The sequence below is a fragment of the Pseudoalteromonas sp. XMcav1-K genome (assembly GCF_044005875.1).
In the GTDB taxonomy this organism is placed as follows: Bacteria; Pseudomonadota; Gammaproteobacteria; order Enterobacterales; family Alteromonadaceae; genus Pseudoalteromonas; species Pseudoalteromonas spongiae.
This window is the reverse complement of the sequence record NZ_JBIPJE010000021.1, coordinates 1-57,671: the sequence shown is the minus strand read 5'-3', so window position 1 is coordinate 57,671 and position 57,671 is coordinate 1. Positions and strand designations below refer to the sequence as shown.

51 protein-coding genes and 1 pseudogene (1 of these 52 running past the window's edge) are annotated in these 57,671 nt (G+C 42.0%); 38 read left to right on the top strand and 14 right to left on the bottom strand.

All coding sequences use genetic code 11. From position 1 onward, the window contains the following. Positions 1 to 262, bottom strand: partial view of a DUF350 domain-containing protein gene (locus tag ACHSBP_RS01880; RefSeq protein WP_138634090.1) — the beginning only. The gene continues 635 nt to the left of window position 1, outside the view; 262 of the gene's 897 nt are visible here — the first part of the coding sequence; the start codon lies at positions 260 to 262; the stop codon falls past the left edge of the window. A gap of 69 nt (positions 263 to 331) precedes the next feature. Between ACHSBP_RS01880 and glnE the strand changes: the two genes are divergently transcribed. Continuing rightward, positions 332 to 3,124, top strand: a complete 2,793-nt coding sequence (glnE, locus tag ACHSBP_RS01875; protein WP_395388018.1) for a bifunctional [glutamate--ammonia ligase]-adenylyl-L-tyrosine phosphorylase/[glutamate--ammonia-ligase] adenylyltransferase — start codon at positions 332 to 334, stop codon at positions 3,122 to 3,124. On the opposite strand, the gene ACHSBP_RS01870 is transcribed toward glnE, so the two are convergent. From ACHSBP_RS01870 to tolC, 3 genes are all read right to left on the bottom strand, one after another. After that, complete coding sequence (locus ACHSBP_RS01870; RefSeq protein ID WP_395388017.1) at positions 3,121 to 3,687, bottom strand: TcpQ domain-containing protein; 567 nt, start codon at positions 3,685 to 3,687, stop codon at positions 3,121 to 3,123. The genes glnE and ACHSBP_RS01870 overlap by 4 nt on opposite strands. Positions 3,688 to 3,867: 180 nt before the next feature. Further along, entirely contained in the window at positions 3,868 to 4,794 is a 927-nt protein-coding gene (lpxL, locus tag ACHSBP_RS01865) for an LpxL/LpxP family Kdo(2)-lipid IV(A) lauroyl/palmitoleoyl acyltransferase (RefSeq protein ID WP_395388016.1), read from the bottom strand. A 98-nt stretch (positions 4,795 to 4,892) separates the two neighbouring features. Beyond that, positions 4,893 to 6,173 carry an outer membrane channel protein TolC gene (gene tolC / locus ACHSBP_RS01860; protein WP_395388015.1) on the bottom strand — a complete coding sequence of 427 codons (1,281 nt, stop codon included), beginning with the start codon at positions 6,171 to 6,173 and terminating at the stop codon, positions 4,893 to 4,895. Positions 6,174 to 6,367: 194 nt separating this feature from the next. Between tolC and nudF the strand changes: the two genes are divergently transcribed. From nudF to rraB, 8 genes are all read left to right on the top strand, one after another. Beyond that, entirely contained in the window at positions 6,368 to 6,991 is a 624-nt protein-coding gene (nudF, locus tag ACHSBP_RS01855; RefSeq protein ID WP_395388014.1) for an ADP-ribose diphosphatase, read from the top strand. Next, positions 6,985 to 7,431, top strand: coding sequence for a DUF1249 domain-containing protein (locus tag ACHSBP_RS01850; protein ID WP_010561704.1), 447 nt, complete (start codon positions 6,985 to 6,987; stop codon positions 7,429 to 7,431). Before nudF ends, ACHSBP_RS01850 begins: the two co-directional genes overlap by 7 nt. Next, positions 7,418 to 8,200: a metallophosphoesterase gene (locus ACHSBP_RS01845; protein ID WP_395388013.1), complete on the top strand. Its 783-nt coding sequence runs from the start codon at positions 7,418 to 7,420 to the stop codon at positions 8,198 to 8,200. Before ACHSBP_RS01850 ends, ACHSBP_RS01845 begins: the two co-directional genes overlap by 14 nt. Further along, positions 8,182 to 8,748: a YqiA/YcfP family alpha/beta fold hydrolase gene (locus tag ACHSBP_RS01840; protein WP_395388012.1), complete on the top strand. Its 567-nt coding sequence runs from the start codon at positions 8,182 to 8,184 to the stop codon at positions 8,746 to 8,748. The genes ACHSBP_RS01845 and ACHSBP_RS01840 overlap by 19 nt, the downstream gene beginning before the upstream one ends. Positions 8,749 to 8,861: 113 nt before the next feature. Further along, the gene (gene parE / locus ACHSBP_RS01835; RefSeq protein ID WP_010561701.1) at positions 8,862 to 10,760 is read left to right on the top strand and encodes a DNA topoisomerase IV subunit B; all 1,899 of its coding nucleotides are present in this window, start codon (positions 8,862 to 8,864) and stop codon (positions 10,758 to 10,760) included. A gap of 29 nt (positions 10,761 to 10,789) precedes the next feature. Beyond that, complete coding sequence (gene parC / locus ACHSBP_RS01830) at positions 10,790 to 13,096, top strand: DNA topoisomerase IV subunit A (RefSeq protein WP_395388011.1); 2,307 nt, start codon at positions 10,790 to 10,792, stop codon at positions 13,094 to 13,096. 141 nt (positions 13,097 to 13,237) lie between these two features. Then, on the top strand, positions 13,238 to 13,975 hold the full coding sequence (locus tag ACHSBP_RS01825; protein WP_395388024.1) for a 1-acylglycerol-3-phosphate O-acyltransferase: 738 nt from the start codon (positions 13,238 to 13,240) through the stop codon (positions 13,973 to 13,975). After that, entirely contained in the window at positions 13,950 to 14,285 is a 336-nt protein-coding gene (gene rraB, locus ACHSBP_RS01820) for a ribonuclease E inhibitor RraB (RefSeq protein ID WP_010561698.1), read from the top strand. Before ACHSBP_RS01825 ends, rraB begins: the two co-directional genes overlap by 26 nt. 59 nt (positions 14,286 to 14,344) lie before the next feature. On the opposite strand, the gene ACHSBP_RS01815 is transcribed toward rraB, so the two are convergent. Both ACHSBP_RS01815 and ACHSBP_RS01810 read right to left on the bottom strand, forming a co-directional pair. After that, complete coding sequence (locus ACHSBP_RS01815; protein WP_010561697.1) at positions 14,345 to 14,629, bottom strand: hypothetical protein; 285 nt, start codon at positions 14,627 to 14,629, stop codon at positions 14,345 to 14,347. Between the two features lie 527 nt (positions 14,630 to 15,156). After that, positions 15,157 to 15,528 (bottom strand): PilZ domain-containing protein, encoded by a 372-nt coding sequence (locus tag ACHSBP_RS01810; RefSeq protein WP_010561696.1) that lies wholly within the window; start codon positions 15,526 to 15,528, stop codon positions 15,157 to 15,159. Positions 15,529 to 15,652: 124 nt separating this feature from the next. Here ACHSBP_RS01810 and ACHSBP_RS01805 point away from each other — a divergent pair, with 124 nt between their 5' ends. Next, on the top strand, positions 15,653 to 16,228 hold the full coding sequence (locus tag ACHSBP_RS01805) for a hypothetical protein (protein ID WP_010561695.1): 576 nt from the start codon (positions 15,653 to 15,655) through the stop codon (positions 16,226 to 16,228). A 6-nt stretch (positions 16,229 to 16,234) separates the two neighbouring features. Next, entirely contained in the window at positions 16,235 to 17,317 is a 1,083-nt protein-coding gene (locus tag ACHSBP_RS01800) for a rhomboid family intramembrane serine protease (RefSeq protein ID WP_395388010.1), read from the top strand. Positions 17,318 to 17,379: 62 nt separating this feature from the next. Here ACHSBP_RS01800 and ettA read toward each other — a convergent pair whose 3' ends face one another. Next, positions 17,380 to 19,053 (bottom strand): energy-dependent translational throttle protein EttA, encoded by a 1,674-nt coding sequence (gene ettA, locus ACHSBP_RS01795; RefSeq protein WP_040641993.1) that lies wholly within the window; start codon positions 19,051 to 19,053, stop codon positions 17,380 to 17,382. A gap of 195 nt (positions 19,054 to 19,248) precedes the next feature. Here ettA and ACHSBP_RS01790 point away from each other — a divergent pair, with 195 nt between their 5' ends. The 11 genes from ACHSBP_RS01790 to ACHSBP_RS01740 all read left to right on the top strand — a co-directional run bounded on the left by ACHSBP_RS01790 (position 19,249) and on the right by ACHSBP_RS01740 (position 31,942). Further along, entirely contained in the window at positions 19,249 to 21,426 is a 2,178-nt protein-coding gene (locus tag ACHSBP_RS01790; RefSeq protein WP_395388009.1) for a patatin-like phospholipase family protein, read from the top strand. A gap of 199 nt (positions 21,427 to 21,625) precedes the next feature. Continuing rightward, positions 21,626 to 22,882, top strand: coding sequence for a serine hydroxymethyltransferase (glyA, locus tag ACHSBP_RS01785; protein WP_010561692.1), 1,257 nt, complete (start codon positions 21,626 to 21,628; stop codon positions 22,880 to 22,882). 70 nt (positions 22,883 to 22,952) lie between these two features. Continuing rightward, complete coding sequence (gene nrdR, locus ACHSBP_RS01780; RefSeq protein ID WP_010561691.1) at positions 22,953 to 23,402, top strand: transcriptional regulator NrdR; 450 nt, start codon at positions 22,953 to 22,955, stop codon at positions 23,400 to 23,402. 4 nt (positions 23,403 to 23,406) lie between these two features. Beyond that, complete coding sequence (gene ribD, locus ACHSBP_RS01775) at positions 23,407 to 24,528, top strand: bifunctional diaminohydroxyphosphoribosylaminopyrimidine deaminase/5-amino-6-(5-phosphoribosylamino)uracil reductase RibD (RefSeq protein ID WP_010561690.1); 1,122 nt, start codon at positions 23,407 to 23,409, stop codon at positions 24,526 to 24,528. A gap of 1 nt (position 24,529) precedes the next feature. Beyond that, positions 24,530 to 25,189 carry a riboflavin synthase gene (locus ACHSBP_RS01770; RefSeq protein WP_010561689.1) on the top strand — a complete coding sequence of 220 codons (660 nt, stop codon included), beginning with the start codon at positions 24,530 to 24,532 and terminating at the stop codon, positions 25,187 to 25,189. Between the two features lie 24 nt (positions 25,190 to 25,213). Beyond that, positions 25,214 to 26,326, top strand: coding sequence for a bifunctional 3,4-dihydroxy-2-butanone-4-phosphate synthase/GTP cyclohydrolase II (gene ribBA / locus ACHSBP_RS01765; protein ID WP_010561688.1), 1,113 nt, complete (start codon positions 25,214 to 25,216; stop codon positions 26,324 to 26,326). Positions 26,327 to 26,435: 109 nt separating this feature from the next. Further along, positions 26,436 to 26,900, top strand: coding sequence for a 6,7-dimethyl-8-ribityllumazine synthase (ribE, locus tag ACHSBP_RS01760; RefSeq protein WP_010561687.1), 465 nt, complete (start codon positions 26,436 to 26,438; stop codon positions 26,898 to 26,900). 9 nt (positions 26,901 to 26,909) lie between these two features. Then, complete coding sequence (gene nusB / locus ACHSBP_RS01755; protein ID WP_010561686.1) at positions 26,910 to 27,323, top strand: transcription antitermination factor NusB; 414 nt, start codon at positions 26,910 to 26,912, stop codon at positions 27,321 to 27,323. 34 nt (positions 27,324 to 27,357) lie between these two features. Further along, entirely contained in the window at positions 27,358 to 28,326 is a 969-nt protein-coding gene (gene thiL, locus ACHSBP_RS01750) for a thiamine-phosphate kinase (RefSeq protein ID WP_010561685.1), read from the top strand. Positions 28,327 to 28,337: 11 nt separating this feature from the next. Beyond that, complete coding sequence (locus ACHSBP_RS01745) at positions 28,338 to 28,808, top strand: phosphatidylglycerophosphatase A (protein WP_010561684.1); 471 nt, start codon at positions 28,338 to 28,340, stop codon at positions 28,806 to 28,808. Between the two features lie 14 nt (positions 28,809 to 28,822). Beyond that, positions 28,823 to 31,942 (top strand): diguanylate cyclase domain-containing protein, encoded by a 3,120-nt coding sequence (locus ACHSBP_RS01740; protein ID WP_395388008.1) that lies wholly within the window; start codon positions 28,823 to 28,825, stop codon positions 31,940 to 31,942. Positions 31,943 to 32,013: 71 nt separating this feature from the next. Here ACHSBP_RS01740 and dxs read toward each other — a convergent pair whose 3' ends face one another. From dxs to xseB, 3 genes are all read right to left on the bottom strand, one after another. Beyond that, positions 32,014 to 33,879 (bottom strand): 1-deoxy-D-xylulose-5-phosphate synthase, encoded by a 1,866-nt coding sequence (gene dxs / locus ACHSBP_RS01735; protein WP_010561682.1) that lies wholly within the window; start codon positions 33,877 to 33,879, stop codon positions 32,014 to 32,016. A gap of 69 nt (positions 33,880 to 33,948) precedes the next feature. After that, positions 33,949 to 34,806, bottom strand: coding sequence for a (2E,6E)-farnesyl diphosphate synthase (gene ispA / locus ACHSBP_RS01730; protein WP_395388023.1), 858 nt, complete (start codon positions 34,804 to 34,806; stop codon positions 33,949 to 33,951). Between the two features lie 41 nt (positions 34,807 to 34,847). After that, positions 34,848 to 35,081, bottom strand: coding sequence for an exodeoxyribonuclease VII small subunit (gene xseB, locus ACHSBP_RS01725; RefSeq protein ID WP_010561680.1), 234 nt, complete (start codon positions 35,079 to 35,081; stop codon positions 34,848 to 34,850). 419 nt (positions 35,082 to 35,500) lie between these two features. Between xseB and pomA the strand changes: the two genes are divergently transcribed. Both pomA and ACHSBP_RS01715 read left to right on the top strand, forming a co-directional pair. Continuing rightward, positions 35,501 to 36,262 carry a flagellar motor protein PomA gene (gene pomA, locus ACHSBP_RS01720; RefSeq protein ID WP_010561679.1) on the top strand — a complete coding sequence of 254 codons (762 nt, stop codon included), beginning with the start codon at positions 35,501 to 35,503 and terminating at the stop codon, positions 36,260 to 36,262. Between the two features lie 3 nt (positions 36,263 to 36,265). Then, complete coding sequence (locus ACHSBP_RS01715; RefSeq protein WP_010561678.1) at positions 36,266 to 37,183, top strand: flagellar motor protein MotB; 918 nt, start codon at positions 36,266 to 36,268, stop codon at positions 37,181 to 37,183. Positions 37,184 to 37,249: 66 nt separating this feature from the next. Here ACHSBP_RS01715 and ACHSBP_RS01710 read toward each other — a convergent pair whose 3' ends face one another. Beyond that, positions 37,250 to 39,310 carry a TonB-dependent receptor gene (locus ACHSBP_RS01710; protein ID WP_395388007.1) on the bottom strand — a complete coding sequence of 687 codons (2,061 nt, stop codon included), beginning with the start codon at positions 39,308 to 39,310 and terminating at the stop codon, positions 37,250 to 37,252. A gap of 122 nt (positions 39,311 to 39,432) precedes the next feature. On the opposite strand from ACHSBP_RS01710, the gene ACHSBP_RS01705 reads away from it, so the two are divergent. The 11 genes from ACHSBP_RS01705 to ACHSBP_RS01655 all read left to right on the top strand — a co-directional run bounded on the left by ACHSBP_RS01705 (position 39,433) and on the right by ACHSBP_RS01655 (position 51,796). Next, positions 39,433 to 39,699 (top strand): hypothetical protein, encoded by a 267-nt coding sequence (locus tag ACHSBP_RS01705; protein ID WP_010561676.1) that lies wholly within the window; start codon positions 39,433 to 39,435, stop codon positions 39,697 to 39,699. Continuing rightward, complete coding sequence (locus ACHSBP_RS01700) at positions 39,696 to 40,022, top strand: hypothetical protein (protein ID WP_010561675.1); 327 nt, start codon at positions 39,696 to 39,698, stop codon at positions 40,020 to 40,022. Before ACHSBP_RS01705 ends, ACHSBP_RS01700 begins: the two co-directional genes overlap by 4 nt. After that, a complete protein-coding gene (locus tag ACHSBP_RS01695; RefSeq protein WP_395388006.1) occupies positions 40,019 to 41,638 on the top strand; it encodes a PepSY-associated TM helix domain-containing protein in 1,620 nt (539 codons plus the stop codon). The genes ACHSBP_RS01700 and ACHSBP_RS01695 overlap by 4 nt, the downstream gene beginning before the upstream one ends. Positions 41,639 to 41,735: 97 nt before the next feature. Further along, positions 41,736 to 41,882: a hypothetical protein gene (locus ACHSBP_RS01690; protein WP_158523443.1), complete on the top strand. Its 147-nt coding sequence runs from the start codon at positions 41,736 to 41,738 to the stop codon at positions 41,880 to 41,882. Positions 41,883 to 41,891: 9 nt separating this feature from the next. Continuing rightward, the gene (locus tag ACHSBP_RS01685) at positions 41,892 to 42,374 is read left to right on the top strand and encodes a hypothetical protein (RefSeq protein ID WP_010561673.1); all 483 of its coding nucleotides are present in this window, start codon (positions 41,892 to 41,894) and stop codon (positions 42,372 to 42,374) included. A gap of 69 nt (positions 42,375 to 42,443) precedes the next feature. Continuing rightward, positions 42,444 to 44,354 (top strand): DNA topoisomerase III, encoded by a 1,911-nt coding sequence (locus ACHSBP_RS01680; RefSeq protein ID WP_395388005.1) that lies wholly within the window; start codon positions 42,444 to 42,446, stop codon positions 44,352 to 44,354. A 179-nt stretch (positions 44,355 to 44,533) separates the two neighbouring features. Beyond that, complete coding sequence (locus ACHSBP_RS01675; protein ID WP_395388004.1) at positions 44,534 to 45,790, top strand: efflux RND transporter periplasmic adaptor subunit; 1,257 nt, start codon at positions 44,534 to 44,536, stop codon at positions 45,788 to 45,790. Between the two features lie 41 nt (positions 45,791 to 45,831). Next, entirely contained in the window at positions 45,832 to 46,533 is a 702-nt protein-coding gene (locus ACHSBP_RS01670) for an ABC transporter ATP-binding protein (protein WP_010561670.1), read from the top strand. Between the two features lie 11 nt (positions 46,534 to 46,544). Further along, entirely contained in the window at positions 46,545 to 48,968 is a 2,424-nt protein-coding gene (locus tag ACHSBP_RS01665) for an ABC transporter permease (RefSeq protein ID WP_395388003.1), read from the top strand. 150 nt (positions 48,969 to 49,118) lie between these two features. Continuing rightward, positions 49,119 to 50,495, top strand: coding sequence for a sigma-54-dependent transcriptional regulator (locus ACHSBP_RS01660; protein WP_395388002.1), 1,377 nt, complete (start codon positions 49,119 to 49,121; stop codon positions 50,493 to 50,495). Between the two features lie 2 nt (positions 50,496 to 50,497). Continuing rightward, positions 50,498 to 51,796, top strand: a complete 1,299-nt coding sequence (locus ACHSBP_RS01655; protein WP_395388001.1) for a sensor histidine kinase — start codon at positions 50,498 to 50,500, stop codon at positions 51,794 to 51,796. Here the strand turns inward: ACHSBP_RS01655 and ACHSBP_RS01650 are convergent. Then, entirely contained in the window at positions 51,789 to 53,090 is a 1,302-nt protein-coding gene (locus ACHSBP_RS01650; protein WP_395388000.1) for an NAD(P)/FAD-dependent oxidoreductase, read from the bottom strand. The genes ACHSBP_RS01655 and ACHSBP_RS01650 overlap by 8 nt on opposite strands. A 235-nt stretch (positions 53,091 to 53,325) precedes the next feature. Here ACHSBP_RS01650 and ACHSBP_RS01645 point away from each other — a divergent pair, with 235 nt between their 5' ends. The 3 genes from ACHSBP_RS01645 to ACHSBP_RS01635 all read left to right on the top strand — a co-directional run bounded on the left by ACHSBP_RS01645 (position 53,326) and on the right by ACHSBP_RS01635 (position 56,899). Then, positions 53,326 to 54,327: a 4-hydroxyproline epimerase gene (locus ACHSBP_RS01645; protein WP_010561665.1), complete on the top strand. Its 1,002-nt coding sequence runs from the start codon at positions 53,326 to 53,328 to the stop codon at positions 54,325 to 54,327. Positions 54,328 to 54,339: 12 nt separating this feature from the next. After that, the gene (locus ACHSBP_RS01640) at positions 54,340 to 55,818 is read left to right on the top strand and encodes an aldehyde dehydrogenase (NADP(+)) (protein WP_395387999.1); all 1,479 of its coding nucleotides are present in this window, start codon (positions 54,340 to 54,342) and stop codon (positions 55,816 to 55,818) included. Between the two features lie 427 nt (positions 55,819 to 56,245). After that, positions 56,246 to 56,899: a GntR family transcriptional regulator gene (locus tag ACHSBP_RS01635; protein ID WP_040642007.1), complete on the top strand. Its 654-nt coding sequence runs from the start codon at positions 56,246 to 56,248 to the stop codon at positions 56,897 to 56,899. A 79-nt stretch (positions 56,900 to 56,978) separates the two neighbouring features. Here the strand turns inward: ACHSBP_RS01635 and ACHSBP_RS01630 are convergent, their stop codons facing one another. Both ACHSBP_RS01630 and ACHSBP_RS01625 read right to left on the bottom strand, forming a co-directional pair. Continuing rightward, positions 56,979 to 57,353 carry a rhodanese-like domain-containing protein gene (locus tag ACHSBP_RS01630; RefSeq protein ID WP_010561662.1) on the bottom strand — a complete coding sequence of 125 codons (375 nt, stop codon included), beginning with the start codon at positions 57,351 to 57,353 and terminating at the stop codon, positions 56,979 to 56,981. 11 nt (positions 57,354 to 57,364) lie between these two features. Further along, a pseudogene (locus ACHSBP_RS01625) lies at positions 57,365 to 57,671 on the bottom strand (amidohydrolase); the annotation flags it as partial.

The window sequence follows — 57,671 nt, the reverse complement described above, 5'->3', positions numbered from 1 at the left end:
CCATGTGCGGTAAACTCTCTTGCCATTGCGACAAGTCAAACTCCCTTGCAATAAAACTAACAACTAAAATAATGCTGAAAATAGAAGACGCATAACTAATGCCCATAGCAAAGTTATCTTTTTTCGCTAATTCATCCATTAAATCATGTTCGCTGCTGTCGGCTTGTAATTGCTTTTTAACCACCATTAAGACAACCAAAACCAATAGTCCGGTGATGGCGAATGCGACTAAAAGATCGTTAGATAGACTGATATAAGACATAAAAATAGCTTTCTTTTTTGCTAAGATACTGGATAGCTTTAGAATTAAGTTTAAGAGTGTAAGTAAGTTATGGAGTTAGCACAAGGTTTACAACAACTGGGGCAGCAGCGATTTAATGAGATTTTTGCTGATAAGCAAGCTGAACCAAATGTAGTGGCACTATTAGCGTTGAGCGACTTTGCTTTTCGTATATTGGCGCAGCATCCACACTTTATCGACTATTTACACAATGACCAATGGCTTGCATCACGCGATACCAGCGCTGTTTTTGATACGCAGTCACTTGCTCAGATTGCAGAAAGTGATGCATTTCAAACGCTCAGAGAGTATCGCAACTTGCATTGGTTAAAGCTCGCATACCTTGATCTTGTGCTTAAATATGATATTCGCGACAGCATTAGTTACACCTCTCAATTAAGTGAGCAGTTAATTGATTCAGCGTATCGCTGGGCTTATGCGCAGGTTGCTAGCGTTTGGGGTAAGCCTACTGATGAAAAAGGGGATGCCATGCCGATGCTGATTTTAGGCATGGGCAAGCTGGGCGGCTATGAGCTTAATTACTCGTCAGATATCGACCTGATTTTTACCTATCCATACCAAGTTGAAACCCAAGGTGGACGTAAATCGTGTGAAGCACAAGTTTTCTTCACTAAAGTAGCGCAAAAAACCATTGCCGCATTGAATCAGGTCACGCCTGAAGGGCAAGTTTTCCGCGTTGATATGCGTCTTCGACCGTTTGGCGACAGTGGCCCATTAGTTATGAGTTTTAATGCGATGGAGGAGTATTACCAAGAGCAAGGTCGTGATTGGGAACGTTATGCCATGTTAAAGGCGCGGTTACTGGGTACTGAATCAAGCTACTGGCAAGAGTTTTACGATTTATTGAGGCCTTTTGTTTATCGTAAATACATCGATTTTTCGGTGATTGAATCGCTTCGAAAAATGAAAGCACTTATCGCACAAGATGTACGTCGTAAAGGGCTTACTGAAAACATTAAACTTGGTGCTGGTGGTATTCGTGAAGCCGAGTTTGTGGTGCAAGCACTGCAAATGATCCGAGGAGGGCGCGAACCAAGTTTACAGGTGCAATCATTTTGTAAAGCGTTGGAAGCATTAGCAAAGCTTAACGAAGTACCACAAGACGTTGCCAATACATTAACTGACGGGTATTTGTTTTTGCGCCGTATTGAGCAATATTTACAGCAGTTTGATGACAAACAAACACAAACATTGCCACAAGATGACGTTGGCCAAATGCGTTTAAGTGCGTTGTTAGAAACGTCGAACTATGGTGATGCAACAGCATTGATTAACCAACAAATGCGACTTATTCACGATGAGTTTAATGCCATGATAGGCGCGGAAGATGACGATGAACAAGATGTCGACTCGCGCTATGAACTGCTGTGGGAAAAGCCAAGTATTGAGGTGATTAGTTCGCATCAGTTGTTTGCGCAAAATACCGAGTTTTTTAATATCGTTTATGATTTTAAAGTGTCGGGAACCAAGCGCAAACTGGGCGGGCGTGGGCGCGATGTGCTTGATAAATTGATGCCGCTATTACTACAGCAAGCAGATAAATGCGGTTGTGAACCGAGTATTCTCAAGCGCGTACTCGCTGTGGTAGAGAAAGTGATTTCACGTACAGCCTACTTAGAGTTATTGCTAGAAAACCCAGGGGCACTCAATCAGCTATTTAAACTCTGTGCGCATAGCAAATGGATAGGCGATCATTTAGCTTGTTATCCTATTTTGCTGGATGAGTTAATTGACCCTGCTCAACTTTATAAAACCTTGCCGTTAAGTGGCTATGAGCAGGAAATCCGTCAGTACTTTTTACGTATCGATGAAAATGACTTAGAGCTGCAAATGGAAGCATTGCGTCAGTTTAAACAAACGCATCAATTACGTATTGCCGCAGCAGATGCCACCGGTGTGCTCGATGTTATGAAAGTAAGCGATCACCTTACGGCATTATCAGAAGCGATAGTAGCTCAGTGTGTTAATCTGGCTTGGCAGCAAATGGTAACGCGTTTTGGCTATCCACCTGAGGCTAGTGATGATGAAAAAGGCTTTGCAGTTATCGCGTATGGCAAAGCGGGTGGGGTAGAGCTAGGCTACGACTCTGATCTTGATTTGGTATTTGTGCATAACTGTGATGGTGTTGGACAAACTAATGGCGATAAACAAATCGATGCGCGCCAATTTTATTTGAAGTTAGCGCAGCGTTTATTGCATTTATTTAATACTCGTACAGCCTCAGGTATTCTTTATGAGCTTGATACACGCTTGCGCCCGGAAGGGGCGTCTGGTTTATTGGCTATTAATATTGAGACCTTCCGTGAATATCAGTTAAAGCAGGCGTGGACATGGGAACATCAGGCGCTGGTGAGAGCGCGCATGACCTATGGGCAAGCGTCGTTACTCGCACGTTTTAATGAAATTAGAAATGAAGTGCTGTCGCGTCAGCGTGATGAACAAAAATTACGTGAGGACGTCGTAAACATGCGACAAAAAATGCGCGACCATTTAATTAAAGCCAGTGGTGCTGAGTTTGATATTAAACAAGGCGTGGGGGGCATGGCGGATATTGAATTTTTGGCGCAATATTTTGTCTTAAAAAATGCCTATGCTCAGCCAAAAATAACTCAGTATTCCGATAATATACGTATATTTGCCAGTGCAGCAGAGCATGGGTTTATTGAGCCTATTGAAATGCAGCAGCTAACATCAGCATATTGCGATTATCGCGAACTATATCACCAAGTGAGTTTACGCCAAGAAGCGAAGCTAGTGAGCCTTGAAAGCGTGCAAAACGATGTGAACGCCGTTACGACAATTTGGCAAAAGTATTTAGCTTAGAGAGTCGCTTTCACGCAGTTATCACGCACATAGCGAGTGGGATTTTCAGTGATAACTGCGGTGCTGTGTTTATAACAGAAAAAGCCATACACCGTGTTTTCGAAGTCACTGTCGATGGCTTTAGAAACTTGGTACAGGGTTGTTATAAAGGTTTCGTCTACGCGAAAGTTATCTTTAATGACGTAATCTTTGTTGAGATACCACAAAAACTCGATGCCTTCTTGCTTGGCAAAATCTGACATCACTTCTTTTAATGTATCACCCTTATCGAAGCGGCGCGCTTTAATTTCACCGCGCCAATGCGCTGGAATTTTGTTTGAGGTACGACGTTGCCTTAGTTGCTCAGCTAACGAGCTGTCGGGTTCGTCTAATTGAATGACGTATTTCTCGCGTTCAGTCATCGAGCTTAAGGTACTGCGAAAGCTATTATAAAAGTTAGATAAGCCCTCTGCTGCTGCATTTGATTTGTTAGCTTCTAATACAGGCCCTTTGCCAAGTAGAAGATACAGTGCGGCCGCAATTAAGATAAAACCCAAAGATAAATGTTTAATCCAAAACCACACAACGACACTCACAATGATTAAATATAAAGCAAGTCAATAATAGCTGTAACCTAATACTAATTTGCATAATACTTAATTCGTATTTTTAGGTAATAAGTTAACACTGATAACACTTTATCTGTTTTTGACAGCGTTAAATGACAAGCCGCTTTACAATTTGAAGCGTAAAGCGGCTATGTATTATTTTTTATAGTGCGACGGAGCGTTTGGATCTTTTTGCGTTTTAAAGCGACGGTGAAGCCACAAATATTGCTCGGGCGCTTTGGCAATAGCCTCTTCCATTGCTTGGTTGACACGTGTTACATCGTCAACATCGTTCCCGGTTGGGAAGTTTTCAAACACTGGGCTTACGTCAAGATAGTACTTATTATCCTTACGGTAGGTAGATAGTGCGACGGTTTCACTTTTCTTGCTGCTGGCAAAAATAAGCGTGCCAGTTGTAGTACACGTTTCTTTAACCGCAAAAAACGGCACAAATTCAGAGCGTTTGCGGCCATAGTCTTGATCTGGCAAGTAATAGCATAACTTTTGCTGGCTTAATGCTTTTAATAAGCTTTTTACATCGCGCTTTGTAACCAGTGCTTCACTAAAGCGTAGGCGACCATTGACAATAATGTATTCCATTAACGGGTTATTGTGAGGGCGATAAAACCCAACACCGTTGTTTTGTATTCCCATCATGCGGCCCGCAACTTCTAAGTGCATCATATGAGGAACCAGCAACAATACGCCTTTACCATTGCTAATCGCTTTTTCAATATGGTGATAACCAGTAATGCCACCAAAGTGCTTTTTTGCACGCCACTGGGGCCACCACCACGCCATACCCGATTCAAAAATCGCAATGCCGGTATTTTCTAAGTTCTCTTTTACTAATTTTGCCTGCGCTGCTTTGTCTAGTTCGGGAAAGGCTAACGCAATATTGACTTCGGCGATTTTACGGCGTTTTTTTACAAACCGATAAACTAGGCGACCTAATAATTTACCCAGCCAAATTTGTAGTCGATACGGTAACCAAGACAGAAGATACAAAATCAGCACACTTAACCAAGTAAGCCAATATTTTGGAGCAAGAAAAGAATATGAAAATGGCGCTTTAGTGATCACAATATTCGAAGGAAAAAGTAAAAATTAGCGCGAGTATAACAAAAAGAGAGGAAAACGTGGGAATTGATTTATTCCCACGTTGCATTACATCACCGAGATTAGTTTAAACCGCGGTTAATTGCTTCGATATCACTGCGCGACAGTGTACCTTCAGCAAGTTTTAAGCCTAGTGTAGAAACAACGTAACGGTAACGTACCGCAGATAAATTACGGCTTGCGTCATATAAGTTACGTGTGCTTAGCAATACGTCAACGATGGTACGTGTACCTACTTCAAAACCCGCTTCAGTTGCTTGTAATGCACTTTCTGCTGAAACAACCGCTTGCTCAAGGGCGCGGTAAGTAGCGATATCTGACACTACTTGGTTGTAAGAAGTACGTACTTGCTTATTTACATTACGGTATGCGCTTTCAAACTCTTGGCTTGCAGCAACAAAGTACTCAGATGCTTGGTTTACAGCAGCTTGTGTACCGCCACCTTGATAAATCGGTACAGTGAAGTCTAAACCAACACTTGTTTGGTCAGCACGTGGACCTGTTTCGCCTAATTTATCACCATAAGATGCTGATAACGTAAGCTTTGGATAATGACCTGCTTTTGCTTGTTCAATTTGCTCTTTCGCAATATCTACAGAAACGCGTGATACCTGCAGTGAAATATTGTTTTCTTTTGCAGATTCAACAAACTCAGTGCTCTTACGAGCTGGTTTTACCGTTGAGAATTTGTCTGTATTAAGTGCGTTAAGCTTTTCGTGATATTTACCTGTGATTTCACCTAGTTCTTCACGAGCGGTTTCAACATCGTTAAGTGCTACAATTTCACGGGCTACTGCGTTATCGTACTGTGCTTGCGCTTCGTGTACGTCAGTAATTGCTGTTAAGCCTACTGCGTGACGCTGTTTCGTTTGCTCTAACTGACGCTCAATCGCACGCTTTTCTGCGCGCACAAACTCTAAATCATCTTGGCGTGCTAGTACGTTAAAGTAAGCATTTGACACGCGTACAATCAGGTTTTGTTGTGCTAATCGGTAGCTAGCATCAGCTTGTAGCGCTTGCTTTTCTGCAATGTTTAGTGACTTCCATGAGCCTAAGTTGAATAGGTCTTGGTCTAGTCTAACGCCGCGGCTGAACGTGTCAGAATCGCCAGCATCGCCATCAACTTTGCTATAACCCATTGATGCGCCAATTTGTGGTAATAAACGCGACATCGCAATGTCTGTGTTGTAGTCTTGTGCATCACGTGTTGCTTTTGCTTTTAGTACAACAGGATCGTTTGCAAGTGCAATTTCGTATACTTGCATAAGGTCTTCTGCATTAGCGTGTGTAACTGAAAAGCCACAGCTTAATGCAACAAGCGCAGATAGTAATTTCTTTTTCATAGTGGTTGTCATCCCCAGACAATTTTTGAAAGCATCTTAGCGTGTTTTTTTATTGATTAGAAAAACAATACAGTAAAACAAAGTATTCAAGTGTAACAGAATATGAAAAATTCGTTTTATTCACTTTATCAGCTAAAATACCGAAAATTCGATAGATTATCGAATAGATTTTAAACTAATTAATCACCTTTTATATGGCCAAAATTACAAAATTCAAGCAATCAGACGTAGAAATCGTCGCGAAAAAGCGCACTTTTAACGGTTTTTTTAAAATTGATGAATATCACTTTCGTCACGCATTATTTACCGGTGGGCAATCCGATGTGATTGTGCGAGAAATATTTGAACGCGGCGATGCAGTGGCAGTCTTACCTTATGATCCAAAATTGGATGCGGTGCTGCTTATCGAACAAATACGCATTGGCGCATTTAACGATGATAAATCGCCATGGTTGCTTGAAGTGATTGCAGGTATGACTGATGGCAGTAAAGATTACGAAGCAGTGGTAAAAAAAGAAGCGAAAGAAGAGTCTGGCATAGAACTTAATAATATTGAGTTTATGCTGTCGTATCTTTCAAGCCCCGGCGGAACATCAGAGCGTTTATACTTATATTATGGTGAAGCGGATTTATCGCAAGCTGGTGGCATTTATGGCGTACCTGAAGAAGGTGAAGATATTAGGGTACATGTAATTCCAGTAGAACAGGCGTTTCAACTACTTGATGAAGGTGAAATGGATAACGCAGCCACCGTAATTTGCTTGCAGTGGCTTAAATTAAATATTGATGCAATAAGAGAGAAGTACCGTACGTGTTAGCACAGGCTTATCGACAAAATTTACCTAAGTACATTCGTTTATGTGAGCAAAACTATGCACGTATAAACCGCCTGATGCCAAAAGAAAATGATAGAGGGGCGGTGAATAAGGTATTGGTTGGTGGTTTTGAATTTACGCTTACCGTATTAGAAGCATCTCCTTACACTAATTTAGTCTCGCTTAAACAAACAGACCACCAAGTGATAGGATTTACGCGACCTGATTTAAACGTGCGTGTTTATCACGATGCCAAAGTTGCAGAAGTAGTATGTAAATATTATCCCAAACGGGTCAAACCGGCTTATGGTTACCCAAACCCTGATATGCATCAAAAAGATGAAAAATATCAATTGAATGCATTTTTAAAAGATTGGTTAGAATACTGTATTAACCAAGGGCGTAGTACTTTCCACTGGGATACCGATCATGACATGGTTTAGCCAACGCGAACACTTTGATAAAGCGCAATTAACACTGGTTCATATCACCGATAGTCATGTTTTTGCGGAACCAAATGGTGAATATTTTTGTGTAAATACCGCAAATAATTTAGCAAAAACATTGGCGTGTATTAAATCAATTGAATGCGATGCCATTATTTTTGGCGGAGATTTAACACAAGACCACAGTGAAGCGTCATATCACTTGTTTGCTCAATTGGTACAACAAGCAGGCCTTAGTGATAAGTTGTTTTGGCTACCGGGCAATCACGACGAAATAGATATTTATCGCGAGATTTTTAGTCAGTATGGCATTCGCGACAGCAAAGTGTTGGAAAATGATCACTGGCAAGTGCTATTAGCTAACTCAAAAGGGCCAACGCCTGCAGGGTGTGTAACTGATACACACCTCAACGAGATAAAACATGAGTTAACGGACAATACTAAGCATGCTTTGCTGTTTACTCATCATCATCCAATTCCTATTCAGGGTTATCTTGATAAACATATGTTGGAAAATGGTGAAGCACTGCTTTCACAATTAACCCAATTTAAAAAGGTGAAAGGGTTAATCCATGGACATGTTCATAACGATTACAGCTGGTTGTTTAACGAGTTTGCAGTATTTGCTACGCCCGCCACCTCGATACAATTTGAAAAAAATACCAGCGATTGGCAACAAGTCGACTTAGGTCCTGCCTTTCGTATGATACGATTACAGCAAAATGGCAGTTTAAACACTCAGGTAGTATGGCTAAACAACGCGTAATATACATTCATGGTTTTAATAGCTCACCAGAATCATTTAAAGCACAACAATTTGGTCAGTATTTAGCGAAACATCATGATGTTGAGTATTTAGTACCAAAACTAAACCATGAACCGCGTGAAATTTTGCTGACGCTCGAAGCGCTAATAACGGCCAATACTAAATTGATTGGTAGTTCATTAGGCGGGTATTTTGCGACTATTTTATCCGAGCGCTATCAACTGCCAGCGGTGGTTGTTAATCCGGCCGTTGCACCATTTGATCTAATGCATGATTACCTAGGTACGCAGTACAACCCGTATCAAGATTACTATTACGATGTGACTGAACGTCATGTTGACCAGTTAAAGCAGTTTTACATTGCCAACTTGTCACAGCCTGAGTTGATTTTACTTTTACAACAGATGGGTGATGAAGTATTAGATTTTTCACAGGCGGTCGATTATTATAAAAACTGCCGTCAGCACGTTGAATTTGCTGGCGATCACAGCTTTATAGGGTTCGAACGTTATTTTCCTGTTATTGTAGATTTCCTGAAAATATCGTAAAACAATAGTGATAAGGGAATAACCTATAAAAACGCGCTAAAACCTAGTAAAAAAATACCCAGAAAAGGGCAGCTAGGTATCAAAGATAATTAATATAAAAAGAACCGCATTTCATGACGACACAAGATTATAATGCAGAAGCCATTGAGGTTTTAAATGGACTCGAACCGGTAAAGCGCCGTCCCGGCATGTATACCGATACCACACGTCCAAACCACCTTGGCCAAGAAGTTATCGATAACAGTGTGGATGAAGCCTTAGCTGGGCATGCATCGAAAATTGATGTGATCCTGCACGAAGACAACTCGCTGGAAGTAGTCGATGATGGCCGTGGTATGCCAATCGATATTCACCCTGAAGAAGGTATTCCGGGCGTTGAGCTTATTCTTACCAAATTGCACGCCGGTGGTAAGTTTTCCAACAAAAACTATCAATTCTCAGGTGGTTTACACGGGGTAGGTATTTCCGTCGTAAATGCCTTATCAACGCGTGTATTAGTTACCGTACGACGCGATGCAAAAGTGTATGAAATTGCGTTTGAGAACGGCGATAAGGTACAAGACTTAACCGAGGTCGGTACGGTGGGCAAGCGCAACACCGGTACGTCAGTACACTTTTGGCCTGATCCAAGCTACTTCGACTCGGCAAATTTCTCGCTATCAAAGCTCAAGCATTTATTAAAAGCCAAAGCGGTTCTGTGTCCTGGCTTGAAAATCCGTTTTATCAATAAGCAAACTAAAGAAACCATTGAATGGTTTTTTGAAGATGGCTTAAAAGATTACCTTGCTGACGCGTTAAAAGAATACGAAGTCTTACCGAAACAACCATTTACCGGTGAGTTTGCCGGTTCCACTGAAGGTGTGGATTGGGCAGTATTATGGTTGCCTGAAGGCGGCGAAGGGGTTTATGAGAGTTATGTAAACCTTATTCCAACAGCGCAAGGTGGTACCCATGTAAATGGGCTGCGCCAAGGTTTGCTAGAAGCAATGCGCGAATTTTGTGAATTCCGCAATTTATTACCGCGTGGGGTAAAACTAACACCTGACGATATTTGGGACCGTTGTAGTTATGTGCTTTCGGTCAAAATGCAGGACCCACAATTTGCAGGTCAAACTAAAGAAAAATTATCGTCACGTGCAACCTCAGCATTTGTCTCGGGTGTGGTAAAAGATTCGTTTAGCTTATGGCTTAATGAGCACACAGATATTGCAGAGTTGCTTGCCGAAATTTGTATTAGCAACGCGCAAAAACGTATGCGTGCGGCGAAAAAAGTGGTTCGTAAAAAAATCACCTCAGGCCCTGCATTACCGGGTAAATTAACCGACTGTAGCACGCAAGAGAGCGAGCGCAGCGAACTTTTTTTAGTAGAGGGTGATTCGGCGGGTGGTTCAGCTAAACAAGCACGCGATCGTGAGTTCCAAGCGGTAATGCCACTGCGCGGTAAAATTCTTAATACGTGGGAAGTCGAGTCAGGACAAATTCTTGCGTCGCAAGAAGTACATGATATCTCTGTGGCGATTGGTATGGATCCAGATTCAAAAGATTTAACTAATCTACGCTATCACAAAATTTGTATTTTAGCGGATGCGGATTCCGATGGATTGCACATCGCAACCTTGTTGTGTGCACTGTTTGTAAAACACTTCCCAGTGTTGGTAGAGCAAGGGCACGTATATGTAGCAATGCCACCGCTTTACCGAATCGATGTGGGTAAAGAAGTATTTTATGCCCTTGATGAAGATGAAAAGACCGGCATTTTAGACCGTATTGAAGCAGAGAAAAAGCGTGGCAAAGTGAATGTGCAACGCTTTAAAGGCTTGGGTGAAATGAACCCAATGCAGCTGCGTGAGACGACAATGGATCCAAATACTCGCCGCTTAGTGCAATTAAGCTTAGAGGGCGACGAAGAAACGTTGGAAGTAATGGATATGTTACTTGCCAAGAAGCGCTCAAGCGATCGTCGTGAGTGGTTAGAAACCAGTGGCGACCAAGCGGATTCATGGAACTCATAACTAGCATTAAAAAATTTAGGTAAACGAGCATGTCAGATCTCGATACCCTCGCGATGCAAGGGATAGAAAAACAAACAATGGCGCAGTTTACGCAAAGCGCCTATTTAAATTACTCAATGTATGTAATTAAAGACCGTGCCTTGCCACACATTGGCGACGGTTTGAAACCAGTACAACGTCGTATTGTCTACGCGATGAGTGAACTAGGCCTATCGGCAGCGGCAAAATATAAAAAATCAGCCCGTACCGTGGGTGATGTACTCGGTAAATATCACCCACACGGTGATAGCGCCTGCTATGAAGCCATGGTACTGATGGCGCAGCCGTTTTCTTACCGTTATCCGCTGGTGGATGGTCAAGGTAACTGGGGGGCGGCAGATGATCCTAAGTCTTTCGCGGCAATGCGTTACACCGAAGCACGTTTATCTAAGTTCTCTGAGGTTTTATTAAAAGAACTAGGCCAAGGCACAGTCGATTGGATCCCAAACTTCGACGGCACCATGAAGGAGCCGGAAGTACTGCCAGCACGTTTACCGCATATTTTATTGAATGGTATTACTGGTATTGCTGTAGGTATGGCAACCGATATTCCGCCGCACAACGTACGCGAAGTGGCTGATGCGTGTTGTATATTACTGGATAAACCAAAAACCGAACTTGAAGAGCTGCTTGATTTAGTACAAGCACCGGATTACCCAACGGATGCGGAAATCATTACGCCTAAGGCTGAAATTCGCAAAATCTACTCAAGTGGTAAAGGCTCTATCAAAATGCGCGCGGTGTATACTGAAGAGCAAGGTGATATTGTCATTACGGCGTTACCTCATCAGTGCTCTGGTGCCAAAGTGTTAGAGCAAATAGCTACGCAAATGCGCGCTAAAAAGTTACCTATGGTGGCTGATTTACGTGATGAATCTGATCATGAAAATCCAACGCGCATTGTAATTGTGCCGCGTTCAAATCGCGTAAAAGCTGAGCCACTTATGGCACACTTATTTGCGACCACCGACCTTGAGAAAAACTACCGTGTTAACTTAAACATGCTGGGGCTAAACGGCCGTCCTCAAGTAAAAGACTTAAAAACAATTCTATCTGAGTGGTTAGTGTTTAGACGCGAAACGGTTCGTCGCCGTTTACAATACCGCTTAGACAAAGTATTGGCACGTTTACATATTTTAGAAGGCTTATTGATTGCCTTTTTAAATATCGACGAAGTAATTGAAATTATCCGCAGCGAAGATGAGCCAAAGCCAGTTTTAATGGCGCGTTTTGGTATCACTGAAACGCAAGCGGAAGCAATTTTAGAACTTAAACTTCGCCATCTTGCTAAATTAGAAGAAATGAAAATTCGCGGTGAGCAAGACGAGCTTGCCAAAGAGCGCGATAAGCTTGAATTAACCCTTGGCTCAGAGCGTCGTATGTCGACGTTACTGAAAAAAGAAATTCAAGAAGCCGCTGAGCTTTATGGTGACGACCGTCGTTCGCCTGTAGTTGAGCGCGGTGAAGCTAAAGCCTTAAGTGAAAAAGACTTAATGCCATCAGAAAGCGTTACTGTTGTGCTTTCTGAAAAAGGCTGGGCACGTTTTGCTAAAGGCCATGATATTGACGCGGAAGGCCTGAGTTATAAATCAGGTGACAGCTTTAAGTCTCTTGCTAAAGGGCGCAGCAATCAGCCTAGTGTATTCTTAGATAGCTCTGGCCGAGCATTTGCAACCGATACCCATAGTTTACCTTCTGCGCGTAGCCAAGGTGAACCAATGACAGGGCGCTTTAATGTGGCACCTGGAGCGAACCTTGAACACGTGGTTATGGGTGAAGAAAAAGCCAACTTCCTGATGGCATCAGATGCAGGTTATGGCTTTATTACCGAGTTTAACGACTTGGTGAGTAAAAATAAGAACGGTAAAGCACTGGTAACGATTCCAGAAGCTGCATTATTAATGACACCACAGCCAATTCACGACATTACGACAGATCGCTGTTTAGCAATCTCCAACGAAGGTCGCATGCTGATCTTCCCAATTCGTGATTTGCCAAAACTAGGTAAAGGTAAAGGAAATAAGATCATTTCCATTCCGAGTGCCCGTGTTAAATCGCGAGAAGAGTTTGTTAAAGTGCTGGGCATTGTGCCAGATGGCGCATCTGTTACGTTACATGCAGGTAAGCGTAAACTAACGTTAAAACCAAGTGATTTAGAACATTACTACGGCGAGCGTGGCAGACGTGGTAATAAGTTACCGCGTGGTTTACAGCGTGTAGATTTAATGGAAGTTGAGTTTACTGCCGCACAAGAATTGATCGACGATGCTATTGATGCGGAAAATAGCGAAGATTAGTGCTTCTTTGCGTCGAAAAGCGTTAAAATAACGAAAACCAGTCTCAATATGGGGCTGGTTTTTTTGTAAACCGTGTATTTTAGCTTACACATGTTAGCTAAAATTCGTATAATGGCGCGCTTAGTTATTGGAGACGTTATTTTGATATTTGCTGTTCGCTTAGTACTACTTGCGATTTTTATCTTTTTTAGTGCGATCTTTGGCTTGCTATTGTGTTTAGTGATGCCGTTTAACCGCAACCATGTTCATCGTTTTGCTTCTTGGTATGGCAGCATGCAGGTGTTATTGGGCGCAAAAGTTGAAGTGAAGGGATTAGACAAACTGGATAAAAATAAATCCTACGTCTATGTATCTAACCATCAAAATAACTATGATTTGTTTACGGTTACAAATGCAGTACCAGAAAATACCGTAAGTATTGGTAAAAAAAGCATTCGCTTTATTCCATTTTTTGGCCAGCTGTATTGGTTGTCAGGCAATATTTTAATTGACCGCAATAATAAATCGAAAGCAAAAGGCACAATTGATAAGGCCGCATCAAAAATTAAAAACGATAAGATTTCTGTGTGGTTATTCCCTGAAGGTACGCGCAGTTATGGCCGTGGTTTATTACCATTTAAAACAGGCGCGTTTCACACCGCTATGCAAGCCGGTGTGGAGGTTGTGCCTGTTTGTATGAGTACAACAACAGGGCGTATTAACTTAAATCGTTGGGCTAATCCAACCATTTACGTTGAATTACTTGATCCGATTTCGTTGGAAAAGGATGTATCGGCAAGAGAGCACGCAAAGCGAATTCATGCTATGATGCAGAGTAAAATTGAACAGCTAGATGCTAAAGTAGAGAGCGATTGTGGAAAACTGGCGCGAAATAAGTGAAGACATTGTTGAGTCGTTATTAGAAGACGGTTCAAACCCAGACAAACTGTACGAAGTAGAGCACCACTTTGTATGTGAAGATTTTGATAAGTTAGAAGAAGCGGCACTTGCTGCATTCAAACTTGGTTTTGACGTGGAAGACCCAGCTGAACTTGAATTAGAAGATGGCAGCAAAATTTGGGGCTTTGACGTTGTAGTTGAATGTGAACTTGACGCAGAACTTATTCTTGAAGATGTAGATAAACTTATCGATCTTGCTGCAAAAGCTGGTGTGGAATACGATGGCTGGGGCACTTACTTTCAAGAGTAAGCTTCTGTGTTGTATTGACAAATCGAGTACCAAAAAATAGCGCCAAATGGCGCTATTTTTTATTGCGGCTTATCTTGTGAGAGTTTGAACGGGGAGAACAATAAGACAGGCACTAAAATCAATGTGTGAATTGATAACCAAGCAAGGGTTCCTTCATATACGCCTAACGCTGTAACTGCTGTAAATAGGGCTAGTGCAGACGATACGACCGCCAGCAACCAATAAAGACCAATCGGGCTATTGCTATCAAAGCGAATACTTTCAGCGCATTGGTTACTTTTGAAATAGCACGACATTGCAATAATTACCGTAATAAATGAAAAAGCAATCAAAATAACTTCCATGGTTTTTCCCTGCTAGGTTTACATGTTGGTAAGATTATACTGCGCAGAATTGCAAGTCAATAAAAATGATAATGATTATCAATTAATTCAATCGTAAATGTATAAGCGTCAATAATCATAAAGTCTTTCGTCTTTTAAGGCGTACCGCTTAATGAGTGTAATTGCAACGCTGTCAAACTCTCAACACTCCACGTTTTTAATGAAAATAATGATTCAATATTTGCAGGATTAAAGAGTGTATAAGGGTGCGCTTTTTAATAGGTAATAATGGCGGTAGGGGTTGTACTGGCTGTGAAAGGTGTTAAACCTATACAGTCGCAATAAATATAAAAATTGTTTTGGCTATATTTGATGACAAAAAGGTTAACAAAGGAGGAAGTGGCAATGCTAAAAATGACTTGCGCGAATAAGCTTCAAGCTCACAATAAATAGAAAACGCGCTTTAGCGCGTGTTAGTGATCTCAAAACGAGGCTGCGATTTTAAACACATTACATGCAGCTAACTTTTGCTGCGATATTGAGACCGTCTAATCGTTTAACACCGATAAATGCTCAAGCTCACGATAAAGCTCTTCTTCATCTCCCATATTGAGTTCGATAAGACGTTTTAAATGCGTCACACTGTCAATTTCAATTTGCTCACAGCGTAGCCCCAATTGGTCACTTTCAACATGTGCCAGCGACACCAGCATCTCAATCGCAATATCACTGTTAGAAAGTTGAAACACTAACTTGGCGTGATGCGAAAGATCGCACGCAGTAGGCCAGTTATCAGGCTTATTTAAAAGTGCACCTTTAAGCGATAAATCAAGGATTTCAGCGTTATACTCTACGCCCATAAAAGTTAATTTTGCAGGCGTGCGGTAAATAATTCGAGTGAAATGTCGTCGTTCTTGCATTAGGAGCGCTCCTTATCGTCATCTTTAAAGCATAGCCGATTAACAAAAAATATTAAATATTTTCATGCTGATATGTTTAAATAGCGGGCGCCACTTATGGAATTTATTTTTAAAGGGAAAAACAATGCCAGAACACGCTGAAAAACAAAAGATTGATCACGGTGAATTGAAAAAAACCGGATTTTGGTTAAATCAGGCGTTTATGATTGTATCGACAATTGTTGGTGTATATTTAGCTGCGCAAAGCGGTCTTGAACAAGCGCTAAAATTCGATACGTTAAGCAAAATGGAAGATAACTATTATCTGCGCATGTCGTTATACGATGAATTAGATGACGCGGTTAAAGAAATTGAAACGTACGCAAAAGTCCTCGCCAAAAGCCCGCCAAAAGTAGTGATTACAGAGCAGCGCCCAATGCTCGACAAATACGTTTGGCAAACCATGAAGTACAATCCCACTACTTTGGAAACGCCGAGTGAAATTCTTTCTGAAGTGCGCCGCTTTTATGGTAAAGCCGACCGCACCATCGATCAGGTAGGTCGCTGGGCCATTGGTTCACGCCATGCATCAAAATTATTGTTAGAACAAACGGAATATTTCAAAAATGGCCCGCTGTTAAAACTTAAAGACAGTGCTGATGAGCTAAAACGCTTGTTAGCGAAAGAAGATATTCAAATTGGCGTATTAAAAGGAGAGTAATGAGCCATGACCAAACGTTGTCCAAAGTGCGTTAATGTAGCACTAGAAGTTACCCATTATTGCGGTGAAGAAATTGATGTTTGCCGTCAGTGCGGCGGTTTGTGGTTTGAGAAAAACCAAGTTAATCGCATGATTGAAGAGATTAATGACGGCCCGATTGGCGAATGTTATAGCCATCACTTTGGTGAGCCTCAAGGTAGCACAGAATTAAACTGCCCTGATTGCGGCAGCCATTTGGAAGCGGTGCACTTATTAAAAGATTATCAAACTGAACTGGATATTTGTCGTAAGTGTGATGGTAGCTGGATTGATAAAGACGAACTTACGTCAGTGGAGAACAGTCCTGAGTTACGCGGTGCACTTGATGAACTAAATAAAAAAGTATCTTGGAAAACCTACTTATTCCAATTTTTAACGCAAATGCCAGTGGAATATAACTTAAAAACCAAGTCAAAACCTTGGGTAAACTGGTCTTTAATTGCGATTAATATTCTGATTTTCTGTGCGTATTTCTTTAACATCGAAAGCTTTGAATTTGTCTTAGAAAACTTTGCACTGAGACCTGCAGATGTTAACAACGGCCAAGAGATTTGGACTCTATTAACGTGCGTCTTTTTACATGGCTCTGTGATGCATTTAGTCGGAAATATGTATTTCTTATACATTATTGGCGATAACTTAGAAGATGCGCTCGGCCATAAAAAATACCTTATGTATTATTTAATATGTGGCATAGGTGCATCGCTGTTTAGCTTAGTTATGTCGCAAGATCCGAATATTCCATCAGTTGGTGCCAGTGGTGCAATCGCAGGATTATTTGGCATGTACTTAATGTGGTTTAGACACGCTAGCTTAACCTTTATGTTTGTTATCTATCAAAAGAAACTGAGCGCGGTGTGGTTCTTTGCAATTTGGATAGCAATTAATATTTTCGGTTTAATTGTATTACAAGATGGCGTTGATTATGGTGCGCACATCGGTGGTTTTGTTGTTGGTTTAGTGATTGGTTACTTCTTAAAAGAGAAAGTGCTTGATGAAAACCCACTAATAAAATTGCTTAATCAGCCAGAAGCTGTGCTAAAACGTTAATAACGTTTATGCATTAAAAAGCCCGCAATGTGCGGGCTTTTTTTGTATTGTGTGAAAACCAATTAACCGATTTTCTTGTACTTAATACGCTTAGGTTGCGCCGCTTCTGCACCAAGCGTTTTCTTAAGCCATGCTTCGTATTCGGTGTAGTTACCTTCGAAGAAGTTAACTTGACCTTCATCACGGTAATCAAGAATATGCGTAGCAATACGGTCAAGGAACCAACGGTCGTGCGAGATACACATTACACAACCTGGGAATTCTAAAATGGCATTCTCAAGTGCACGTAGTGTTTCAACGTCGAGGTCATTGGTAGGCTCATCGAGTAAGATCATGTTACCGCCAGCTTTTAATAGCTTGGCTAAGTGAAGACGATTACGCTCACCACCTGATAAGTCTTTCACGTATTTCTGCTGGTCGTTACCTTTGAAGTTAAAGCGCGATACATAAGCACGGCTAGCAATTTCAAAGTTACCAATTTTCAATACGTCTTGGCCTTCAGATAATTCTTGGAATACGGTGTTTGAACCATCTAAATCGTCACGGAACTGGTCAACTGTTGCAAGTTCAACGGTTTCACCAAGTTCAAATGAGCCTGCATCTGGTGTTTCTTGACCACCTAGCATACGGAATAAGGTTGATTTACCAGCACCGTTAGCACCGATAATACCGACGATTGCACCTTTTGGTACTGAGAAGCTTAAATCATCAATTAGTACACGGTCGCCGTAGCCTTTTTTGATGTTATTTACTTCTAGTACTTTATCACCTAGGCGAGGACCTGGTGGAATAAATAGCTCGTTAGTTTCGTTACGCTTTTGATAATCAGAATGTTGTAGTTCTGAGAATTGCGCCATACGTGCTTTCGATTTAGCCTGACGGCCTTTCGGGTTTGAACGCACCCACTCAAGTTCTTGCGCAATTGATTTCTGACGTGCTTTTTCCGCTTTTTCTTCTTGCTTCAAACGTGCATCTTTTTGCTCAAGCCATGATGAGTAGTTACCTTCCCACGGAATACCTTCACCACGGTCTAGCTCTAAAATCCAACCTGCCACGTTATCTAGGAAATAACGGTCGTGGGTAATCGCCACAACGGTGCCTTCGTAATCGTGTAAGAAACGCTCTAACCAAGCTACTGACTCAGCATCTAAATGGTTAGTTGGTTCGTCGAGTAATAGCATGTCTGGCTTTTCAAGTAATAAGCGACAAATCGCTACACGACGACGCTCACCACCTGAAAGTACTTTAATTGGCGTGTCCCACTCTGGTAAACGAAGTGCATCGGCAGCACGCTCTAGTGCATTATCTAGGTTGTGACCATCGTGCGCCTGAATAATTGCTTCAAGTTCACCTTGCTCTTTTGCCAATGCGTCAAAGTCCGCGCCGTCCATTGCGTATTCAGCGTAAACTTCATCTAAACGTGCAAGGGCATTCGTCACTTCAGAAAGCGCTTCTTCAACTGTTTCACGTACTGTTTTGTTTTCGTCTAGTACAGGTTCCTGTGGTAGGTAACCAATTTTTGTATCAGGGAACGCGCGCGCTTCACCTTCAAACTCGGTATCAACACCCGCCATAATACGAAGCAAGGTAGATTTACCTGCACCGTTTAAACCAAGCACACCAATTTTTGCGCCAGGGAAAAATGAAAGCGAGATATCTTTTAAAATAGTACGCTTTGGCGGCACTACTTTACTTACACGATGCATCGTGTAGATAAACTTATCCGGTAAAGGCATGAATAATCCTATAGTGATTTTAATAATGTAATTGCTGCATATTGTAGTGTGATAAATGGGGGCATTCAATGTCGTAGTAGATTTAAAATGTCATTCTGTTAAGTTAAGGTAAAGTCACATAAAAATAATAGTAATTGCTTACCTATGCCTGCGCTTAATAAAACCTCTCTTTACCTTTTATTTTGTTCAATATTGATGAGTTTTGAACTGAGTGCATCGAATCAGCCAAAAATAGGTTTAGTGCTCGGTGGTGGCGGCGCCAAAGGCGGCGCGCACATTGGCGTGTTAAAGGTACTTGAAGCCAATAATGTAAAAATCGATTATATCGCAGGTACCAGCATTGGCGCTTATGTTGCGGGCATGTATGCCTTGGGATATTCAGCAAGTGAAATTGAAAAATTTATGCTTAATGAAGATTGGAACCAAGGCTATTCAGATGATATCCCAAGAGAAGTATTACGCTATCGGGATAAAGAGTTACGCGATAAATATAATCTACAGCTGAATTTTGGTATTCGTGACGGTGCATTGCGCTCATCTAAAGGTTTGCTTGTCGGGCAAAGTATGAGTCGTTTATTGCGAAACTCCACCCGTTCAGTGCATTTGTTCGATGATTTTGACCAGCTGGCAATCCCATATCGCGCAATTGCGACCGATTTATCGACCAGTGAAGCCGTGGTAATTTCATCTGGTAGTATTGCTGAAGCAATGCAAGCTTCGGCTTCGGTACCCGGGGCTGTGCAGCCGACCGAAATTGATGGTCGCTTGCTGGTTGATGGTGGTATCGCCAATAATTTGCCGGTTGACGTAGTAAAAGAGATGGGCGCAGATGTCATTATAGCCGTAGATATAGGTGCATCACTTGCTCAGTCGAATGAGTTCACATCAACCATGGAAGTACTTGGCCAGCTTTCTACCATTTTGACCAATGCCTCAACACAATGGCAAAAACGTTTGCTAAGTGAAAAGGACATTTATATTCGCCCTGACATTGATGACTTAAGCACCACTGACTGGGCTGATTTAGAAGAGTCATTAGTGCGCGGCCTTGCCGCTGCAAAAATCGCAGAACCAAAACTGCAATCCTTAGCTATTTCACCGAGTGCATTTGAGGCGTATCAAGTCGCTAAGCGCGAGCGCAGCCAAGTGTGGTTTCAGCCAATTTATAACCCAGTACTTGCGATTTCGTTGGATAATTTGTCAGATGTAAATAATAAATTGATACTCAAACACTTTTCGATTAACCTAGGAGACACTCCGTCAGAGCATGATGTGCAGCAGGCGGTAAATCGCGTTTATGCGCTCAATGAATTTGAGCGTGTTGAAACCGAGTTTAAAGATACCGAGCAAGGGCGAGTGTTGGTATTAAAAACAATTGGTAAATCGTGGGGGCCAAACTATTTAGATTTTGGCGCTAATTATCAAAGTGACGTGACAGTAAACTCGGTGCTCTCAATTGATATGGCGTTTACGCGCGGCAATATTAATCGCTATGGAGGGCTTTGGCGCAATGAGATCTCGCTTGGTTTTGAAGAGTATATCGCGACCGAATTTTATCAACCACTAAACGCAGAAGATGACTATTATGCGAGTGCTCGCCTCGCGTTTATCAAAGACAGATACAAGCTACAAACGGTAACGCAAGCGTACTTTGATTTAGAAAAGAATCACCTACGTGGTAATTTGGCGCTCGGTTACAACATTAACAATTTTTGGCGATTTGAGTTTGGCACAATACGTGATGTAGGCGAACTTGAACAAAAATCATTGATAAATGATAAATTCCCCTTTGATCAAACGGGGTTTTACAGCAGTTTGATGTATGACACCTTAGATAGCATTAGTTTTCCAACCCAAGGTAATCGACTACGTGTTTATTATGGGCGTTTTAAAGAAGCGTACGATGATCGCCTGGACCCAATCGACAGTCGCTATGCCAGTAAATACAAAATTGATTGGCGCGGCGCTTTTTCTATTCGCCACCACGGCTTAGTTGGCACAGCATCGTATACCAGTTATGAATCAGACGGTACATTTACCGTTAATACTGAGCGCTTGGGTGGTTTTTTAAACTTATCAGGTTATGGCAAAAACGTGTTAAACGGTCCTAAAAAAACGTTTGGCGCAGTGATTTATCAATACGATTTAGGACGCGATATGCTTAATATGACCAGCATGCCACTTTACCTTGGTGTGAGTGCTGAAGTAGGTAATGTGTGGGATATTCAACAAAGCGTCGATTTATCTGAGCTTATTTTTGCCAGCAGCTTGTTTGTTGGCACCGATACACGCTTTGGCCCAGCTGCATTTGGTTTTGGCGCAACCGACGATGGCGAATCCAGCTTTTTTGTATCATTAGGCAAACACTGGTAGTTGCATAATTAAATTTAATGAATGGTTTGTGTTGTATTTTAAATATTTATATTTCGATTTAAAAATATCATTAAAAATACACTGTGAAAAATTTTCAATCCCTGTTTAAATAACTTCACATATACAAAGTAGGCAAGGGCGCTTTTTAAGCGTACAATACGCCCTTTATCCCACAACCATCTTCTATTTAGGAGTAACCATGTTAGAACGTAGCATGAATATCTCGGATTTTGATCCAGAACTATTTGGCGCAATGGAAAAAGAAAAGCAGCGTCAAGAAGAGCACATCGAACTTATCGCGTCTGAAAACTACTGTAGCCCGCGTGTACTTGAAGCACAAGGTTCTCAGTTAACTAACAAATACGCGGAAGGTTACCCTTACAAGCGTTACTACGGTGGTTGTGAGCACGTTGATGTTGTTGAGCAATTAGCAATTGATCGCGCTAACGAATTATTCGGTACAGATTACGCAAACGTGCAACCGCACGCGGGTTCGCAAGCAAACGCGGCAGTATTCCAAGCGTTACTTCAGCCGGGCGACACAGTTTTAGGTATGAGCCTTGCACACGGCGGTCACCTAACTCACGGTTCACACGTAAACTTCTCAGGTAAAACGTACAACGCAGTTCAGTACGGCCTAAACGAAGAAACTGGCGAAATCGACTACGCACAAGTTGAAGCGCTAGCACTAGAGCACAAGCCTAAAATGATTATCGGTGGTTTCTCAGCATACTCAGGTATTGTTGATTGGGCTAAATTCCGTGAAATCGCAGACAAAGTAGGTGCTTACCTTCTAGTTGATATGGCACACGTTGCTGGCCTTGTTGCTGCAGGCGTATACCCAAGCCCAGTGCCATTTGCACACGTGGTTACGACAACAACACACAAAACACTAGCGGGTCCTCGTGGTGGCTTAATCGTGTCTAACTGTGGTGACGAAGAGATTTACAAAAAGTTAAACTCTGCGGTATTCCCAGGTGGTCAAGGTGGTCCTTTATGTCACGTAATCGCTGCTAAAGCGGTTGCATTTAAAGAAGCACTAGAGCCAGAGTTCAAAGCATACCAAACACAAGTTGTTAAGAATGCGCAAGCTATGGTTGAAGTATTTAAAGCACGTGGTTACGACGTTGTTTCTGGTAAAACAGACAACCACCTATTCTTACTTGATTTAATCAACAAAGATATCACAGGTAAAGATGCGGACGCAGCACTTGGTAATGCTTACATTACAGTTAACAAAAACTCAGTACCAAACGACCCACGTTCTCCGTTTGTAACGTCTGGTCTGCGTATCGGTTCTCCTGCAATCACGCGTCGTGGTTTTAAAGAAGCAGAAGCAAAAGAGTTAACTGGCTGGATCTGTGATGTGCTAGACAACATCGAAGATACAAAAGTACAAGATGAAGTACGTGAGAAAGTAAAAGCAATTTGTGCGAAACACCCTGTTTACGCATAATGTTTTCTCATTGTTAACATGATATGATAAGGCCGCTTTTTTGCGGCCTTTTTTCTTTCGAGAGTTGTTTATGCATTGTCCTTTTTGTACAGCCAATGACACCAAAGTTATCGATTCACGCTTAGTAGGTGGTGGTCATCAGGTTCGCCGCCGTCGCGAATGTAATGAATGTCACGAACGTTTTACTACCTTTGAAGGTGCTGAGCTTGTTATGCCACGCGTAATCAAGCAAGACGGCAGCCGAGAACCGTTTAATGAAGATAAACTTCGCAATGGTTTGCATCGTGCGCTAGAAAAACGCCCTGTCAGTACAGAACAAGTAGAAGAAGTAGTACACCAAATTAAATCGCAATTGCGTGCAACAGGTGAGCGCGAAGTTGACAGTAAAACGGTCGGCGAATTTATTATGGAAGCGCTGAAAAAACTCGATAAAGTTGCTTACGTACGTTTTGCATCTGTTTACCGCTCATTTGAAGACATTAAAGAATTTGGCGAAGAAATCGCACGCTTAGGTGAGTAATCTGATGCACAACAATCGCTTTTCTGAATGTGATCACAAATATATGGCGCGCGCTATCGAGCTTGCTAAACGCGGTCGATTTACCACCACGCCTAACCCCAACGTAGGTTGCGTTTTAGTTAAAGATAATCAAATCATCGGTGAAGGCTTTCATATTCAAGCAGGTGGTCCTCATGCCGAAGTGCATGCACTGAAAATGGCAGGTGACAATGCTAAAGGGGCAACCGCGTACGTCACGCTAGAACCGTGTTCGCATTATGGTCGCACGCCGCCATGTGCTGAAGGCCTAATTAAAGCAGGCGTTAGCCGAGTTGTCGCTGCTATGGTGGATCCAAACCCAGAAGTCGCAGGTCGCGGTTTAAAAATGCTCGAAGATGCCGGAATCGAAACCGATTTTGGCTTATTAAACGATGAAGCCGAAGCACTCAATTTGGGCTTTTTAAAACGCATGCGCACCAACTTGCCTTTTGTACGCTGTAAATTAGCGGCAAGCCTTGATGGCAAAACGGCACTTGAAAATGGTGAAAGTAAATGGATTACCAGTAGTGAATCGCGCCGCGCAGTGCAAGATTTACGGGCAGAAAGTTGTGCGGTACTGTCAGGGGCAGATACCGTTATTGTCGATAATGCGAAATTAAATGTCCGCCCTGATGAATTGACAGATACTGATGCAAAACACAGTACTCGCCAGCCAATCCGCGTGATTATTGATTCGCAAAATCGACTAACGCCGGATCTCGCGTTATTTCAGCAACCATCTAAAATAATTATTGCACGTACAACACTTGATAAATCGCACACTTGGCCGCATTTTGTTGAACAAGTAGTGGTTGAGCAAAACAATAGCAAAGTAGATTTACGCGCTTTATTGTTATTATTAGCCGAGCGCGGCGTTAACTTAGTACTGTTAGAAGCGGGCGCAACCTTGGCAGGTAAAATGTTTGAACAGCAGCTGGTCGATGAACTTGTTCTGTTTATGGCGCCTAAATTGATGGGGCACAGTAGTAAGAGCTTGATTAACTTGCCAACATTTACAACCATGTCTCAAGTCCCTGAACTTGAAATAAACACACTCAAGCAAGTTGGACAGGATATCTGTCTACATGCATTAGTAAAAAGAAATTAATATGTTTACAGGCATTATAGAAGCAACCGGAAACGTTGCGGCAATTGAAATGATTGCTGGCGACATGCGCGTTACCATTAACTCAGGCAAACTTGATTTGGCTGATGTTAAATTAGGTGACAGCATTGCAACCAATGGCGTATGTCTAACGGTTATTGCTTTAACAGGCCACGGCTATGTAGCCGATGTATCAAAAGAAACCCTATCGTTAACCAACTTTGAAAGCTACCAAGTTGGGCAAACCGTTAACCTTGAAAAAGCGTTAATGCCACAATCGCGTTTAGGCGGTCATTTAGTTTCTGGGCATATAGACGGCATTGCAACCGTAACCCGTATTGAAGCCAATGCCCGTGCAACCGATTATTGGCTTTGTGCACCAGCGCAATTACTCAAGTATATCCCGTATAAAGGCTCGGTTTGCATTGATGGCATTAGCCTTACGGTAAACGAAATAAACGACAACGAATTTAAGCTAACCATTGTGCCGCACACAGCAGGCGAAACCACGATTAGTGGCTTTAAAGTAGGTAGCAAAGTGAATTTAGAAGTGGATCAGCTCGCACGTTATTTGGAGCGTTTAATGATGCCACAGCAAGATGCAAAACCAACCAGTTCTCTCACTCATGAGCTTCTAGCGCAAGCTGGCTTTATGAATCGATAACCAGTCGCAAGCAAAGGTAACAAAATGGGCTTACACACTGCAGCAGAAATTATTGAAGATATCCGTCTAGGCAAAATGGTCATTCTGATGGATGACGAAGACCGTGAAAATGAAGGCGACTTAATTATGGCATCTGAGCACATCAGTGCCGATGCAATTAACTTTATGGCGACACATGGCCGTGGTTTGATTTGTTTAACGCTAACACAAGAGCGTTGCCAACAACTTAACTTACCACTAATGGTAAGCAATAACGGCGCACAGTTTTCTACCAATTTTACCATGTCGATTGAAGCGGCAAAGGGTGTAACAACGGGTATTTCAGCAGCAGACCGTGCACGCACAGTACAAGCTGCAGTGGCAAAGGGTGCGGTACCTGAAGATATCGTACAGCCAGGTCACATTTTTCCAATTATGGCGCAACCGGGTGGTGTATTGACTCGTGCAGGACACACAGAAGCCGGTTGTGATTTAGCGCGCTTAGCAGGCTGCGAGCCATCTTCAGTGATCGTTGAAATACTCAATCCAGATGGCACCATGGCGCGCCGTCCAGACTTAGAAATTTTTGCTAAAGAGCACGGTTTAAAAATGGGTACCATTGCGGATTTAATTGAATACCGCAACTTAAATGAAGCCACTATTGAACGTGTAGCAGAATGTAAATTGCCAACTGAACACGGTGAGTTTGACCTTGTGACCTATAAAGACACAATTGACGGTCAACTTCATTACGCAATGAAAAAAGGTGATGTAAAAGAAGATGACGCAACCTTAGTACGTGTTCACTTACAAAGTACGTTTAACGATATTTTATTGTCAGATCGCGCATCCGATCGCAGCTGGACACTGTCAGGTGCGATGAAGTACATCGCTGAAAATAACGGTGTATTAGTTATTTTAGCGAAACACGAAAACCCAGAAGAACTTGAACACCTGTTTAAAGCGTTTGAAGCACAAGACAAAGGCGAAAGCCCGAGCGTGCGAAAGTTCCAAGGTACATCGCGCACCGTAGGCGTAGGCTCACAAATTTTGGCTGATTTAGGCATTCATAAAATGCGCTTAATGAGCATGCCGAAGAAGTACCATGCGATTTCAGGTTTTGGCTTAGAAGTAGTGGAATACGTTGAGCCGCAATAGGCTCAACCACAAGCCTAAAAATAAGCCTAAAAAAATTTAATTTAGTATGATAAAATCCGCGCCTTTGCGATTGCGCGATAAATGAATTAGCCAAAGAGAAGGGCATAAAATGAAAGTGATTGAAGGTAAATTAAACGCTCAAGGGAAAAAGTTTGCTATCGTTATTTCTCGCTTTAACGATTTCATTGGTAAAAGCTTACTTGATGGTGCAGTTGATACCTTAAAGCGTATTGGTGATGTAAATGACGACGATATTACCGTTGTTTATGTGCCGGGTGCTGTAGAGCTTCCTCTAGCAGCTAAGCGCATCGCAGCAAAGAAAGAATTTGATGCAATCATTTCACTTGGTGTGATTATTCGTGGTGGTACGCCGCACTTTGACTTAGTTGCTAATGAGTCAAATAAAGGCCTAGCAAGTGTATCGCTAGACTACGATATTCCTGTAGCGTTTGGTGTTTTAACAACTGAAAACATCGAGCAAGCAATTGAGCGTGCGGGCACCAAAATGGGCAACAAAGGTGGCGAAGCTGCTTTAGGTGCGCTAGAAATGGTTAACCTGTTAGAACAAATTTAAGGGTACTTAATGAAACCAGCAGCTAGACGTAAAGCTCGTAAACTGGCGTTACAAGCAATTTATTCATGGCAAGTAAGCGGTAATCCGGTTGCAGATATCGAACAACAAATGCTTGTTGAAAACGATGTAAGCAAAATTGATGTGGATTATTTTAAAGACTTAGCACGTGGTGTTGCAGTCAATCATAAGGCACTAGATGAAGCTGTTACGCCGCATTTAGATCGTCCTTTTGAAGAAATCGATTTAATCGAGAAAGCGATTTTGCGTCTGTCTTGTTATGAACTTAAGTTCCGCGAAGACGTACCTTATAAAGTTGCTATCAATGAAGGTATTGAGCTGGCAAAACTATTTGCTGCTGAAGATAGCCATAAGTTTGTGAATGGGGTGCTAGATAAGACCCAGAATCAGCTTAGAAAGAAATAATTGGAGAGCCGGCTTTAGGCCGGCTTTTTTGTGCATGCAAGAATTTGAATTAATCTCTCACTTTTTCAAAGGCCGCGGTGTCGCACGTAAAGATGTCTCATTGAGCATTGGTGATGATGCAGCACTGATAAACGTTCCTGAAAACTGTCAATTAGCCGTGACCACAGACACCCTTGTTGAAGGTGTTCACTTTTTTAAAGATATTGACCCAAAAGCACTCGGTTACAGAGCACTTGCCGTAAACTTAAGTGATTTAGCTGCAATGGGCGCAGAGCCAGCGTGGATTTCTGTGGCGCTTACGCTGCCAAACGCCGAGACAAGATGGCTTGAGCAGTTTACCCAAGGAATGCATGAAATTGCTGAGTACTATAATGTGCAAATTGTCGGTGGTGACACTACACAAGGTCCATTAACCATTAGTATTTGTGCCAAAGGTTTTGTGCCAAATGGCTGTGCGTTAACACGCGGTGGTGCAAAAAATGGTGATTGGGTGTTTGTTACGGGGTCTTTAGGTGATGCAGGGCTCGCAATTGATAGCAAGTATGGCAAAGTATCGCTTACTGAGCAGCAGTTTGCCAATGCCAATAAAGCGTTTGATTACCCCACACCGCAAGTTGCAGCAGGGCAAATGTTACGTGGCAAAGCAACCAGTTGTATTGATATTTCGGATGGCTTAATTGCCGATCTCGGCCATATTTGTCAGATGTCGGGCGTTGGCGCAAAATTGTTTGCTGAAAATATCCCACTGGCGGCAACAATAAAAGACGTATTGCCATTAGAGTCAGCGCTTAATTATGCCTTAACCTATGGTGATGAATATCAGCTGCTATTCACGTTACCGGAAGAACGTCGTACCACAGTTGAAATGACGCTCAAACAGTATGGCGTTGCTTTGTCGTGTATCGGTCAAATCAATAATAATGTTGGTAAGGTTGAATTGACGCTTGAAGGTAAACCGTTAACATTAACGCAATGTGGCTTTGAGCACTTTAATGCAGAATAATCGGAGTGTGCGTGGCACAATTTAACTTAAAAAAATTTACACATTTCTGTGCGCTGGGTTTTGGTTTAGGGCTGGCGCCTAAAGCACCTGGCACCTTTGGTACCTTAGCGGCAATTCCGTTTATTTTCCTTACCATGATGGCGCCGCTGTGGCTACAGTTGGTTGTTGCGATTGCAATTTGCGCTATTGGTATTTGGTTTTGTGACGTTGCAAGCCGCGATGCTGGCGTACATGATCACCCTGCCATTGTTTGGGATGAAGTGGCGGGTTTTTATATCACCATGATTGGCGCAGCGATTTCGTGGCAAACCTTACTGGTTGGCTTTATCTTATTCCGCTTTTTCGATATTGTTAAACCTTGGCCGATCACACTGCTCGATAAACATGTAAAAGGTGGCTTTGGCATTATGGTTGACGATATTCTGGCAGGGATATTTTCACTTATATGTTTACAGCTAGTTGTTTATTACGGGCTAATTTAATAATGAGATAAACCGTGCTGTTTCGCTTAATATTGTTATTTACAGTTGTACTGCTTAGTACACTCAAACCGACATACGCTTCGCTTGATGACTATGTGGTGAAACAGTGGCATATTCAGCACGGGCTTGCATCACAATCACTTAAAAACATTGTACAAGACCGACAAGGTTACTTGTGGATTGGCTCCCAGTTTGGCTTGAGTCGTTTCGACGGTAATCGCTTTACTAATTTTAATGTTAATAACAGTGATTTTTTGCCAAGCAATGCAATTAACAGTTTGCTTATCGATAACGACGGTTTTTTATGGATCGGCACCGATAACGGGCTAGTAAAATTTAGCCCAAGTGAGCTGACATCAGAGCGCTTTAGTTTAAACGGCCCAGTACGTGATATCGCACAAGACAACAACGGCCGTATCTGGATTGCATCGAACAGTCTTTACCTTTACTCCAACCAAAAACTCAATACCATTTCTCAGCTGCTTGGCGTAAGTGACACTAATAATAACTTTAGCAATAAACGAAATGCCTTAGTGAAACTGATTGGTGAAGTGCGCAAAATGGCACTGTCGCCTGACGGTATTTGGTTGATTAACGATCGTTTTTTACTGCATTTACAAAGTTTAGCGAATGAAACTACCGGTAAAATCCGCTTTGAAATTACCGAACGTATTTCATTGCCGCAGCGCTTAGCACAATCGGTATTATACGACTTAGCGTGGCTGGAAGGGGACTTATTTATTGCCTCTGAAGTTGGCGCTTACTTTCTCGATATTGACCAAGAGTTAAGACCTTTTTCATTACCCTATGCCAATAATGCTACAGTATATAAATTTATGTACGATTCGGATGGTTCATTGTGGGTTTCGACTAAAGGGCGATTATTGTATCGCGATAGCAGTGGTATTTGGCAGTGGATTGAGCAATCAGATCTTGAGCAAACGGTTTGGTTTTCAGATATTTTCAGAGGGCAAGACGACATTATTTGGCTTGCAAGTTTAACAGAAGGATTGTGGCAAGCGCGCCCTAGCCAAGTAAAGCGTCATCGCGATAGTAAAGGCTTAAATCAATCGGTTACTACGCTAAAATATGGAGAAGATCAGCGTTTATGGCTAGCCACCAAAAATGGTATTGGTTATTTAGATGAAAGCGGTTTATTTAACGTAGAAATCGCGGCGGCAAAACTCGGTGGTTTGACCGTTCATGATTTACATTTTCAGGGCTCGCGTTTATTTATCGCAACCAACCGTGGGGCCTTTGTTTACGATGGTAAAGAATTACTTAAACTTGATGCCGCAACCTTACGTGCAACAGCCGTGTTTGCTATAGAAAGTGCAGAGCAAGGCGGCGTTTGGTTAGCCACAGATCGTGGTTTATATCGTTTGGCGTTTAACGGTTTACGCTCGTTTGTTTATAACTCGTTTCTTGATAGTAAATACATTACCTTTATCGATGAGCAAAATGGCAAAGGTTACTTAGGCACTTCGCGCGGCGCTTATTTTTTCAGTGAGCGTGGTATCGAGCGTTTAGCCATGGGCAGCGCATTAGCTGAATCAAATATTAGTTTTATTCTTCCCGTTGAAAATAGGCTGTTTGTTGCAACGCAAAATAATGGCTTATTTTATCGCAGTGAAAAAGGCGTTTGGCGTCAGTTAGATGTATCTAATGGCTTGCCTTACGGACCTATTTTAAGTTTGCATTTTGATCAAGTCCTGAATTATTTGTGGGTGAGCACTAGCAAAGGTGTCTATCGCTTGCCGCTTAAACAGTTTGAAGAAGGCATTCAATCGCTTGAAGTTGAACAGGTTATCTCGCCTTACAACAAACAGCTTGATGGCAAAACCAGCCAGTGTTGCTCGGGTAATGCGCTTGGTGCAATTGCCCGTATCGGTTCGAGCTTATGGTATCCAAGTAAATCTGGTTTAGTTGAAATTCCAACCAATATTCGGTTGTTTAGTGAAAGTGATATTCGCCCGATTATTGAAACGGTCACGGCCGATAACGGGGGCGAGAAAAATACCTATTCAGTACCTGAGGTCGATACCCTTACTCTGCAAACAGAGGAGCGAAATTTAACACTGGGTTATACTGCAATTAACTTCCAAACCGCTTCTGAAATTGATTTTCGCTACCGCCTTGTTGGCCTTGATGGGGTATGGCGTGAAGCAAATAATAGCCGTGAAGCAAACTATGCAAACTTACCAGCTGGACAGTTTATTTTTGAACTGCAAGCAAAACGACGCGGACAAGAGTGGAGTAGTGCCGATACGATTTCACAAACCTTGATTATTCCAAAAGCCTTCGATGAAACTGTGGTGTTTCGTTTAATCGTTGTGATGTCGTTTATTCTTGCCCTGTATATTGTGTTTTTGTTCTATCGCAATCAAGAAAGGCGAAAACAAGAAGAGTTAGAACGCTTAGTTGAAACGCGTACTCAAGCGCTTATCTCTGCGAACGAGCAACTTAATAAAGCTAACGACAGGCTCAAACTGGTAAGTCACTCAGATGAGCTTACAGGCCTTCGCAGCCGTCGCTTCTTATTTGATCAACTACCGAAAGACATCGAGCATTTCCAAAGTAACCGCGAAAGCCTTGAAATTCAGGGTAAATGTATGGCACTGCTGATTTTGAACTTAGACAAGTTTAGCCGCGTTAACGATGTGTTTGGTTCGTTTGCTGGCGATAACTGTTTACAGCAAATTGCGTCCTTGCTGACAGAGCAGGTACAAGGTGCCGACTATGTGGTACGTTGGAGTGGCGATGAGTTCTTGATTTTATTAAGGGATATGCAAAAGAGCGCCGTACATCAGTTTGCGCGCAGTATTAGTCATCAGCTTGCTGGGCAAAATTTTGTTATGCCTGATGGCCGTAAAACAAAACTAACAGGCTCGGTTGGTTGGGCATTTTACCCACTACCGTTACTTGGCGGACAAATTATTAGCTGGGAAACATCTATTAAAATTGCTGATATTGCACTGCAAAAAGCAAAGGCGAAAAAACCGGGCAGTGTGGCTTACTTTAGCTTTTCAGATAATATCGATGCGTTTGAATTTGAAGACAGTGAACGTGTTGCTCAGCAGTTAGAATCGTTATTAGATTCTGAGCAAGCTAAACTGCATATTTCCGAGATATAAAAAAGTTAAGTGTAAAGATTTAGAATTCAGATTTCAGTAAGTTGCTGAAACCTGAATTCTTAAGGCATGCGCTATTTGGCTAAGTACGTTTCGATACTCTTTTGAATACCGTCAGCGTCAAGGCCGAGCTCTTGATGGATCTCTTGCTGCGTACCGTGTTTAATAAACACATCAGGTAAGCCTAAGTTAAGTACTGGAATGCTTAACTTTTCTGCCATTACAAATTCGTTCACAGCAGAGCCTGCACCGCCCATAAGCGCGTTATCTTCAAGGGTAACTAAGGTGCTGTGAGAAGCTGCAAGCTGTTTAATTGCCGTTTCGTCAAGTGGCTTAACAAAACGCATATCAAGTAGCGTCGCGTTAAGCGCTGCAGCCACTTGCTTTGCTTCGTCAAGCAAGGTACCAAAGCTTAAAATTGCTGTGTCCTTACCTTCACGAATAACCTTAGCTTTACCAATCTCAAGTGCGCTCATCGCATCATTTGGCATAATTTCGCCTGCGCTGCCACGAGGGTAACGTACCGCGCTTGGTCCTTGATGAAGATGGCCGGTGTAAAGCATTTGACGACATTCGTCTAAATCACTTGGTGCCATGATCACCATATTTGGAATACAGCGCATGTAGCTTAAATCGTATGCACCTTGGTGAGTTTCACCGTCTGCACCCACCACGCCTGCACGGTCAATGGCAAACATTACTGGTAGGTTTTGTAATGCTACATCGTGGATAAGTTGATCGTAACCACGTTGCAAAAAGCTTGAGTAAATCGCCACAACTGGGGTAAGCCCTTCACAGGCTAAGCCTGCACCTAAGGTTACCGCGTGTTGTTCGGCAATTGCCGCATCATAATATTGGCTTGGGAACTCTTTTGAAAAGCGCACCATGCCTGAACCTTCACGCATCGCAGGCGTAATTGCCATAAGTTTCGGGTCTTTTGCGGCCATATCGCATAGCCAATCGCCGAATACTTTTGAGAAAGTAGGTGCGCTCGGTTTTGACTTTGGCAAGCTGGTTTCGCTTGGGTCAAACTTTGGTACGCCGTGGTAGCCAATAGGATCAGCTTCTGCTGGTTTATAACCTTTACCTTTTTGCGTGCGTACGTGAAGTAATTGCGGACCCTTTAAGTTACGCATATTACGTAAGGTGTCGGTTAGCATGCCAACATCATGGCCATCAATTGGCCCAATGTAGTTAAAGCCTAATTCTTCGAAAAACGTACCTGGGATCACCATACCTTTAAGGTGTTCTTCCATACGACTTGCCAGCTCTTTTACCGGTGGCATGCCTGACAGTAGCTTTTTACCGCCTTCACGAATGTTGGTATAAAAGCTACCTGACAGAATACGTGCAAAGTGGTTGTTGAGCGCGCCTACGTTTTCTGAAATCGACATTTCGTTGTCGTTCAGAATAACCAGCATATCGGGATTTAAGTCACCGGCGTGGTTCATTGCCTCAAATGCCATACCCGCAGTAATCGCACCATCACCAATAACGGCAACAACTTTACGGTCTTGGCCTTCTTTTTCAGACGCCAGCGCCATACCAAGTGCCGCAGAAATTGAGGTACTTGAATGACCTACGCTAAAGGTATCGTATTCACTTTCTTCACGGAAAGGGAATGGGTGCAAACCATCTTTTTGGCGAATGGTATGCATTTGCTCACGGCGACCTGTTAAAATTTTATGTGGATATGCCTGATGGCCAACATCCCATATCAAACGGTCAAATGGTGTGTTATATACGTAATGCAACGCCACAGTTAGCTCAACGGTGCCAAGACCTGAGGCGAGGTGCCCACTACTTTGTGATACCGAGTTAAGTAAGTACTCTCTCAGTTCATCGCTTAGCTCAGCCAAGTTTTGCTGCGGTATTTCACGCAGTTGCTCTGGCGTATTCGCTAAGCTTAATAATGGATACTTGCTACTATCAAATGTCATGATGTTTTAAATTCTATCCTAAAAATGAGTCGCCAATTTATTGTTATCGCTTATTTGGCGCACTAGGGATCAGTGATCTCTAGCAATTATATATTCTGCAATCGCTTTGAGTCGACCTGTATCGGCATCTATTTCAGACAAAGCGTCAATTGCTTGGTTCACAAGATTTTGCGCTTTCTCTTTCGCGCCTTCAATGCCTAGTAAAGCAGGGTAGGTTGCTTTGTTGGCTTCGATGTCTGACCCTTGTGGTTTACCTAAGGTGTGCGTATCACCTTCAACATCAAGAATGTCGTCTTGAACTTGGAATGCAAGGCCAATTGCTTCAGCATAGCGTGCTAGTGCCGCAATTTCTAATTCGTTGGCATTACCGGCAAGAGCGCCCATCTTTATTGCCGATTTTAGCAGTGCACCGGTTTTTAATTTATGTACTTGCTCAAGTTGAGTTAGGGTAATTACCGAATCAGTTGCCGCAATATCAAGTGCTTGTCCGCCACACATACCCAATAACCCAGACGCATTGGCGAGGGTGTTCACGATTTTTAGCTGGTTGTTAACAGTAGTGCCATTGAATTGAGATTCAGTAATGGTTTCAAATGCTAAACACTGTAGTGCATCGCCTACTAAAATTGCAGTCGCTTCATCGTAAGCTATGTGACATGTCGGTCTGCCGCGGCGCAGTTCATCATCATCCATCGCCGGCAGGTCATCGTGCACTAACGAATAGCTATGAATACACTCAATTGCACATGCAATTCGGTCTAGATCGGCGTTGTCGGCGTTAAATAATTCACCTGTTAGGTAAACCAAAATCGGTCGTAAACGTTTTCCACCATTTAATAAACTGTAGCGACATGCGGCTACGAGTTTTTCATCCGTGTGATGTGACGCTGGGATCAGCGCACTCAAATTTTCTTCAATGCGCGGCAAATACGCAGAGATTATAGAGTCGACAGAATTCAATTGAACGCCTATTGGTTAAAATCCACAAGTTGGGCATTGTCATTTTGCCCCATCAAGATTTGCACTTTTTGTTGTGCTTGCTCAAGCTTTTGTGATGAAGCCGAGGCGAGGGCAATACCACGCTCAAATTGCTTTAACGCTGTTTCGAGAGGCAAATCACCGTGTTCCATTTCAGTTACAATTGTTGAAAGTTCTGAAATGGCTTCTTCGAAGCTTAAATTTTCAGGCTTTTTGCTCGCCATAAGTTACCTGCCACGCAAAGTAAAAAAGAATTGGCTAATTTTATGGTTATTGCCGCGCTAATTCAATTTAACTTGCTAAATATCCTAACGAATGTGCTTTAACGCTTTGTTTTACTCCTATTTGAGCTAAATTAATTTGTTAAAGGTTGGGTTAGAGCGCATAAATTTGTCATAAATGCAGCTAAACTTTATTGCTAGCAGTATTAAGGTGATTCTGTCTGGGGCTGATATCATGTCACTGTTTTTATTGAAAGCTAAGTTGATGTGTGCAAAATAAATTACTAATACTTTGCTAGCGCTTGCCGATAAATAAAAGTAAATTATTATAATAGTTACGGTATCTTGTCTTCACGCAAGCATATTGAGCCTCAAATTTAAAACCCAAACTTGGTTTATAAGTATTACAACTGGGAGTCAAAGTGGATTTAGCAACGGTTATAGGCATTGTCGGTGCAATCGGTTTCATTGTGATGGCAATGGTCATGGGTGGTGATATTGGCATGTTTGTCGATGTGCCCTCAGTACTCATTGTATTTTGTGGTTCATTATTTGTTGTACTCTCTAACTACACTATGGGGCAATTTTTTGGCATAGGTAAAGTCGCCGGTAAGGCCTTTATGTTTAAAATTGAAGCGCCTGAAGAACTTATTGAAAAATCAGTAGAGCTGGCAGATGCAGCCCGTAAAGGCGGCTTTTTAGCACTAGAAGAAGCTGATATCCCTAACCCTTTTATGCGTAAAGGCATTGATATGCTTGTGGATGGCCATGACGCTGATGTAGTGCGTGCCACATTGCAAAAAGATATAAGTTTAACCACAACACGTCATGAAGCTGGTGCTGGATTATTTAAAGCACTGGGTGATGTTGCGCCTGCGATGGGCATGATTGGTACCTTGATTGGCCTGGTAGCCATGTTATCGAACATGGATGACCCCAAAGCCATCGGTCCTGCGATGGCGGTTGCCTTACTTACAACACTTTATGGTGCATTCCTTGCGAACGTAATTGCCATTCCAATTCAAGCTAAATTAGAAAACCGCAAAGACGAAGAGCAACTCAATCAGCGCTTAATTTTAGACGCTATTTTAGGTATTCAAGATGGCCAAAATCCAAAAGTGATCGAAGGTATTTTGAAAAACTATTTAGCAGAGTCTAAACGCCAAGTGGATACTGAGGGGTAGACGATGTCGGACGAAGCAGAAGAGTGTAAATGCCCGCCTCCCGGATTACCGGCGTGGATGGGCACCTTTGCTGATTTAATGTCGCTATTAATGTGCTTCTTTGTATTGTTATTAGCTTTCTCAGAAATGGATGTACTGAAGTTTAAGCAGATTGCAGGCTCGATGAAGTTTGCATTTGGTGTACAAAATAAGATTGAAGTTAAAGATATTCCAAAAGGTACTAGCGTAATTGCTATGGAGTTTCGTCCAGGTAAGCCCGACCCAACGCCGATAGAAACAATTCAGCAGCAAACTGTCGAGATGACTCAGCAAATGCTTGAATTTCAAGCTGGTGAAGAGGACAGTGCAGGTGGCAGACAAGAGCAACGCGGTAATCGCAGAGGTGGCGAATCGGCAAGTACCTCTAAACAAACCGCCAGCGAAGCGCAGCAAGAAAAAACCAACGAGCTACTTAAAAAAATCGCGCAGCAGCTGGAGCAACAAATTATTGATGGCGCAATTGAATTAGAATCGCTCGGTCAGCAAATTGTGATCCGTATTCGGGAAAATGGCTCGTTTCCATCGGGTAGTGCATTTTTACAACCACAGTTTAAGCCAATTATTCAAGAAATAGCGGCATTACTAAATGATGTGCCCGGCGAAATTACGGTATCGGGTCATACCGATGATTTTCAAGTGAGCAACGAACTTTACACTAATAATTGGGACCTTTCTGCTAAGCGCGCTGTTGCGGTAGCAACGGAAATGCAAAAAGTACCGTCGTTTGACAAAGGTCGCATGGTGGTAATTGGTCGAGCAGATACCAGACCATTAGAGCCGAATGTTGATGAAGAGTCGCGTCGCCGCAACCGTCGGGTTGAAATATCGATTATGCAAGGTAAGGCTAAAGAATCGACACCAATTGATTTGCAGTCCAATTAGACCACAAAGGTCAACGTTTTCAATAAAAAAACCCCGCAACTGCGGGGTTTTTTATGGTTATTTTTATTAGAAGCGATACGTGATTGAGCCACCAAATGTACGCGGGTCAACAACCGCGGCATAACCATCGGGTAAACGGCCACCGGGTTGAACTGGTTGGTAAACCGTAACCGCTTTTTCATCAGTTAAGTTATTGATAAACGCATTGATGATCCAGTTTTCAAGCTCGTAGTTAAGCGAGACACGTGCTACCGTGTAATCGCCTGCGATACGTTCCTCTGTATTTGATGTTTCACCGTAATAATCATCAACAAATGAAATGGATGCTTTGGCAGATAAGGCATCGGTAAACCAGTAACTTGCGCCTAAGTTGGCTGTAATACCGGGTGCTGAACTGAGTTCGTTACCATTAATGCTTTCGTATCCTGGACTATCATCTTTTATTTCTGAGTTCATTAAGCCAAGGCCTGCGTTTAAGCGAAGATCTTGCGTTACCATCGCGCTTATTTCGGTTTCTAAACCGTATGTAACGACCGAGTCGATATTTGAAATACGGCGCTGTAAATTAGTTGCTTGGTAATCTGAATAGTCATTGTAGAAAAGGTTAGCGCTTACGTTAATATTGCCATTATTTAGGCTAGAGCGAATACCTGTTTCAAAGGTATTAACCGATTCAGAATCATAATAATAGTATTCACCCGCAAACCAATCGAGTGCACCGCCCGCTGAGTTATAGCCTTTACGTGCGCTCACTGTTGCTGTTGTCGCATCTGAAATGGCGTATTGCAGTACCAGTTTTGGCAGAGTAATGGTGTTGTCTTGGTCAAGTACCGATAGCTTTTTCCCAAAATAATCGCGATACTGTGATTCTTTTTCCACACGACCGCCTGCAATCAGAGTAAAGTCATCAGCAAAAATATAGCTCACTTCACCATAAATGGCTTTAGAGTCACTTTCATCATGGCCATGATATTCTGACCCGCCAACACTCTCATAATCTTGTTCACGCTCAAAATAGGCTAGTCCAACAAAACCATAAAGCGCATCATTGTTTAACCCAAAGCGCATCTTGCCGTCGATAGTAAGGTTTTGTTCTTCGGTTGTAAGTATTTGACGGTCTTCAACTTTTGAATCATAAGTCTCAAAGCCCCATTGATAATCCATGCCCGCAATTAATAGATCAAATGCAATATTATTTGATGCTTTATAGTCAAACTTAGCGCTTACTGTTGTGCTGTCTGTATCCATATAACGTTGACCTGTAGGAATATAATCCCAAGGATTAGCAGCTTTAAAATATTTACGGCCGGTATCGCCTTTTTCACTGTTATCTGAAATGGTTAACAATGCTGAAAAATCATCTAATGCTGATGGTTCCCACAGTAATTTTGCTTTTAGCCGTGTTGTTTTAAGTTCGTCTAAATCAAATGTTGGATCGTGGTCTTCATAAATTACGCTGTTATCGTACGATTCACCGCTCAGTAACTGGCCTGTAAAACGAAACGCAAGCTGTTCGTCGATTAATGGACCGGAAGCCATAACTGACGTATCAACATATTGATCTTGGTTGCGATAGCCAACCCGTGCTGCACCTTCCCAGTCGTAGCTAGGATCTTTGGTTTTAATGTAAATTAAGCCACCTAAGCTGTTACGGCCATTACTGGTAGACTGCGGACCACGAAATACTTCAATTTGTTCAACGTCCCAAATACCACTATCACCCGTTAAATCAGCCATAAAGGGCTCGGCAACGCCGTCAATTAATGTTGAAACGCGAGCACGAGCCCCGCCAGTTACGCCATTAAAGCCACTTGCTGAGCCGTTACCAGATACACCTCGAATATCAGGCACTGCACCAGTTAATGTAACCACATTTGGAATTTCAGATACCGCCTGACTGACCGTAATGTTTTGTATTGAACGCAGCGTTTCTTCGGTAATAACAGACACACTAGATGCAGTGTCTTTTAAGGTGCGGTCGGCTTTTTCACCAATCACAATGATTTTTTCGATTGATTCTAATTCTTGCTCATCTTCTGCAATGGTGAAGCCGGAATATAAACTTGCTGAAATAACTAACGTAAGGGTACTAAGTTTAAAACTAGCAATTGACTTTGCTGTAGGCATTTGTGGGATTTCCTTTGTAAGATATTAATAGTATTATGAATACGGATTGAATTCTAAATGCAAATAATTATCACATCAATTTAAATTTACTTAATTTTTAGACTAGTTTAATGGGGCGTTTAATGAGTTATTTTATTGTGTTGCCTGCAACAATCATGTTGTTTGCAGTTGGCTTGTTGTATTTATCAAATAAACATCAGCTACTACGTGTTAAACCGCTTGCAAAAAAATTGCGTCCAATCGCCTACCTTATGTTGCTATTTGCTTTTGTGCTAATGGCAGCTAAATACGCTGTTAGTGCCTCGCTATTTATTGGCCTGATGGTGATTATGCTGTGTGTGATTGCTTTGCCATTGATGGCGTTATTTTTAAAGGGGAATAAAACGTGAGTGAACAACTTAGTCGGCAGCAAAATAAGATTCAGCCTGACTGGTGGTCAAAAACACTGGCGGGCGTGATATTGGGGCTTTTCTTAAGTTATGGGCTGGTAGCACTTTTTGCATGGTTTGGCCCTGATAATCTGACAACAAGCTTATCAAACGAGCGCGCATTGTGGCGTGTGCAATTTAATATGTGGTTAATTACGCCAATTTGGTTGTGTGTTATTGCCTTTGTGTACTTATTCAAAAGTGGCAAAGTAGCTTGGCTTAAACTAGGCCTAGCGAATGTGTTTATTTATAGCGTTTGGGTATTGCTAAGGAGTACGCTATGAAAGTAAGAAGTTATATTTTAAGGGTTTATCAAAACGTTCATACATGGACGGGCATTATTGCAGGGCTGTTTTTATTTATTGGTTTTTTTGCTGGCAGCATTACTATGTTTCGAATGGCCATTGATGATTGGGCCACACCACCAAGTGTAAAGCTTGAACAAGTCGAGTTTTCAAAAATTGAGTCGGCACTTCCAAAGCTTTTAGCGCAGCACGAGCAAGCACAAAAAGAACTTACTATACGTTTTGATGAGGCTCATTCGCCATTTCAATGGTATAGCCAAGGTCAAGGCCGCGGTTTACGGCTTGATGACAAAGTGGTTAATGCCAGTGTTGATCAAAATGGCGAGATAATCACACAAGATGCTAATGTAAATGAGCTTTCGGCACTGGTTGATATGCTCCATAGAACTGGCGGTATTTTAGGCGATGTAGCAGGGCACCATATCCTTGGTGAGTTTATAATGGGTTTCGCTGCATTTTTATATTTTGTTGCCTTAGTGTCTGGGGTGATTTTTTTATTGCCTACATTAACTAAAAGCTTTTTCGCACTGCGCACAAAAAAAGGCGCGAGCCGCTTTTGGCTAGACACCCATAATTTAGTCGGCATCGCGAGTTTACCTTTTCATATCATTATTGCATTCACTGTGGTGGTGTTTGCGTTTCACGATTTTTTGTATGCGGGACTTTCAAAAGTATATGGCGATAAGCCTATGTTTCCATCTGATCCTCCAAGCAAGGTGGAATATTCCTTGGCTGAATTACCGACTTTATCAGATTACATAAATAAGGCTAAGGAATATGCCCCCGGTTATTCTGTGAGTGAAATTCGCTTGTCGGGTTTAAGCGGTACACGCGCCAATGCGGCTGTTTCTTTGGTTAATGAAAATCAAGTTATGCGAGGACCAAATAACGATTTTATTTTTATGCACCCGTATACACTTGAAATACAAACCAGCAGTGTCGCAAACGGCGATCAAGGTGTTTGGGGCAGTGCCGTAAGTACGTTCTTTGCTCTGCATTTTGGCAGCTATGGTGGCAATTTTGGACGCTGGCTTTACTTTATTATGGGCTTAGCGGGTGCGTTGTTGTTTTACACAGGCAACTTGTTATGGCTTGAAAAACGTCGCCAAAAGCAAGGTGGGCAAACAAAGTCGGTTTGCTTTATGGCAAACCTAACTGTTGGTGTGTGTTTGGGGTCATTACTTGGTGTAATAAGCTGTTTTGCGGCCACCAAATGGTTGAGCATTGGCAGCATTAACATTAATGTGGCGTATATGTGGGTTTACTACAGCTGCTTTATTGGTGCGCTGTGTTTTAGTTTTTACAAAGGTGCAACGAGCGCCGCAATGGTATTGATTAAATTGAGCATTATTGCCTGCCTTTGGGTGCCGCTAACGTCGATTATTGCATTAGTGATCCCCACATTGGGTTTATGGCCGGCAACTGGGTTGTCGCAAATAACGCTCGAAGTATGCGCATTAATAACGGCATTTGTTTACTTTAAAGCATATCAACGTCTTGAAAAACGCGCTTACTTTGGTGACCAAGAGAGTATTTGGTCACTCGATAAATCAAAGCAACTAAGCGTTGAAGGCACTGCAAGCATCGCAAAGTAAACAATTACTTGCATAGAGACTGAACAAAGAGGTGTTTGTTTTATAGGCAAACACCTCTTTGTCATAACATGAAATAATTTTTCATGAAAAAGTACTTGTGTTTTTTAGTAATTTCAGTAATTTGAAAGGTGCCTTAAGGCAAAACAACTACAAGGAGATAATTATGAAAACAGTAGATAAATTTTCTTATATGCCAGGTACCGGTGGCGGCGGCGGCGGTACTGATGATGAAAATAAAAAATAGCATTCGCTAATGCCTATTAAAGAGCTGCTTATAATTTTAAGCAGCTATCAAACCTTACTTGTTGTTATTTCTTTTTTACTTCTTGTTGTTTTAAAGCAACGACAAGGAGCGATTTTTGCTGGCACCACCACATTCTTTTTTCTACTCGCCAATTTTTACTTTCCTTATTTAATTGAATGGGATTCTGAAAACCTTTATCGCTATTTTATTTGGCTGCTCCATGATTTAGCATGGATGGGCTGTATTGCTTATTTAGGTTTAAAAGATAAAGTCTCTTGGCGTCAATCAGTACTTGGCCAACTTTTTTGTATTCCAATTATCTGCGTAAATGCATTTCGTGCAATGGATATGGGCTTTAATAGCTTTGACTTCTCATTGGCACCCTATCAATTTATATACCCTGTGTTTGAAACTGCGATTGTTGCACTTTGTTGGATGCCGATTTTTGTTTATTTAAAAAATAAATTCTTTGTAAAATCGCAACCTGCATAATTCTTTATTAGCATTTACTTCATAATACGATATAGTTAACTGTAATTATATACAGTTGTTTGTTTTGATTTGAAACTTTATATCGCAGAAAAACCATCATTAGGGCGTGCTATTGCCGATGCACTGCCAAAGCCTCATAAAAAAATGGATAGCCATATTATTGTGGGTAATGGTGATGTGGTGTCGTGGTGTATTGGCCATTTGCTCGAACTTGCAGAACCCGACGAATACCATGAACGCTACAAAAAATGGAATTTAGCTGATTTACCTATAGCGCCCGACACATGGCAATTAAAAGCCAAAGCCAAAACCCGTAAACAACTCACCTTGCTTAAAAAACTCATAAAACAAGCCAGTCAACTTGTGCATGCGGGCGACCCTGACCGTGAAGGGCAATTGCTGGTGGATGAAGTAATTAGTGAGGCGAAAGTATCAAAAACAAAACTTGATAGTACCGAGCGCTTGCTGATTAGCGACCTTAACTTAAACGCCGTTAAAAAAGCTTTGAATAATTTAAAATCAAATCGTGATTTTATACCGCTGTCAGTTTCTGCGTTGGCGCGTTCTCGTGCCGATTGGTTAATTGGTATGAATTTAACTCGTGCTTATACCATTAAAGGTAAACAAGGCGGCTATACCGGAGTGCTCTCGGTTGGTCGGGTGCAAACGCCTATTTTAGGTTTAGTTGTACGTCGCGATTTAGAAATCGAAAACTTTGTCAGCCGCCCATTTTTTGAAGTTATTGCTGAGAATATCACAGAACAAGGCGAGCAATTTCAAGCTAAATGGCTGCCGAGCGAGGCGTGCTTGCCATATCAGGATGAAGATGGTCGTGTGTTGCATAAGGGCCTCTGTGAAAATGTCATTAGCCGCATTACGGGGCAACAAGGGCAGGTGTTATCTGTTGAGGAAAAAACCAAAAAGCAAGCGCCGCCATTACCTTATAATTTATCTGCGCTACAGATTGATGCGGCAAAGCTATTTAAAATGCCAGCTAAAAAAGTGTTGGATATTTGCCAAAGTTTATATGAAAAGCACAAACTGATTACGTACCCACGTTCAGATAATCGCTATTTACCCAATGAGCATTTTTTTGAAGCATCACAAGTGCTTAGCGCGATGGAAAATAACAAAGGGCAAACAAGCGAGTTAATTGCGAACGCCGATACGTCACGCAAACATAAGTGTTGGAATGATAAAAAAGTAGAGGCGCACCACGCTATTATTCCCACCAGTAAAAAGCTAAAAAGTGCGAGTTTAGGTTTTGAAGAAGAAAAAATTTACGGTCTTATTTGCCGCCAATATTTAGCGCTGTTTTACCCTGATTATATTTATCACGATACAAGCGTGCTGGTAGAAATTGCTGGCGGTAAGTTTAAAGCGACTGCAAAGCGCGAAAGCCAGCTAGGTTTTAAAGTGCTGATGGGTAAAAGCGAATTAAAAGACGAAGCAACGCTACCCGCGCTTTCAAAAGGACAATTATTTACCTGCCAACAAGGGCGCTTAGTTGAAAAACAAACTGAGCCGCCACAGCATTTTAATGATGCCTCTTTGTTAAGTGCCATGACCGGAATTGCGCGCTACGTGGATGATGCCGAAATTAAAAAAATTCTGCGCGACACCGACGGGCTAGGCACCGAGGCCACCCGTGCGGGCATTATTGAATTACTATTTAAACGCGGTTTTTTACAGCGCCAAGGTAAACACATATTAGCCACCGAAACCGGCAAAGCCTTAATCAATGTATTACCTGAAAAATTAACAAAACCCGATATGACTGCGCTTTGGGAGTCGCAGCTTACTCATATTGCGGAAAAGCACGGTAGTTACAGCAGCTTTATGACGCCATTACTCAATGAGCTACAAGGTCATATTGCGTTGGCTAGCAAAACACCCGTCACTGGATTTAGTAATTTACCCCCGCCCAAACAAAAGCCGTTTAAGCGCCGTTACAAACGCAAAACAAAAACAACCAGTTAAGTAAAAACCACATCCCAATTTTGGGATGTGGTTTTTTAAACGTCATCCCAAAATTGGGATGTGATAGAAGCCCAAAAATTTCGATTTTATAATAACCTATTGTTATTATTGATTTTTATTATTTGGCACGCTCTTTGATATAAGTCTATTACCAATGCAAACATGATTAGGCATTTAAAATGGACATTATCAAAACTAAAAAAACACCGTTTTACAAAAAGAAAGCTGCAGTATTTTCTGTGGCAGCAGCGCTTTTCGCAGGTGCCGTCTATGGCGTTGCGCAAGTGGATTTTGCAAGTGCAACGGTTAAGCGTTCTAACTTACTAACAGCAGAAGTTAAAGCAGGCGAATTTACAATTAAAGTGTCGGGCCATGGTGTGTTAGCACCGCGCGATGTGCGCTGGGTTGCCAGTAATGTTGAAGGTAAAGTCGAAAAAATTCTTATGAAGCCAGGTGCAGCAGTTAATCAAGGTGACTTAATTGTGGAGCTTGCTAACCCTGAACTAAAGCAAAAAGTGGAAGAACTGCAGTGGGAACGCACAGCGCTTGAAGCTGAACTAGCTGCACTTAAAGTAAGCCAACAAACCAAATTACTGGATATGCAAGCAAGTTTGCTACAAACCAAAATGGCTTACGATAAAGCCAATATGCGTTTGCAAGCAGAAGAGCAGTTAATTCAAAAAGGCAATGCAACGGTTTCTCGTCTTGATTACGAAAGCTCAAAACTGACTGTGTCACAGTTAAAAGAAACCCTTGCGATTGATAAGCGCCGTGAAATGCAACTTGGCGAAAACTTAAAAGCAAATCTTACCGCGCAGCAAGCACGTTTGGAAAAACTAAACAAAACCATTGAACGTGCCGAGTTTCAACTTGAATCACTAAAAGTAGTGGCGCCAGTTTCAGGTATTTTACAAGCAATGCCGCTTGAATTAGGTCAGCGAGTATCACTTGGTAGCAATGTTGCAAAATTTGCTAAGCAAGATGATTTAATTGCTGAATTAAAAATCCCTGAGCTTAAAGCATCCGCTATTGCGCTTGGGCAAAGTGTCGCGATTGATACCCGCTTTAACACCATTATGGGTAAAGTTAAACGAATCGATCCAGCAGTTGTAGAAGGTACGGTGCAAGTGGATGTTGAGCTTGAAACACCATTACCACAAGAAGCGCGCCCAGATCTTTCTGTAGATGGCGACATCATAGTGGCTAAAAAAACTAACACCTTATTTGTGCGTCGCCCAGCATTTTCACAAGCTGAGCGCACCCTAAGTGCTTTTAAACTGGTTGAAAATGGCCGTTACGCTGAAAAAGTAGCGGTGACCTACGGTAAAGCATCAAGTACCGAAATTGAAATTGTAACTGGATTAGCTGTGGGTGATCAGGTGGTCATCTCTGAGCAAAGCGAATTTTCACGTCATGCACGTGTTGCGCTGAACTAATCCAAAACCATACTAATAACGAATTTTGAAGGAATAATCACATGAATACACTAATTAAACTAACAAACCTTAAAAAAGTATTTGCTACCGATGAAGTTGAAACTCACGCACTAAGCGAGATTAATTTAGATATTAAACAAGGCGAGTACGTATCAATTTCAGGCCCTTCAGGTTGTGGTAAATCAACCTTGCTATCAATTTTAGGCTTACTGGATACGTGCTCGGGTGGTAGCTTTGAATTAAATGGCCATCAGGTCGCTGGACTTGATCACAAACAGCGCGCGTATATTCGTAATAAAGAAATCGGTTTTGTATTTCAATCGTTTAACCTGATTAGTGATTTAACGGTAGAAGAAAACGTTACTTTGCCACTGACGTACCGCAAAGACTTAACTAAAGCCGAGCGTAAGCAAATGGCAATGGCAGCGCTAGAAAGAGTTGATATGAGCCACAGAGCAAAGCATTACCCAGCGCAACTTTCAGGTGGTCAGCAGCAACGTGTTGCTGTAGCGCGTGCCATTGTTGGCAACCCTTCAATTATTCTAGCGGATGAACCAACCGGTAACCTTGATTCTAAAAATGCTGAGTTAGTGATGGCGTTATTGGACAAGTTACATGCAGAGGGCACCACTATTTGTATGGTTACTCACGACCCCCGTGGTGCAAAACGTGCTGAGCGCATTGTTGAAGTATTTGATGGCCGTATTGTTGGCGATACGCAAGCGCAAGTTGCAGTAGCATAAGGAGAAATGCCATGTTAGACGATATTTTATATGCTGTGCGTGGAATGCTTAAAAACCCACGTTTTGCAGCGCTAACGACCTTTGTTATGACCATTGGTTTAAGCTTATGTATTTATATGTTCAGCTTTATTTTCAACACGTTGAGCGGCACTATTCCACTTGAAGATGGCGAGCGTTTACGCAAAGTTACGACTGTAGTAAACGGTGTGGCGTACGATGGTACTTCGGTACGTTACCAAGAGTACCTTGATATTGTTAATCAACAAACCAGCTTTGAGTTTTTAGATGCTTACGATACTTACACAGTAACCGTTTCAACAAGCGACCGCGCTATTCGCTATTCATCACACTTTGTCAGTGAAGAGTTCTTTAAAGTGTCGGAAGCAAAACCAGCGCTTGGTCGTTTATTAACAAAAGCAGATTCTACCAGCAATGAGCGTGTAGTCGTGTTAGGTGATTTTGTATGGCGTGAAATGTTTGCGTCTGACCCAACAATTGTCGGTCAAAAAATACGTATCGATGGCAAAAACCATACAGTAGTAGGGGTTACAGCGCCTGGTTATCGCTTTCCAGATTTTGCACAAATGTATATGCCGTTTAAAGTTGAAAGCCAAGGTATTGCGCGAGAAGATTCTAATTACGTAGCAGTTTACGGCTTGTTAAAAGAAGGGGTGTCTGAACAGCAGGCAAATCGCGAAATGGAGACTATTTTTGCGGAGTTTGCTCGCCAGTATCCAGAGCTAAACTCAACAAAAATTGGTTTTGTTTGGACTTTCCAACTGGAAAAAATTGGTAAAGGCGGTGATGCGCTGGTACTTGCTATGGCATTAGCGGTGTTGTTTATTTTAGTTCTTGCGTGTGTAAACGTGGGTAACTTGTTGTTATCTCGCGCTATTGAGCGTAATAAAGAAAGTGCAATTCGTACAGCGCTTGGTGCACCACGCTCAGTACTTATTCGCCAATTAATGTGTGAAAGCTTAATTATTAGTGTACTGTCTGGTTGTTTAGCAGTATTAATTGCAGGCTACGGATTAGATTTAACGTTTGACTACTTTTTAAATTCGCTGCCAATTGAGCCTCCGTTTTGGTGGCAAGCAGGGCTTACGCAAGCAAGCTTAATTATTACTGTGGTAACGGTATTAAGCACCATACTAATTACAGGTGGCTTACCTGCATGGCGCGCAACTAAAACCGATATCAACGCAGTGCTGCGTGATGGCACACGTGGCGCGCAAAGCAAAACGGCAGGTCTACTTAGCAAGGTAATTGTTGGTTTAGAAGTAACTTTATCGTGCGCGCTAATTATGCTTTCAGCAGCGATGCTTAACTTAGTAAGCAAGATGAATGATGCTGATTATGGTGTTGCAATTGATAACCGCGTTGCGGCACGTATTGCACTGCCAAGTGAACGCTACGGAAAAGAAAACATTGAAAGAGCAAAACAGTATTATCGTTCACTTGAAGAAAAGCTAACTGCAAACCCAGCAATTGAAAGTGTTACGTTTAGTCAGTCGTTACCGCACACATGGGGCATTTTCCAAAATATCTCGGTTGAGGGTGTCGATTACGGCAAAAACCCAAGTTACCCAGGTTCTAACGTGAACATTGTTATGAATAACTACTTTTCAGCAATGGAGATGACATTGTTGGAAGGGCGCTTATTCAATAACACAGATTCAGCAGGAACAAGCCTAAATGCAGTTGTTACTAAAAACTTTGCTGAAAAACACTTAGCGGGTGAAAACCCAATTGGCAAGCGTATTAAATTAATGGAAATGGATAATGCCGTAGTGACTATTGTTGGCGTTACTAACAATGTCATATTCGGCCAACCATTTGATCATAATAGTGATAAAGCATCGATGTTTTTGGCTTACGAGCAATTCCCTCGCTTACATATGAAAGCGGTAATTAAAAATGCGCCTACAGCAACTGCAATGCATAATCCTGTAAGCTTATTAACTAAAGCTGCGGTTGAGTTAGATGCCGATGTTGCACCTTACAGCATCACTGACATTCAAGCGGGTATCGACAGTCGTTTATCGGGTATGAACTTTATTGCTAATATCTTTATCTTATTCGCTATCTCGTCAATGGTCATTGCATTTAGTGGTATTTATGGTGTTATGGCTAACTCGATTGTGCAAAAAACACAAGAAATCGGTGTTCGCCGAGCACTTGGCGCAGATAACAGTAATGTGTATAACCATTACCTAATGCAAGCGACAAAACAGCTAGTGGCTGGCTTAATTTTAGGTATTCCAGCTGGTGTGCTGTTAGTAAAGATGCTAGAGCAAGGCAGTATGGCCGAGGGCTCGCTGCTTGTTTATGTTGGTGTGCCAGTATTAATCAGTTTAGTAATTATCCTTGCCGTTGTGCTACCAGTGCGAAAGGCGCTAAATATGGAACCATCAAGTGCACTTAGACACGAATAGATAAAATTAAATAAAAACCAGTGCTTGCACTGGTTTTTATTTATTGATTTAACGAAAGTTAACTTTTACCCTAAAACCACTATCCGCTTATGCTTAGTAGCCATCGTGCGCTTATAAGCAAATAAGAATTAACGCAGTAAAGGATAAATTGTGTCTCATATTTTAATTGCTGATGACGATCCGAGTATTGTTGCCGCACTTCGCCTATTTTTAAAAAGCGAGGGGTTTAAAGTCACTACAGCAAGTTCACCAGCAGAAGCGCTTTTCTTTGTTAAACAAAACGACATTGATCTCGCTTTAATCGATTTAAATTATCACGCTGATACTACCTCTGGTCAGGAAGGTATTAATCTTACCGAACAGCTCGCAAGCCTTGATGAAAGCTTAGCAATCGTGTGTATGACTGGATGGGCAAGTGTTGAAATCGCCGTTGAGGTAATGAAAGCCGGAGCGGGCGATTTTGTCGAAAAGCCTTGGGAAAACGAACGCTTATTAACAGTCATCACCAATCAGCTTAAATTGCGCGAGCAAAAACTTCAAAACCAAGTGCTTAACCAAGAAAACCAAAACTTAAAAAACGAACTAGCACAAAGTGAAGGTGAGTTGATTGTTGAATCTGCACCGATGAAAGCCCTGCTTGCACAACTAGCGCAAATTGCCAAAGCTGATATCAATGTGCTGATCACTGGGCCAAATGGCACCGGTAAAAGTTTACTTGCGCAGCATATTCATACGTTGAGCAGCCGTAATAACGAACGCTTTGTTTCGGTAAATATGGGAGCAATCAGCGAAAGCTTATTTGAGTCTGAACTATTTGGCCATGTAAAAGGCGCTTTTACCGATGCCAAGGAGAATCGTATTGGCCGCGTTGAACTTGCCGAAAAGGGCACTTTGTTTATGGACGAAATTGGTAATATTCCACTGCCACAGCAAGCAAAGTTACTGCGCTTATTAGAAGAACACCAATTTGAAAAAGTTGGTTCAAGTAAAACTCAAACTGCTAATATTCGCTTAATTTCGGCAACCAATGCCAATTTAGATGCAATGGTAGAAGATGCTACGTTTCGCCAAGATTTACTTTATCGGTTAAACACGTTTGTAGTGCGTTTACCAAGTTTAGCTGAGCGCAAAGACGACATATTGCCAATGGCAAATAACTTTATTGCTAAAGCGGCCAAACGTTTTAATAAACCAGCGCCAAGTTTATCGCCAGCTGCGTGTGATGCATTAATGGCATACGATTGGCCGGGCAATGTACGCGAGCTATCTCACACCTTAGAACGCGCTACCTTACTTGCCGTAAGCGAAATCAGCCCAGAGCATCTAATGCTAACGCCAAGTGTAGCTCAAACCCCAGAGACTCTTGAGCAAACACCCACTAAGTACCAAGGCACCATGGATGAAATTGAAAAAACGGTGATTGAACAGCGTTTAATGGAATACCAAGGCAACGCATTAGATACGGCAAAATCACTTGGCTTAAGTCGCAGTGCGTTTTATCGTCGCCTCGATAAGTTTGGTATTTAATAGTGAAAAACTTTTTCAATCAGTTACAACGTTCGGTGTTGTGGGCAGCGCTTCCGGGCAATTTTATTGCGCTGGTGATGATTTGGCAGGCGGACTTCAGCATCTATTTGCAAGCGTTGGTGAGTGTGTTACTGATTTTAGTGGTGCTGGTAAATCTTTATTACTTGTTTGATAAATTAAACGAGCAGTTCTTGTCGTTAGCAAATTTAGTTGAAGCGTTAAATGTAGGTGATTACACCTTGCGAGCTAAGGGCGCTGCTGAGTCATCGGCGCTCGGCGATTTAGTTCAGCAGATTAACCGACTTGCAGATAATTTATCAACCACTCGCTTTGAATACAAAGAAAGCCAGTTGTTATTAGCGAAACTAATTAAACAAATTGGTGTGATTATTTTTGCCTGTGATGAAAATCAAAAAATTACCTTAGCAAACCCTGCGGCAGAGCGTTTTTTTGAAAAACCTGAATCCAAGTTGATTAACCATACACTTGCGGATTTAAACTTAGTTGATCTTATTGATGCGCCAAATAATCAATTAGTGATGGTTGCGAATAAACAAGCATCGTCACGCTTGCATTTGTATCGTGATAATTTCAGAGAAGCCGGTAAGCAGCATAACTTATTTATTTTATCGGATTTAGAAACAGTACTGAGCCATCAAGAGCAAAAGGCATGGAAAGATTTAGTGCGTGTGTTAAGTCATGAAATTAATAATTCGCTGTCGCCAATTATTAGCTTAACCGACACGTTAAATAAAATATCATCGAGCTTGCCGATTGACGGCGAAGACAAAGAAGATATTCAAGGTGGCTTAACCATTATTGGCGAACGTGCAACCCGCTTAAAATCGTTTATTCAGGGTTATCGTCAACTGGCTACCTTGCCTGAGCCACAGAAAAAACAGCATGATTTAGTGAAAATAATCTCAAGTAGTACAGAGTTACTTGGTTACCCTTGTAATTTACAGTTAGCTGCTAGCTGCATTGTTGAAGTGGATGCCGCTCAATTAGAGCAATGTTTAATTAATTTATTAAAAAATGCCCATGAAGCAGCGCCAAAGCACACGATAGATGTTTCACTTAAACAAGATGAGCAACAAGTAGTGATTGAAATCAGAGATTTAGGCGCAGGCATTAGTAACCCTGACAATCTTTTTGTGCCTTTATACACCACCAAAAAGCAAGGCACAGGTACTGGCCTTGCGCTGTGTCGCCAAATTGTATCGGCGCATAACGGAGTGATTTCACTTAGCAACCACCCTAAACGTGGTTGCGTTGCAAAAGTGGTGTTGCCTGTTAATTAAAACGAGCGATTGAATAAGGGGTTAAATCAATTAAGGGTTTAACTCCTTGCACATCACAAGCGATAAGCTCGGCACAAATTGCCGCCAGGGTTAGACCTAGGTGCTGGTGGCCAAAGTTAAAAAATACATTGTTGTGCTTTGGTGCGCGTCCAATCACAGGCAGTGAGTCGGGTAGCGTAGGGCGAAAACCCATCCATTTTTTATCTTGCTCTGGATGATCATCCACCATATTCGGCCAAATAGATTCGCCAAGTTGCTTTAACATATCCGCACGGCGGTAGGTTGGTGCTTTTGAAAGACCTGCAAATTCTACTGTACCCGCAAGGCGAAGCCCTTCTTGCATTGGGGTTAGAATAAATTTCTTCTCAAATGATACAACTGGCATGGTGGGCATTTTCTCACTGGATACCATGTAGTGGTATCCACGCTCTGTATCAAGTGGCACGTTATACCCAAGTTGTTTACACAGTGATTTGCTGTGAGCGCCGGTACACATTATGAGTGCATCAAACACTAGGTCATCGTGGTTGGTATTTATGGTTACAGCTGAATCGGTAGTAAATAGCGATGTGACTTCAACTTGTTTAAAGCTAACGCCTAACGATTTTGCATGCTCAAATAGCGCGAGGTTTAATTGATATGGGCTACAAGTGTGCCCTACATCAGTAAAGTATAATGCATGCGTTATATTTTGATGTAAGCCCGGTTGTAATTCATCAAGCTCATTGCGTTCAAGTAGGGTGACATTAACATCTTCATTTTTATAGTGTTCTAGTGTTGCGAGTGCATTTTTTCGCGAGTCTGACTCAAAGGTGAGTAAGCTGCCATTTAAATGGAATAGTCCTTCGCTATTACTTGCTTGAGTAAGCCGCTGCCATGCATTTATTGCCGCGCAGTTTAGTTTTTTTAACGCTTCTTTGTTTTGCTTGAAAATGCGCGGACGCATATTTGCTAAAAACCGCATAAACCACGGTAATGCTTTAAATAAATAACTCGGGCTAATACGCAGTGCGCCTTTCGGGTTGAGCAGCATTTTTGGCAATTGCGGCAATAAAGAGGCTTGTGCCAGTGGGAATATTTGCTCTGTCGCAAAGTGCCCCGCATTACCTTTTGAACAGCCTTCGCTAATACCTTGTTTATCGAGTAATGTGACTTGATAACCACATTGTTGCAGCTGAATTGCGGTTGCAATTCCAATTACGCCTGCGCCAATTACAGCGACATTTTGATTAACCGATCGAGAGGTGTTTTCCATTAGATTAAAATAGTGCTTTACATTGTATACAATATACATTAACTTAATCGGTATACAATGTACAGTATCACTTTTCGAAGTAAAAACAAATGAAACTAAATTGGCAATATGTGCAGTCGTTTTTCACAACACAATGCAAAAACGCAATGACACATTCAGATATGGTTTTAGCGTACGAAGTATAACAATTAGGCTTTCCCCTTAGCCAAGGTGTGCATCAAGGTGCACGCCTATTTCGCATTATAAGAAGTAACAATAGATAGGAGAGCAGCAAGTGAAGAAAGGGACCTATTTTTGTATTGATGCCCATACCTGTGGCAATCCAGTGCGACTGGTAACCTCGGGACACCCTGTGCTTGATGGCAATACCATGGGTGAAAAGCGTATGCACTTTATGCGCGAATTCGACTGGATCCGCCAGTCTTTGATGTTTGAGCCTCGTGGTCACGACATGATGTCGGGCGCGTTTTTGTATCCTCCATGTTCAGATAATGCCGATGCGTCCATTTTGTTTATTGAGACTTCTGGCTGCTTACCTATGTGCGGACATGGCACGATCGGTACGATTACAGCGGGTTTGGAAGCGGGGCTTATTCAACCCAAAGAGCAGGGTAAATTGACGATTGATGTGCCAGCCGGGCAGATCAATGTTGAATATCAGATGACTAACAACAAAGTTGATTGGGTCAAAATTTATAATGTTGCGGCTTATTTAGCACACCGTGATATTGAAATTGACGTGCCAGAGCTTGGCAAAATCAAACTCGATATCGCCTATGGCGGTAACTTTTACGCCATTGTTGAGCCGCAAGAAAATTTCCCTGGTATTGATAAATGGTCACCTGGGGATATTTTAAAATTCAGTCCATTGGTACGCGAAATTGCAGGGCGTGCCGCGGAATGTATTCACCCAGAAGATAGTAAAGTAACAGGACTATCGCATGTGTTATGGACCGGCGCACCAAAAACTGAAGGTTCTACCGTAGCCAACGCGGTGTTTTATGGCGATAAGGCGATTGATCGCAGTCCGTGTGGTACAGGTACATCGGCACGTATGGCGCAACTGCATGCGAAAGGTTTATTAAAGCCAGGCGAAAAGTTCGTACATGAAAGCATTATTGGCAGTCAGTTTGTTGGCACTATTGAGTCAGTAACCGAAGTTGGCGGCATTACTGCCATAAAACCATCGATTCAAGGATGGGCAAAAATTACCGGATACAACCAAATACTAGTGGATGATGATGATCCCTATGTTAATGGTTTTCAACTTGTATAAAGGGGAAAGTAAATGTTTACAGGATTAAGTTTTATTAATAACGAATGGACTTCACAAGGTGAAGGTTCATTTAACGCAATTAACGCATTTGACCATACACCGCTTGAGCCTGCATTTAAAAACTGTAGCCTTGATCAGCTAGCACAAGCATGTGATGTGGCAGACGCTGCATTTAAGGTTTATCGTAAAACCACTAAAGCCCAGCGCGCTGCGTTTTTAAATGCGATTGCAGATGAACTAGCAAGCAAAGAAGATGAACTTGTTGCACGTACTCCTCTTGAAACCGGTTTACCTGAAATGCGTATTAAAGGTGAGCTAGGTCGTACTGTTGGGCAGCTACGTTTATTTGCAGCAAATTTAGAAAAAGACGTTGAGTTTATCGCTGAAGATGCAGCATTACCTGAGCGTCAGCCTTTACCGCGTCCAACATTAAAAATGGCAAAAATTGCGATTGGTCCGGTTGCGGTATTTGGTGCAAGTAACTTTCCACTTGCGTTCAGCGCGGCAGGTGGTGATACAGCCTCGGCATTAGCGGCTGGGTGTCCTGTGGTTTATAAATCTCATTCAGCACACCCAGGTACCAGCGAAATTGTGGTTAGCGCGATTGAAGCGGCAATTACTAAATGTGATATGCCAAAAGGTGTTTATCAGTTATTACACTCAAAAAGTTATGATGTAAGCCACGAACTGGTTAAAAATCCAAAAATCCAAGCGGTTGGTTTTACTGGCTCGTTTGGTGTAGGTATGGCACTGCAAGACAGCATTAAACAACGCAAGCAGCAAATTCCATTTTATGGTGAGCTTGGTTCAACAAATCCGCAAGTACTGCTTCCAGGTTTTGTTAAAGGTCAAGAAGATAAACTAGCAGCAACATTTATTGCATCGCTAAATATGGGGGCAGGTCAATTCTGTACTAACCCTGGTTTGTGGTTAATTGCTGAAGAAGAAGCTGAAAGCTTTAAGCAAGCTGTAGCAAAAGAAGTGGAAGTGTCTGCACCGCAAGCCATGTTAACACCTGCTATTTTAAAAGCGTATCAATCAGGATGTGAAAACTTTGCAAGCAATGCGACGCTTGTTGCAAGTGGTCAATCTGAAGCACTTCGTTGTAGCATGCAAGTATTTGCCACTACAGCGACTGAGTTCAGAAACAATAAAGCATTGCATGAAGAAGTATTTGGCCCAGCAGCGTTAATGGTAACTTATTCATCGAATGATGAATTAGTAGCATTGATTGAAGAACTCGAAGGTCAATTAACAGCAACAATTCATGGTAGCGAAGCATTAGTACAGCAACATACTGATATTACCGAGTCGCTAAGTTATGTTGTTGGCCGTTTAATATACAATCAAATGCCAACGGGAGTGGAAGTGTGTGATGCAATGATGCACGGTGGTCCATTCCCTAGTTCAACGGATGTACGTAGCACATCTGTCGGCAGCCAAGCAATAGAACGATTCTTGCGTCCTCTATGTATACAAAATGCATTTTAGGATCTGTTGATCTTTCAAGTTCGTTTTTGCAGTAGCTTGATTGGGTTTTATGCAAGGAAGAGGCTGCGTTGCATAGTTATTCTATGCGAGTCAGCCGATAACAAAGCAGAAAAGCCAATCAAGCACTGCCGGAAGGTTTTTTTGAGCGCGCTTTTATCATTGTTGCCTACATGGATGTAGGTAAGGGGCGAGAGCAGGACGCGGAAGCTTTGCCCGATATTTGCTTAGGCGACTAGGCTACACATCGAGCGCCGCGGTAGAAACACGCTCAGAAAAACAAAAATAGAACAGCAAAGATTAACGGACCCTAGAGTTCGCATGAAATAATTGTGTGTTCCCGTTCTAAGGTAAAAGGCCAGCTATGCTGGCCTTTTTTTATAATTTGTATAAACTATTGCCAAGTTTATACAAAATACAAAGAGATAAAATGGGGCTAGCATATAAAACACGTACTGAATTTGTAGTGGATGCAATTCGTGAAAAAATCTTAAAAGGCGAAGTAAAATCCGGTCAACCGTTACGCCAAGCAGCGCTTGCGGAAGAGTTGGATGTAAGCCGTATTCCTGTACGTGAAGCCCTATTACAACTTGAAGCAGAAGGCTTAGTAAAGTTCCAAGCGCACAAAGGCGCGGTAGTAACTGAACTTGATGCCGCACATGTTGATGAGCTTTTTGAATTAAGAGCAATGTTAGAAGCTGATCTCCTTGCTCGCTCTATTCCAAATATGAATGCAACTGACTTTGATCATGCTGAAGAATTATTATCTAAGTTAGATGAAGCGCTTACCCATGAAGACAGTGCCAACTTATGGGCAGATTTGAATACCAGTTTTCATACCTATTTGTATCAAGCAGCTGAGCGCCCACAGACGCTAGAAGTGGTAAATATTTTAAATAAAAACTCTGACCGCTATATTCGTATGCACTTATTACTTGCTGGTGGTATCAAAAAAGCAGGTGGTGAGCATAAGCAGTTAATCGATTATTGCCGTGCCGGTGACACGAGCAATGCCTGTCAGCTACTTAAGCAACACATTCTTGGTGCAAAAGAAGAAATTAAAGCACTGTTAATTGAAGAATAAGTGCTAAATGAATATAAAAAACCAGCCTGATGTGGCTGGTTTTTTGTTTTAAATGCTTAGCTAAAAAAGCCCAGAGAAATTACTTTTTAATTAACGGTAATTGTTTTTCACTCCACGCGAGGTAGTCACCTTCTAAATGCTTTAACTTAAAGCCTTTCTTAGATAACGCTTCTTCAAATATACCCGCGCGACGACCTGAGCGACAATACACAACGAGCGTGTGATCTTTTAGTTCCTCTAATACCGACATGTTTTCTTCAATTTGATTATGCGGAATATTAAGTGCGCCTTTTACATGTCCATCGTTAAATTCTTCTTTTGAGCGCACATCTATTATGGTGTAAGCATTAGCCGACATTTGGTTTTCAAGAAGTTGCTGCTGCGTAATAACTGGCGTATTAGCAAAACAAGTAACACTAAATAGTAGTGATGCAACAAATGCGATGTATTTCATAGTAGGTTCCTTTAGTTTTTATTAAATAGATCAACAGCGGCTTGGCTCATAGCCGTTACGCCTGTTTTAATTGTCAGTGGGTAATCTGGCGCAAATTTACTTGAATGAAGCGAGGGTAGCTTAGTGCCATTTTTAATTGCGCTTTCATACTCTGTTGGGTTTACACCACCAAGCCAAAAAATGGTAATAGGCACATTTTCATCGGTGCGACCAAACAGGCCGAAATCTTCACCGGCCATTACAGGTTCCGCTTTTAATGTATTGTCTTCACCAATTGCTTTTTTAATACTGGCGGTAATACGTGTCGCAAGCTCTGGG

Excerpts from the sequence above, each read along its gene's own strand:
- glnE (WP_395388018.1), top strand. The coding sequence starts at position 332 with ATGGAGTTAGCACAAGGTTTACAACAACTGGGGCAGCAGCGATTTAAT.
- tolC (WP_395388015.1), bottom strand. The coding sequence starts at position 6,173 with ATGAAAAAGAAATTACTATCTGCGCTTGTTGCATTAAGCTGTGGCTTT.
- nudF (WP_395388014.1), top strand. The coding sequence starts at position 6,368 with ATGGCCAAAATTACAAAATTCAAGCAATCAGACGTAGAAATCGTCGCG.
- ACHSBP_RS01845 (WP_395388013.1), top strand. The coding sequence starts at position 7,418 with ATGACATGGTTTAGCCAACGCGAACACTTTGATAAAGCGCAATTAACA.
- ACHSBP_RS01840 (WP_395388012.1), top strand. The coding sequence starts at position 8,182 with ATGGCTAAACAACGCGTAATATACATTCATGGTTTTAATAGCTCACCA.
- parE (WP_010561701.1), top strand. The coding sequence starts at position 8,862 with ATGACGACACAAGATTATAATGCAGAAGCCATTGAGGTTTTAAATGGA.
- parC (WP_395388011.1), top strand. The coding sequence starts at position 10,790 with ATGTCAGATCTCGATACCCTCGCGATGCAAGGGATAGAAAAACAAACA.
- ACHSBP_RS01815 (WP_010561697.1), bottom strand. The coding sequence starts at position 14,629 with ATGGAAGTTATTTTGATTGCTTTTTCATTTATTACGGTAATTATTGCA.
- ACHSBP_RS01810 (WP_010561696.1), bottom strand. The coding sequence starts at position 15,528 with ATGCAAGAACGACGACATTTCACTCGAATTATTTACCGCACGCCTGCA.
- ACHSBP_RS01805 (WP_010561695.1), top strand. The coding sequence starts at position 15,653 with ATGCCAGAACACGCTGAAAAACAAAAGATTGATCACGGTGAATTGAAA.
- ACHSBP_RS01800 (WP_395388010.1), top strand. The coding sequence starts at position 16,235 with ATGACCAAACGTTGTCCAAAGTGCGTTAATGTAGCACTAGAAGTTACC.
- ettA (WP_040641993.1), bottom strand. The coding sequence starts at position 19,053 with ATGCCTTTACCGGATAAGTTTATCTACACGATGCATCGTGTAAGTAAA.
- ACHSBP_RS01790 (WP_395388009.1), top strand. The coding sequence starts at position 19,249 with ATGAGTTTTGAACTGAGTGCATCGAATCAGCCAAAAATAGGTTTAGTG.
- glyA (WP_010561692.1), top strand. The coding sequence starts at position 21,626 with ATGTTAGAACGTAGCATGAATATCTCGGATTTTGATCCAGAACTATTT.
- nrdR (WP_010561691.1), top strand. The coding sequence starts at position 22,953 with ATGCATTGTCCTTTTTGTACAGCCAATGACACCAAAGTTATCGATTCA.
- ribD (WP_010561690.1), top strand. The coding sequence starts at position 23,407 with ATGCACAACAATCGCTTTTCTGAATGTGATCACAAATATATGGCGCGC.
- ACHSBP_RS01770 (WP_010561689.1), top strand. The coding sequence starts at position 24,530 with ATGTTTACAGGCATTATAGAAGCAACCGGAAACGTTGCGGCAATTGAA.
- ribBA (WP_010561688.1), top strand. The coding sequence starts at position 25,214 with ATGGGCTTACACACTGCAGCAGAAATTATTGAAGATATCCGTCTAGGC.
- ribE (WP_010561687.1), top strand. The coding sequence starts at position 26,436 with ATGAAAGTGATTGAAGGTAAATTAAACGCTCAAGGGAAAAAGTTTGCT.
- nusB (WP_010561686.1), top strand. The coding sequence starts at position 26,910 with ATGAAACCAGCAGCTAGACGTAAAGCTCGTAAACTGGCGTTACAAGCA.
- thiL (WP_010561685.1), top strand. The coding sequence starts at position 27,358 with ATGCAAGAATTTGAATTAATCTCTCACTTTTTCAAAGGCCGCGGTGTC.
- dxs (WP_010561682.1), bottom strand. The coding sequence starts at position 33,879 with ATGACATTTGATAGTAGCAAGTATCCATTATTAAGCTTAGCGAATACG.
- xseB (WP_010561680.1), bottom strand. The coding sequence starts at position 35,081 with ATGGCGAGCAAAAAGCCTGAAAATTTAAGCTTCGAAGAAGCCATTTCA.
- ACHSBP_RS01715 (WP_010561678.1), top strand. The coding sequence starts at position 36,266 with ATGTCGGACGAAGCAGAAGAGTGTAAATGCCCGCCTCCCGGATTACCG.
- ACHSBP_RS01710 (WP_395388007.1), bottom strand. The coding sequence starts at position 39,310 with ATGCCTACAGCAAAGTCAATTGCTAGTTTTAAACTTAGTACCCTTACG.
- ACHSBP_RS01705 (WP_010561676.1), top strand. The coding sequence starts at position 39,433 with ATGAGTTATTTTATTGTGTTGCCTGCAACAATCATGTTGTTTGCAGTT.
- ACHSBP_RS01695 (WP_395388006.1), top strand. The coding sequence starts at position 40,019 with ATGAAAGTAAGAAGTTATATTTTAAGGGTTTATCAAAACGTTCATACA.
- ACHSBP_RS01685 (WP_010561673.1), top strand. The coding sequence starts at position 41,892 with ATGCCTATTAAAGAGCTGCTTATAATTTTAAGCAGCTATCAAACCTTA.
- ACHSBP_RS01675 (WP_395388004.1), top strand. The coding sequence starts at position 44,534 with ATGGACATTATCAAAACTAAAAAAACACCGTTTTACAAAAAGAAAGCT.
- ACHSBP_RS01670 (WP_010561670.1), top strand. The coding sequence starts at position 45,832 with ATGAATACACTAATTAAACTAACAAACCTTAAAAAAGTATTTGCTACC.
- ACHSBP_RS01665 (WP_395388003.1), top strand. The coding sequence starts at position 46,545 with ATGTTAGACGATATTTTATATGCTGTGCGTGGAATGCTTAAAAACCCA.
- ACHSBP_RS01650 (WP_395388000.1), bottom strand. The coding sequence starts at position 53,090 with ATGTATATTGTATACAATGTAAAGCACTATTTTAATCTAATGGAAAAC.
- ACHSBP_RS01640 (WP_395387999.1), top strand. The coding sequence starts at position 54,340 with ATGTTTACAGGATTAAGTTTTATTAATAACGAATGGACTTCACAAGGT.
- ACHSBP_RS01635 (WP_040642007.1), top strand. The coding sequence starts at position 56,246 with ATGGGGCTAGCATATAAAACACGTACTGAATTTGTAGTGGATGCAATT.
- ACHSBP_RS01630 (WP_010561662.1), bottom strand. The coding sequence starts at position 57,353 with ATGAAATACATCGCATTTGTTGCATCACTACTATTTAGTGTTACTTGT.